Origin of the sequence: Bacillus sp. AFS018417 (assembly GCF_002560985.1) — a bacterium.
Taxonomy (GTDB): Bacteria; Bacillota; Bacilli; order Bacillales; family Bacillaceae_G; genus Bacillus_A; species Bacillus_A rhizoplanae.
Genome location: NZ_NTTM01000047.1, coordinates 1 through 45,895, shown reverse-complemented (window position 1 = coordinate 45,895; position 45,895 = coordinate 1). Strand labels below are relative to the sequence as shown.

The window sequence follows — 45,895 nt, the reverse complement described above, 5'->3', positions numbered from 1 at the left end:
GCTCTTGTTGCAAAGAAGCTAGTTGAAGCTGGAAGAGATTAATAGCACACTAAAAATAAGCCTGCAAACGCAGGCTTATTTTATACATTCTTTAAAATGCTCTTGAAACCACTCTTTATTTAAATCTTTACCAATGAAAACAATCTCACTTACACGTTCTTCTCCTTCTTGCCACTCCCTGTCATATGAAGCAGCGAATAACGTGTGTACACCTTGGAAAACAATGCGGCGATTTACTCCTTCAACAGATAATATTCCTTTATAACGATATAAATACTCTCCTAATTCTTGTACAACAGCTGACATCCATTCATTTATCTTTTGTAAATCAAGAGGACGCTCTTCCTTTAACACAAATGACTTTACACCTTCTAAATGATGCTGCTCTTTATGCGGATAAATTTCTAACTTATCACGCGTTTTAAATGTTTGTATATCTAGTAACGAAGGAATATCTACTTCACAGTTTGTTGTTGGGATTAATTTTGCAGTTGGATTGATCCCTTGTAATTCAATAAGCAAATTTTCTTTTTCTGCCTTCTCTATTAAATCCAATTTATTTACTAAAACCATATCAGCAAAAGCAATCTGCTCTTTTGCTTCTAAACCTTTTTCAAAGTGTTTATGTATATGATAGCTATCTACTACAGTTATTACACCATTAATTTGGTATGCGGACTGAATAATAGGGTCTAAAAAGAATGTTTGAATAATCGGGCCCGGATTTGCAAGTCCCGTTGTTTCAATCACTAAACCTTCAAAATCCATTTTACCTTCCGCTTTTACTTCTAATAAATGCTTTAGTGCGACAAGTAAATCTTCACGCACTGTACAACATAGACAGCCATTTGTCATTTCCATAATTTCTTCTTCTACATTCATAATCAATTGATTATCAATACCAATTTGTCCAATTTCATTTACAATAACAGCAAGCTTCTTTCCATGCTCTTCAGACAAAATACGGTTTAATAAAGTTGTTTTCCCTGAACCAAGAAACCCGGTTAATATCGTTACTGGAATCACTGTTCTACATCTCCTTGTTACATATATGATTACGTATTATATCATAGGTTGTCTTCTTATTTTCTGAATACGAAACATATTAGTTGTAAGCATGTCTACACGAATATATAATAATGGTAAATAAGAAAACCTTTTCATATTGATTAGGTTCATACATATCAGCAAGGAGGACCTTCATAAATGGAACGAATTCAAATGGCTCAAAACCTAGAATTTTCTCAAATCATTCAAGGGTTTTGGCGCTTAGCAGAATGGAATATGACCGATCAAGAATTACTTTCTTTTATTGAATCTTGTATGGAGATGGGGATTACAACGTTTGACCATGCTGATATTTACGGCGACTATACATGTGAAGCTTTATTCGGGAAAGCGCTGCAATTAAAACCAAGTTTACGTGACAATATGCAAATTGTTACAAAATGCGGAATCGCTCTCACATCACCTAAATTTCCAGAACGCTACGTCGTTCACTATAATACAAGTGCTGAGCATATTATAAAAAGTGCTGAACAATCACTACAAAACCTAAATACAGATTATATCGATGTATTACTCATTCATCGCCCAGATCCATTCATGGATCCCGCAGAAGTTGCAGAAGCTTTTTCTCGCTTAAGACAAGATGGAAAAGTACGACACTTTGGTGTATCAAACTTTCTGCCTTCCCAATTCAATATGTTAAGTTCATATTTAGATTTCCCACTTATTACAAATCAAATCGAAGTATCTGTTATGCAGCTTGAGCATTTTGAAAAAGGTACGATTGAACAGTGCCAAGAAAACCGAGTTTCTCCTATGGTTTGGTCTCCTCTTGCTGGCGGTGAAATTTTTAAAGGAAACAATGAACGTACACTTCGCTTACGCCATACATTGGAGCAAATCGCCGCTGATGTTAACATTTCTAGAATTGATTCTATTATGTATGCATGGCTACTTGCTCATCCAGCTAATATGCTACCAATTGTTGGCTCTGGTAAACTAGAACGTGTCAAAACAGCTGTTGAAGCAACAAAACTAACATTAGACCGTCAGCAATGGTTTACAATCTTTGAAAGTTCAAATGGCCATCCCGTTCCATAAGTACACAAAAAGAACATGAGATTCATTCTCATGTTCTTTTTACATCTGTAATTGATTTATTTCTGCTGCGCTCCGAATTCCTGATTCAATTGCCCCTTGTATCCAGCCATGATACAACGTAGTATGATCTCCTGCAAAATATATTCTTCCTTCTGGTTTCACAATATCATTCTGTAATTCCGATTCTTGATTTGCCTGAAAGATTGCAAATCCTCCTAATGCATATGGGTCTAATGTCCAACTTTTCGATATACCAGAAATAAATTCATCATACACTTGATTTCCAAGTATTGTCCCTAAATTTTGCAAAGTGTAATAAATACGATCACTTTCAGATAAGCCATCCCACAACAAGGCATCATACGACCATGTGTAACTTCCAAGTACCATTCCAGGCCCTTTTGTACCAATACCATGACTCGGATAATACGCATAACGAATAGGCAAATCTGTAATAATACGGCCACCAAGTTGACCTTGTTCTTCCCAAAATCGACTTTTAAACTGAATCCCTATTTTCGTAGCGGCCATGTAATGTAGTTCTCGAATGGCTCTCCATTTTCCATGAGAAACAGAATCATACGGATCAATTTCAACAAATCTCATTGTTGTAAACGGAATGGTAACAATGACAACATCACCTGTAATACTGCTGTATTCAAACGTTTTCTCATTACGGCAATATGCTGTAATTCCTTTTTCGTGCTGCGCTAGTTTCATTAATTTTTGCTGAAAGACAATATCATCTTGTAATTGCGGTAAAAAAGCTTTGGGCAATGCGTCATTGCCACCTTCAATTTCATAAAATCCTGTGGATTGCTGTAAAATATAAATAAAGCGCAATGTTTCTACAAAAGATCTTTCTAAAAATCCCTCTAAATCAAGAAGTACCCCTATCATTTCTACAGCAGCCGGTGAAAAAGATACTTTATATTGGTGAGGATAATCTTTTAAAAACTCTGCTGTAGAATACCTACCAAAATCTTTCTCTACAATACTCCAATTTTTTTCTGGGTCTCTTTTAATAAAATCAAGAATTGGTTGTATTGCTGACATCAACAACTCTTCCGATGATTTTCCTTCTTCATTCGCTGCAACTGGATAACGTAAAATACTCGGATTTTTCTCATATTGTTTCAATGTTGTCTTGCGACCATTTGCATATATAATATCCGTATCATTTCGATTAATAAATGGATTTAACTTCAATCCAAACTTCTTATTATATGCAAGTGTTAGTTCATGTGTATAAGGAATCCGCATTGCTCCAACATCTAGATATAAGCCTGTTTCCGGCATTCTAACCGTATAAATACGCCCGCCAATTCGATCATTTGCCTCTAATATTTTCACACGATGACCAGCAGCCTTCAATAATGATCCAGCCACTAACCCCGCCATACCTGCTCCAATAATAATAATATTTTTCGGTACTGTCGTTTTCGGTAAACCATTTTCAATAATAAACAACATCTCGTTGGTTGTAAGACGGGATTGCATATTTATTTGCATCATCCCACACCCCTACTCATCAGTACAAAATCATATTTCAATGCATTGTATTCATGGAAGGAATGGCCTATTCTATGTTTTCTGAATATTCACTAAAAGTTCAAAAGGATATGCACTTATTTCTTTTATTTAACCGTATACTAAAAATGTAGATAGGAAATGTAAGGAAGGGGATGGAAATATGAAACGCTCTTACAACTATCATGAAACTAAGAAACAATTAGAAAGTCAAAAATCTCAGCTATGTAAACGATTAACAGATGTAAAATTAACAGAAAGTGAGCGCAATGAAATCAAGAGAACGATTGATAATTACGAATATATTCTTAATTTAGTTGAAATGAATCATTTTGAAAGAGGAATTTCTCACTAAAAACAGGTATAAAAATCATCCAGATCTAAAGGTTAAAAATCTAATAAATAAAGGTAAGTATATATTAGTCGGGTTTAATATATACTTACCTCTTATTTTTGTTCAACGCACACGACACCATTGATTAGGGAGAGGCTAGTAGTTACTATTGTCCTTTTCTTAACTCCTGAATTAGTTTGAGCGTGTCATTATACAAACTTAATTGATATCTATAGGGCTCTAATTCCGGTGAGATATTGATTTGTACAGAAATCGAAGATAGGTCCAGTAAGTCTAAACTCTTAGAGTTTTGATGCTTCTCTGAACTTCCGTTGAGTTGCTTTTCTATGTATCTCCCCAACATTTGTAATTGAATAGCCCATTGTTGTTGATCAACTTTTGAAATAACATCTGTTTGGGACCAGTCACTGAATGTGTTTAGTATATTGGAAATATACATATATCCTGTCTTTAACTGCGAAATGAATTGTTCGTTTTGTTTTAATATTTGTTTTTTATTCTTAATAAATGGATTTAATTTCAAGCTTTTTTCTGCCAGCTTAAAATCTTCTTGTACCTGATGCAATTCCTGAAGTAGATTTGTTATATTTTTTCTTAGATCTTGTCCTTTAACAGGGTCGCAGTTAGTATTTACCCAATGGGCTGTCTTTTCAAACAGCTGTACAAGATGGCATCCAAATTGATTTAACGTCCAACGAGCTTCTTTCACATAATTGGGTGGAAAAATCAGCATATGAATAATAATGGCGATAAGTGCTCCTACGATAGTATCTCTGATTCGATCTGAGACATAATAGCTCGTTTTATGCACAAAAACAAAGACTAATAAAATCGTTAAAGCCACTTGATGTATGATGGTTTTATGTACCCTTAGTATAACTGGAAGCAACATTCCTCCAAATAGTAATAATCCTATAGTCCATCCGTTCACTTCTAAATGGCTGATAATAAAAACGGTAATAGAAATTCCAAAAATAGTGCCGATAATTCTGTAAAAAGCATACATGGCAGAATGCTGGACAGTTTCTTGCATAGAAAGAATAACAGTTAATGGTGCCAAATAAGGGTGTTTTGACCCTAACATTTTTGCTAATTCCCATGATACACCAGAAGCTAAAGCTATTTTTGTTATGAGTATTAATCCTTTTAGTAGTCCTGTTTTTTGTTTACCCGTTTTTTTTTGCATAAAAACTCCCTTGTTCAAAGAATAATCTTACATACATTTTTGATGTGTTACAGTTCTTTCACTCCTATACTTACCATGAATTAGAGTGAATTAAGTTATTACAAATGAAACTGATTTATTTCATCGATGCAAGAATGAATTAATATTTCATAGAAAAGCTTGTTTTTAAAATAAAAATGGTTACAAAAACGGATATATCATGGATATAATTATTCCCCTGCCCTGTTCTATACTTTTTATACCCTCAATCCATATAGCTATATCTTTTCCAATAGTCGAACTTCCAATAACACTGATTATGTAAAAATGAATCCCCTTCAAATTTTCTGAAGTGGATCCTATATTGTTAGATTAAATACAAATATACCTAATAATTATCTTTTTCTTCGTTATTAATTCCAATTGATTTAAAATTCTTATTTTTTATTCTAAAATGGACAATTTATCCATATAGTTATATAAATGTTATCTTTTTGGAATCTTGGTTAGGAGAGAAAGTGAAGGGATGAAACAGTAGCTGGTGTCTATAAAAATATCTGTATTTTTATGGAAGCCTTTAGATTATTTTCAGGTTACCTAAAGATTCTCGCAGCTCTATTTATAAATAGAATGTGGGATAAATCCTTTTTATATTAAAGCTCTAAATGCATCATTTTGTATAATAAAGGGGGATTAAATTTATGAATAACTTTAATTTTCTTTGTGAACAATTTGCTGCGATCCTCAAAGGGAAAAGTAAAATAGATCAAGGTGCTTGTTCAGTATCTTTCCATCGCAATTTTAAGGTACTGGTTCAAGGAAAACCAAGTATGTCTGTAATACCTGCTGGAGTAGGCTTTGAATCTTTGGATCAAAATGGTAATGCGTTGAATTTAGGGGAAATTGCTGTTTTGCAAGAAGAAATTCCTGCATTTATGCAATCCATTGTACAACAGGGAATTATTGTTAGTGCTCTACATAATCATTGGTTATATACGAATCCATTAATCATGTATATTCATGTCCAATCGGTAGAGCCACCATTAAATTTTGCAAAAAAAATGGCAAATTCTTTTTCGGTCTTAAGTAGCTATCCCGTTGCTGATAACATGAGTTAATGATAAGTGTATCGTATGTATTTTTTATATGAAGTTTAACCGATAGCTCCCCCCTACTCAGGCGAGGAACCTCTGGACGAGAAACTCATAAATCTATTGCTCTATCAATACAAAATATTTTTCTTAAAAAAAATCATCTCAATTGCATTCATAAAACGATTCTTCAATAGGAATTTGGCATCCAAATGGTGAAGTAAGCATTTTATTATACATTTTTAGTAAGTCAATATATAATACTTCGTAGATAACAAAAGAGAGGTATTATATATGATAAAATTAAGCGTTCTAGACCAATCTCCTATCGCAGAAGGAAGTACAGCAATAGAAGCGTTTTCAAATACAGTTCGACTTGCGCAAGAAGTTGAGCAACTTGGCTATACTCGTTTTTGGGTATCAGAACATCATGACTCTACTAGCTTAGCGGGTTCAAGTCCAGAAATCTTAATTTCTCACATAGCTGCTAAAACAAATCGTATTCGAGTAGGTTCTGGCGGTGTTATGCTCCCTCATTATAGTCCTTATAAAGTAGCTGAAAATTTCCGCGTGCTAGAAGCACTATACCCAAACCGTATTGACCTAGGAGTTGGACGAGCTCCAGGCGGAATGCCTATTGCCACACGGGCACTCCAAGAAGGGAAAATGATTTCAATCGATCAATACCCTGAACAAATTCAAGACTTATCCTTGTATTTACACGACCGCTTACCAGATAATCATCGCTTTGCACACCTACATGCTGCTCCAGCTATTCCAACTGCACCAAATCTTTGGTTACTCGGTTCTAGCGGAGAAAGTGCGATGATTGCTGCTAAACAAGGTACAGCTTTCACATTCGCACAATTTATTAATAGTTATGGCGGTCCAGAAATCATAAAAAATTACCAAAATCAATTCCAGCCTTCTTTCTTAGGAGAAAAGCCGCGATCTATCGTAGCTATTTTTGTCATTTGTGCAGAAACAGAAGAAAAAGCACAAAAAATTGTATCTAGCTTAGATCTAGCCCTTTTATTAATTGAACAAAGCGTACGTTCAACCGGCACGCCATCTATCGAAAGAGCTCTCAATTATCCATATAGTGCATTTGATTTTTTACGTATAAAAGAAAATCGAAAACGAATGATTGTCGGTAATCCACATCAAGTAAAAGAACAAATCTCCGCTTTAAGCAAAGTTTATAACACAGAAGAATTTATGATCGTAACAATCACACATAATTTTGAAGATAAATTAAACTCCTACCGCTTACTAGCAGAAGCATTTCAATTGTGAAAAATTCCCTTGAATTAAGGCCATATGCAAACTAAATTTGCATATGGTTTTTCTATATATAACATGATATTTCCTATTCCAACTCAGTTTTCACTATATAACACTTTGTAAATAGGCATAAATTTTTTTATTATAGACTTCACTACTTCTATGAATATATTATAGAAATACATACTGAATAATGCGAAATCTTATAAAAAAAATGAACAACTCATTATCATATAAAGTGAAACTTCCATCAGTGGGAGGGTTCTTCATCCCCTACCTATCTTCTTTGCTTCTCTCTAAATCTTGATATGGGGTCTTACTGCACGCTAATAGCAGGATAAAATACCACCCTCTTCTGTTTATACTATTTTTAGAAAGGCAGGACACAAAATGCAACACTATTATCTTTTCGTTATGATGTCTATTTTTCTTATTCTTTTACCTGGTCCAGATACTGCCATAGCTACTCAAAATACTCTTACACTCGGAAGGTCCGGCGGTTTTAAAACGATGTTTGGAACTTGTTGTGCTCTTTTCATTCATACCGCAGCAGCAATATTAGGTCTTTCAACAATTATTGTTCAATCTGCATTTTTATTTTCTATCATTAAATATGTTGGTGCCATTTATTTAGTATATTTAGGGATTAAAGCGCTATGGGCTCTAAAGACAAATACAGCAACTGTAGAAAGTAATATAAACACAGCATATAAAACAACATCTTGTTTCTTTCAAGGCTTCCTTACAAACCTTCTAAACCCTAAAGTTGCTATTTTCTTTTATGTATACTGCTAACAATAGGTCAAGTTGAGTGAAAGTTTGGGCAACGAGAATACCTGCAATAATAAATAGTAGAAAGACACGATCTTGAAAAATAATTCGATAATTCTTTATCTGCTCATTCACAACAGTAAGCCATCCTGCTTGCTTTTCTACTTCTCTCTTCTTCTCTGGTAACGTCTCTTTTATAAACTTAAGTAATACAAATGCTACTATGAAATTAATTGCAACACTTGCTATTAACAATTCAAAGCGATGAGAGAAAAAGAAATACGCTCCTAAAATCGGCCCCAGCACAACATTAATATTAATCATTGTATAAAAAACTGCAAATACTTTACTTTGCTGTTCTTCAGATACTAAATCAGCGACCATTGCTGCACTTGCTGGATAATATAAAGAACCCATAATACCAATAGTAGAAAAAGCTACAAATGTTAAGATAGAAGATTGTAACCACGGTGAATTTGCAAAAGCAAATAGTACAAATGCAACGCTTTGTACAAATGTAGCAATCACCATCATACGCTTACGGCCATATGTATCTGCTAAATAACCACCTACTAAATTAGCCAAAACAGATAATATTTGCGACAATACAAGTAATACTCCAGCCATCGTTTTTCCTAGTTCTTCTGCAAAATATATTTCCATAAACGGAAGAAGCATCCAAAAGAAAAGCCCAAAGAGCCATTCTCCTACTAGTCGAATCTTTAAATTTGAATCCCATTTCCTCAGAATCTTGAAGTCCCCTCTTCTCTATCTCTTCCCACATAATATTTACAATAAAGAAACAACAATTCTCCATTGTTGTTTCTTTATTGTACAATACTTTTATTCATTTTATCAGGCTTGCTTGTCACTAAATAATGTTTCTCTGATACATATAAATCACGTTCTAGCGTCCTTTTTAAGTATGGCCCTAACTTTATCGAACATATAAGCCGATTCTCATTTCCTTCGACGATTGGAAAGGCTTCTTTCTCTGTCACATATTGATCAACAGCACGCTGTACATCATCAATTTCTTTGACAAGAGCAAGATTTTCTTGTGTATTCTCAAATACTTCAAGGGTTTCCTTCGTAATAATGAACACATTTGTAGGAAAAGCCGGTAAATACGGTTTTAATAAATCATAATTAACCGTGTAATCATCATTTACTAATACCGTATATACCACATTCGCATTCGTTTCAAGAAATTTTGCCATAGCAAGTTCTAGCTCATCTTGCGTAATTTCTCTTTCTTCCTTTCCTTTTTTAAAAAAGCGAAACATCTTCTCTGCCCCCTTTTTTGCTTCATTATACCACAAACTGTAAGACAAATATGAATAATACAAAAAATCAAACTTCATCGTATGTTTGTCCAAACTCATTCATATGTATGTAGTAAAGTGAAAGTTTCAGCGGTAAATAAGGGCTTTCTCTCTCATTGCTCGTTAGTTGAACCAATTCTTGTAGACGGTAGTAAGACCCTTACCTCAAAATTCAGAAAAGAACAAAGAAGATGGGTAGAGAATAACTGCCCTAAAGAACCCAATTAGTCGAGTTTTCCATCAGTGGAGATATAGCAAAAGTTAGGGTGAGGCTGCAAAATAAATGAAGCTCATCATACAAGAAAGAGGGATTAAATGGATAATGAACAATGGAAAGTAGCAAAGAAAATTGCTGCTACTTATATAGGCACTGTTGTTGGAGCTGGATTTGCAACAGGAAGAGAAATCGTTGAATTCTTTACAATTCATGGTACATACGGAACAATTGGTATTTTAGTAAGCGGTATTTTCTTTATTTGGTTAGGTACAAAAATGATGCTTCTTTCTTCACAAATTGAAGCATTTTCTGCTCAAGAATTTAACAAATATTTATTTGGAGATATCTTTGGTAACGTTGTAAATATTTTATTACTTCTCGTATTATTTGGTGTAACAAGCGTCATGCTTTCCGGAGCTGGAGCGGTATTTGAAGAACAACTTCGCCTACCAAGACAGCTTGGTATCTTTATAACGATACTTGCTTGTATTGTAATTGGGAGCAGAGGATTACAAGGAGTCTTTGAAGTCAACTCGCTCGTCGTACCAATTATGATGATTTTTATTGTAGGGCTATCTATTACAACATTCTTTCATGATGCAACTTCTCTTTTCAACATAACACCTTCTGAAAATTGGAATGTCAAATGGATTACAAGTCCAGTCACATATGTTGCACTCAACCTTTCTCTCGCCCAAAGTGTACTTGTACCATTAGCAAGTGAAGTAAAAGATCAAAAAGCCATTAAATGGGGAGGGATATTGGGGGGAGCAGGTCTTTGTTTAATTTTGTTATGTAGTCACCTCGCTATTTTATCTGTTGAACAATTTTATCAATACAATATTCCAATGGCAGAAGTTGTACGCCGCTTCAATGCTACTTTTCATTTCTTTTTTGTGTTAATTATTTTTGGGGAAGTATTTACAACACTCGTTGGTAATGTATTTGGTATGACAAAACAGATGCAATCTATCACTGGGTGGAAGAGTAACATCATTATTTATTTTATCTTACTCATTAGTTATTGCTTTAGTTATATCGGTTATAGTGAATTACTTCATATGCTATATCCTGTAATTGGATGGATTAGCTTAATTCTGCTTCCAATTATTGCTTTCAAACAACAGCAAAAAACATAAAAAACATCCGTTAGTAACGGATGTTTTTTACTCACAATCTTCACATACTTCCCAGTACAATCCCATTTCAACTGCAAGAAATGGTTTTAACTGTAATCGAATCATACGGCTTGGCATACGATCTAATACAAATTGAAAGCTTTCCTCATCTTTAATAATATCCATCTTTTGGACAGCAATACGTTGAATCGTTGTAATCGGCTGACCATCTTTATATAAAACGAGACGAATCTCATCGTCTTCATTAAAAAATAGTTCTATACTTGTACCTGTTGATAATATTATTTCTGTTATAGAATACGCGCCGTTTTCCTCTTGAATGTAATATTTCCATCCTTGACTTCCAACTTCTTGCGGAGGAACTTGAAAAAATGATGTAATCTCCTCATGTAGCATAAAATAACCCCTCTCTTACCTCTTGCTCATTATACCCTACTTCTATATAGTAACATTTATTGTACCACAAATGACTATAACAGCTGTATTTTCCCGTCCGAAACTCTATAGCATCAATTTAAAAACCAAATTTCATCGTAACTAAAACGAAAAGTGCGTGGGTTACTTTTCCCATGCACTTTTTCATTACACTTTAAATCGGCTCAATTAACACTTGTAATTTTCAGCTATTTGTAATAGTGTTCCAGCTGCTAAACCAAATTCCTCCATAGAGGCTAATTGTTCTTCAACCGATGCATCTACGCCTTTGGAGTTTTATTTTTATTTTTTCTGCCTCATTTGCTTCGTTGTCTTTTTCCATTTTTCGCGCTCTGTACGAGCCAAAAGAGCATCTTGTTTTCTCATCGCATAAGCAATTTCTTTTTGCAACTTTTTATAATTGAAAAGTCGCGCTTCTTCTAATGTTCCCTCATTAATAGCAATGCGAATTGCACAACCTGGTTCATTCTCATGTTGGCAATCACGAAAACGACATTTTTTCGCAGCTTCTTCAATGTCAGAAAAGGTTGCGTGCATCGCCCCGCTTCCTTCCCAAAGCTGCAATTCCCTCATTCCTGGTGTATCAATAACAAGTGCACCAGTTGGTAATTGGAACAATTCTCGGTGCGTTGTCGTATGTTTTCCTTTACTATCGCTCTCACGAATTCCACCTGTTTTCGCCACTTCATTTCCCATTAAAGCATTTAATAATGTGGACTTTCCTGCTCCGGAAGAACCAACAAGCGCAATTGTTTTTCCTGGTTGTAAAAACTGTTGTAACGTCTCTATTCCGGTTTGTTGCAGACTATCAACTGCAAAAATAGGTGCACCAATTGCAACGGCCTCTGTTTCCATCACCTTTTGCTGTATATCTGTACATAAATCACTCTTTGTCAAAATAACAACAGGTGTTGCTCCGCTCTCATATGCTAACAATAAATAACGTTCAATTCGTCTCGCATTAAAATCAGCATTTAAAGCATTAACTAAAAACAGATAATCCACATTCGCTGCTACAATTTGTTCCTCCGTTTTCTCTCCAGCTACCTTTCTAGAAAAAGAACTTTTTCTTGTAAGCACAGTATGAATAATCGCTTTCTTTTCTTCTGGCAATTTTGTTACACTTACCCAATCACCAACTGCAGGATAATCGCCTTTCTCACTTGCTTCATAGCGAAATTTCCCTGCTAACTCAGCTACGTATTCACCATCTTCACATATAATCCGATACATATGTTTATGCTCTAACAAAACACGTCCTACTTCACATTCTTCCAATAGTTGGTCTTCAAAATATAAGTCCCATCCAAATGTTACTAAATGATTACGATTCAAATTCGTATCCTCCCTAAAATGTATAATGCGGAAGGATATAGCGATTCTTTACAAAGCGCCGCCCATTCCTTCCTTATTTCCATTAGCTGTATAAAGCTTATAAACAATCGCCATAATACATCACTCCGTTCTCGTTAGATTTAATTTTATTATATGAAATTTCAATTTAAATATCTACCATTTATGACAGAATTTTCGGTATAATAAAAGTACCCACCCTAAACCAATTTTCTCAATATATGGTATATAAAGTCCTAAAAGGAGTTTCTGTAATATAAACAGAATTGTATTTAACTAAAAGGAGTGGATCTGATGGATATGTATTCGTGGCTAACAGCTCTTCTCGTTGGTGGAATTACCGGTTTTGTTGCCCATCTTATCAATCATCAAGGCAAATTGTTGCTTCCACGCCGATTAAAAACATTTTTCCATCTTGGTTTTTTTGCTGACATCATTACTGGTAGTCTTGCTGCACTATTGGGCCTTGTTTTATTTGATGCGACAACAACTAAAGAAATTATTAAAGTTGCAATCGTTACTGCAATTTCTGGTCAAACATTTTTACTCCACCAAGCACTTGGAGGAGAACAAGCAAAGAATATGCAAATAAATAAAGCAAATGAAAAAATACAAGAAATTGACAAATTATTAAACCGTTAATATGTACTATAACTAAGGAATTGTTGATATAATGAAAAATAAAATTCTGAATTGAAGTGTCTGTCAGAAGAGAGGGTGTTTCGTATGACAAACAAAAAGATAGAAGATTTCTTAACAGACCCTGAAAAAGAGGAGCTGATAGAAAACTACAAATGTTTACGAGAAGCCCGCACAAAACAAGAAGCAAACTATTTTGGTGAAACAGTAAACAATTTGTTAGATAAAGCAAAACAACGTATTATTAAAGAAGCTGGTATTAAAGATGAAAATGCTGCAACGATTCACTCAAAGCGAAAAGCACTGTTTTAGTTTATACATGAAAACAGTGCTTTAGTATTTCAGTTTACATAATATAATTATTTTTTATTTAACATATATACTATAAAGCTATTTTTTGCTTTGTTTCATAGTATATATTTCTTCTAATGCCACTTCGTTTAAATGTAAATAGAGAAAAGAAATACAAGCTGGCTGTAAAAATTCCGATTGCAAAATCCACACTATCGCGTCACTTTAAATTATTACGAGAATCTGGTGTTATGTATACAAGAATTGAAGGGACACAACGTTTCATCTCTATTAGGACAGACAATCTAAACAAAAGGTTCCCAGGATTATTAGACACTATTTTACAAGCGACAGAACCTTATTAATAACACCGTTGTCCCAGTTCTAACAGGCTCTGAATTCATATAATAATATAACTGCAGTAATCAATAACACTCAAATATGCAAAATACACTTGCACAAAAAAAGAGCATCTTCATTTAGATGCCCTTCCACACAATTTAATAAGTAAATGTAATTGTTAACAATGAGGATCCAGCTTGTGCTTGATAAGGAGCTACCTGATACGATACTTGCTTTGCTCCTTTTGGCCAAGAAATCTCATTCAATACCTTTTTAACATCTTGCATCGTTTTATCTACTGTTTGATGGTAACAAAGTTCTATCTTTTCTTGTTTAGATGTGAATTTTTGCTGTAATTTTTGCTTTAACTGTTTGTAATCTTCAGCCCCAAATTCTGGTGCTAAATAAACAAGATTTGTATCTTTTAATATTTGTTGATAACTAGAGGATTTCTTATTGCCTGCTTTAATTTTAGTCGTTAACTCATTATAATAGTTTGTATTTGCAACTGGATATTTACTACGATCCCATTGATGATCTTTACTCATTTGCTCATCAGACATATTAAAATAAGAATACATAACACGTCCCTGTTTATCCGGAACTGGATCATCGAATGTCGTATCGAGGTGATACCATTTACCGTCAATATTTACAAGATTCCATGCGTGAGACTGACCATTTCCAGTTCCCGTTACAATATGGGATTGAATTCCAGCCTCTTTTAATAGCTGATACGTTAATAGTGCATATCCTTGGCAAACCGCCGAACGATTTACTAATGCATCATATGCGGTATAAGACTGAAGCGATGTGTCATATGAAACATGTTTCACTACATAGTCATGAATGGCTTTTACTTTTTCATTCTCATCCATTCCAGTTGTAATTATTGAATTTACAATTGATTTTGCTTGTTTCATTACGTACTGTGATTGCTCTTTCGTTTCACGATATGAAATATTTAGTGTAAATGAGTAATTTCCTGGTAAACCCCGAATCGAAAACTTTGTGCTGCTTATATTGTATTTTAAGTATTCATCTTTTTCTAACGTTTGATTATAAGCCTGCACCAATGTATCCAAAACTTCTTGTACATTAGCATGTTTCGTCTTATATTTAATTGTAATATTTGTTTCACGATTATTTAGATGTTGTTGTAATTCTTGCTGAAATTCTGTAATTAATTTTGCATCATTTACAGAATTAGCCATATCTCCTACTTGTTTTGTAGCAGCGTATGAGACTGAAGGCATATGAAGCGCTCCGGTTATAATAGATGAGCAAAGTACCATAGTAGATACATATTTTATAGATTTCTTCATTTCATCACATCCTCGTAGTATAAGATAATCTTAAAATAGCTTTCTTTCATACATCAACTATATACGAATTTTCACAAAAAAGAAAATCCGATTTTTTACATTTATAAATCGCATTAAAGTTGAAAAAATGACTTACACATGATGTAATTCAAACGACGATGAACTACCTTCTTATACAAATAAATAATGGCTGAACAACTCGATCCAATTATAAAAGCAGCTTCCGTTATATACACGTGAAACTGCCTTTTTTTACTTTATAAACTTTGCAAAATACAGCAAGCTTTATCAAAACGTCGCTGCTTTATATCTTCATTCGCAATACAGAAATATAACATTCCCATATCACCCCACATCATGTTCAAATGTTCCTCGTCAGAATCTACTTGAAATAATAATGTTATCTCGTTATGATGCAAACCTATATATTCCTGTGCTTCTTCCAACACTTCTGTTTGAACTGAAAACGGTGTACCGAAAACTTGATGATTGTCATAGCAATCAGGTATTAATTCCTCTAACAATTGTAAGAAACGATCTGAATCCTCTTCGTCCTCAATAAACAAATCTGGAAGTTTCTGTGCTATTTCAAATGTAACTCTACATTGAGAATATTGCCCCTTCACTTGATTCGTTTTTTGTACATCACCTATTTCTCCTTCATAATATAAAACACACCAGCCTTCTTTTACGTTTGAATTTCCATATACCTCGCAAAAGGCTTCCTGCTCATCATCAGCAAAATAGAAAAAATACAACATACCACTTTGAGGCAAATCATTCTTCATACCTACAGCTTGAAGTTCAGCTAAATTAAACTGTGCAACAAAATGAAGAGGATGCCCTTTATATGTAGGATAGGCTAACGTTGCTGGTAGATCGGGATATCCTCCCATTTTTGAACAACCTACTGGTAATACCGCTTCTTGTTTTGGTACTACTTTTATACATTCAAATACTGTAGCCAACAACTCATCTTTTATATGAGTCAATTGATATTTTTCGATTAATTCTTCAATATGTTTTGTCATAAAAACTCCTTATTCAACATGATTTCCTACATCATATCACAAAATTTGCTAGTGCTTCTTTCACATTTTTCTTTATTCATATCTATACCCATTATGAAAAAAAGGCTTGTTCGTCATAATCGAAACGCTTCCCTATTACATAATATACAGTGTTCCTACAAACATGCAATTTCATCATCCCTTGTAGTACATCCTCATAAATTTCACTTTGTTCACCCCTAAATTTTTCATATTAAGGAGGAAATGAATATGGGTTACGGATACGGATATGGCCCCGGCTGTGGAGGATTCGGATACGGATACGGTTGTGGAGGATGCGGATACGGCGGCGGTTTTGCTTTATTAATCGTTTTATTTATCCTTCTCATCATCATTGGAGCTAGCTGCTTTGGCGGTTTTATCTGCTAAGTAAACTTTAACAACTATTGTAAAAAAGCACGCACTTGCCGTGCTTTTTTGCTGTTTATTTCATATAAAAAAATAAAGTGAAACTTCCATCAGTGGGGGTTTTCTTCATCCCCCACTGATGGTTAGTTGAACCNNCCCCACCTATCTTCTTCGCTCTTCTTTTAATCTTAAGGTGGGGGGCTTACTGCCCGTTAATGCGGGATAAATAATGAATCGAAAGGAATTGTTTTCATGAAAATAGATGGTGTCTTTGAAGGAGGCGGAGTTCGAGGAATTGCACATGTCGGAGCAATCTGTGCGTTAGAAAAGCACAATTATGAATGGGAGCGAGTCGCCGGTACATCAGCAGGTGCTATTATCGCAGCGCTTCTTGCCTGTGGCTATACAGGAAAAGAATTAAAAACAATTATTAATGGTGCTGACTATACAAATTTCATTACAAAAACATGCATAGATAAAATTCCTATTATCGGAAAAGGAATAAATGTATGGGTTAAAATGGGGATATATAAAAATGATTTTATAGAACAATGGTTAGAAGATTTATTATCTAAAAAAGGGGTGCATTGTTTTAGTGACTTACCTAACCCTGAAGGCTTAAAAATCATCGCTTCCGATATTAGTAATGGTAAAATGGTCATTTTCCCTGATGACTTACTGCACTATGGATTCCCTACCAAAAAATTTTCTATTGCAAAAGCAGTGAGAATGAGTGCTACAATCCCTTTCTTTTTTCAGCCTGTTAAATGGAAAACTCCTAAATGGAAGCAACCTTGCTATATAGTCGACGGAGGTATTCTCAGCAATTATCCGATATGGATTTTTGACTCACCAAACATTCCCCGCTGGCCTACCTTTGGATTTCATTTTGTAAAAGACGAGATTCAAGCTGAACCCGTTCATTATGAAGAACCTATTTCGATGTTTAAAGGGCTATTTAAAACAATGATGCAAGCCCACGATTTACGCTATCTCAATACAGAAGCAAGAGCACGTACTATTAAAATACCTACCGGAAATATTACTAGTACCAACTTCAATTTAAGTGTTGAGGAGAAAGAATGGCTCTATCACTCTGGTTATCAAGCTGCTGAAAAATTTCTACACTCTTGGAACTTTACCCAATATATAAACCAATATCGAACTGGATCTCCATCTAGTACTACAAGTAGCCGAACCACTAATTTCGACAAACAATAAAGTGAAATTGCCAGTTAACGTGGCAGAGCTTCATACATTTTCAATTTTTTTCTTACACAAAAAGTAATTGCATTTGTCCTTAATAACACGTGCTTCTCCTCCCTTGCAATCCTATACTCTAGAGGCTTTACTACTACGCATAATTCTTCCCATCCTGTATATATCTTACGCAACGTATAAAGCATTTCTTCTGTTGCCAGATTTACTTCAAATAAAGGATCCAACTTTACATTCGTGTTCATATCGATTTCTTCCACACTGGAATTCATCACAATATAATTAATCCCCTTATCTTTCGTTCCTGTTTTCATATTGTGTAATACATTCTGAAGTTCACTCTTGGAAGGAACATGTTCTAAACTAGATACTGCCACAATATAGTCATATTCATTTGCAGTAATTTGATAATGTTCAATATTACTCTCTACAGTTTGAATACGATCTGCAACACCAAAATCATAACTATACTGCTTCAATCGATGCAATGCCGACGACAGTAGATCTACACATACTACTTTCCCTGTTTTTATTCTTTGGGCAATTGGCATACTGTTTCTACCAACCCCACATCCTAAATCCAACACAGCAACATATTGTTGTCCTTGAAACAAACTCATCATTTCAATAACACCCGAAACTGGACTACGTAACCATGATCCTTCTTCAAATAACTTATGATTCGCATAAAAATGTTCGTGATACTGTTTTTCTTTCTGTCTTATATACTGTATTCGATTCATTTCTCGTTTCATCTCCTCTACCATACAATACACATATACATTCTCACATTGGTATATAATTCCCTCTCTAAATCAAAATTCACTACAAGAAAAGAAACACCTGTATCTCAAATGAACCTTTCATCTCAATGGAAATTTTACGAGCAGTTATTGTCCACCTATCTTCTTTATTCTCTCCAAATTTTGAAGTAGTGGTCTTGCTGCCCAAGAAATAACTGGATAAGTCATTTCTCAAGTGTGAAAAGACGGTAGCCATTATGACTACCGTCTTTTTATGGATATTGTAATCCCTCTGCTTCTTCCACTGTAATAACGATATAGCGTTCTCCAGTCCTTAATCCTAACAGTTCTGCTTTTTCAATTGCTTCTTTCTTTGTTTCTGCATAAGCAGCTAAATATTTTGTTTCATTTATAATTTGGCAAATTACATATCGATTCATTTTAGTTCTCCTTCAACATAGAATTTCACATTTCTTTATTGTTTTATTTCTTGTATAATCATCGCTAATTTCTCAATTCCTCTTTCAATATCGTATAATGATGCATATGAGTATGAAATTCGTAAATATTGATCAGAATTTCGATCATACAAATTCCCTGGATTGAGCAGAATTCCTGCTTTTAAAGCTTTATGAAACAACTCCTGCATAGAAAATGCGGGGATTATATGCAGCCATATGTAAAAACCGCCTTTTGGTACATCCCACGTCGCAATATGTGAAAAATGTTTTTCCAACGCTTGTAATGCAACATCTCTGCGTGTTTGCAATTCTCTTCGAATATAACTTAAATGTTCTTCATACAATCCACTTAAAAACCATTGGACAGCAACTTGTTGTGACAAAGAACTAGATCCATAATCTGTCTGCATCTTTATATCTGCTAATCGTCCAATCACCGGCTCTGGTCCTACAATCCAGCCAATTCTCAGTCCAGGACTAACTGTTTTAGACATACTTCCTACATAAAGAACATTCCCATGTCGATCATATGCTTTTAATGGTTTCGAAGGTAAAGAGTCAATCCACAAATCTTGATACACACCATCTTCTATTATAGGCAACCCAATCTCATTACAAGTTTCCATAAGAACTTGTCTTCGCACTTGATCCATTAAAATACCAGTTGGATTATGAAAAGAAGGAATCGTATAAAGCAGTGAGCCATGGAATTGTTTTTTATACTTTGAAACAAACGTTGGTTGTACACCATTTTGATCCATCGGAACCCCAATTAACCGCATCCCTGCAGACTGAAAAATATTAAGCGAAAATAAATAAGAAGGCTTTTCAACTAGAATTGTTGCCCCTTTCTGTAATAGTCCCATAGAAATTAACTGCAAGGCCTGTATTCCACCTGATACAACTAAAATAGATGAAGAGGATGCCTGTATTCCTAACGTTTTTAAATACTTTGCTAGCTGTTCACGCAGTAAAATATCTCCTTTCGGTTCTTCATAGCCTAAAGGGATGCTCTGTTGCGAAAGCATACTCATAATACGTTGCATCTTCTCTTGCGGTAAAAGTTCTGGCGAGAGTTCACCTGTTCCTAATCGAATCATGTTAGAATCAAATTCTGCCCGGTTAATCTCTTGAATCGTTGGTAAATTAGGATAATGAAGCCCTGTCTCAACATACGCATTCCAATCAGGTAGCGCTGAAGAAACTAGCAAGTCCCATATATTGCTTATAACTCTTGTTCCTCGTCTCCCGTTTCCCTCGATTAACCCTTGAGCAGCTAGCTCATCCAATGCTGTTACAATTGTACTTCGATTCACTCTAAATGCATCGGCCAACGCTCGTTGAGACGGTAATTTTGTTCCTATTGTCCACTCCCCATTGACAATTTTCGCTTTTAAATATTCTTCAATTTGTTTATACAAAGGAATAGGAGAAGATATATTTGGATTCCATTCAAACCATTCCATTAAATCACTCCAACTAGATTTTTATACTTGTAGTATATACTTTGGTTGGTTCATCATCCAACCATATGGATGGATACAATTGATATTTTCATTTATATAATAAAGTGAAACTTCCACCGGTTAGGAGTTTCTTCGTTTCTACCGATAAAGTGAAACTTCCATCAGTGGGGGGTTTTCTTCATCCCCACTGATGGTTAGTTGAACCAATTGGGCTTTTATGAGCAATGTTCTCTGCTTCCTTTAAATTTTCACATAGGAATGCGGGATACAATTATAATTCTATATAGGAGGAGATGAAATGAGTGAAGCAATACTTCACGGAATCGTTCTTGCATTTGGACTTATTATACCTTTAGGTGTACAAAATGTGTTTGTTTTTAATCAAGGGGCCAGTCAATCTACCTTATTGAAGGCTGCACCAGTTGTTATAACGGCGGCAATCTGTGATACTATTTTAATCTTATTTGCTGTGCAGGGTGTATCTCTTATGCTATTAACATTTTCATGGTTAACAACTATACTCTATACTATAGGTTTTTTCTTTCTTCTTTACATGGGCTGGGTGATATGGAAAAGTGAACCTACTGTTTCCAAAAATGAAGTACAAACGATGACTATCAAAAAACAAATTGTGTTCGCAGCTTCGGTCTCTTTATTAAATCCACATGCTATTTTAGATACGATTGGAGTAATTGGAACAAATTCTATTCAATACATAGGTACTGAAAAATGGGCATTTACCTTTGCAACAATTTTTGTTTCTTGGATATGTTTTATAGGGTTAGCTATCGCTGGACGAATGCTAGGAAAAGTAGATTCATCCGGAACAAAAATCAAACTACTAAATAAAATTTCTGGTGTTATTATTTGGGGAGTTGCGTTTTATATGTTAGCAAAGCTTTTCATAAAATAAAAAAGTCGCTTGTATCACCAGAAAAATCAGTTTATTATAAAGAAATCACTGAATTAACAGATAAATCGAGGTGAACGGATTGCGTCCCATTTTTTTAGGTATTTGTGCGGCATTCTTTTTTGCTTTTACGTTCGTTCTGAACAGAGCTATGGAATTATCTGGCGGAAGTTGGATTTGGAGTGCGTCACTTCGATATTTCTTTATGGTTCCGTTGCTTTTGCTTATTGTTATGAGTAGAAAAAGTTTACGTCCTCTTCTCAAAGTCATGAAAGAACGGCCAAAAACATGGATTTTATGGAGCTTTGTAGGATTTGGATTATTTTATGCACCTCTTTGCTTTGCCGCAACATATGCACCAGGGTGGCTAACTGCTGGGACATGGCAAATTACAATTATTTCAGGTTCATTACTTGCACCATTATTTTCAGAAACGATTGAAACAGCAGATGGCCCAATAAAAATTAGAGGTACCATACCATTTAAAGGTCTTGCGATGTCACTCATTATTCTTTTTGGTATCACTCTTATGCTTATAGAACAAGCAAATCACCTTTCTTTAAAAAATGTATTATTAGGTGTGCTCCCTGTAATCATAGCTTCGTTTGCTTATCCACTTGGCAATCGTAAAATGATGGATGTATGTAAAGGGCGTTTAGATGCTTATCAACGTGTATTAGGTATGACATTAGCTAGTTTACCATTTTGGATTTTGCTATCAATATATGGATTCATTACTGTTGGTATGCCCAGCAAAGAACAGACAATTCAATCTAGTTTGGTTGCCATTTGCTCTGGAGTAATCGCAACTGTACTCTTCTTCTACGCAACTGATATGGTAAGGAACAATATGCAAAAATTAGCTGCTGTCGAAGCAACTCAGTCTATGGAAGTACTATTTACAGTAGCTGGAGAATTAGTTTTATTAGCATCTCCATTCCCTTCTGCTTTATCTTGGTGCAGCATGTTTCTTATCATGCTTGGTATGATTTTACACAGCTATATTTCACAAAAAAGAAAAATTGTTCATAATCGAGAAATTAGCGCTTAAAATTTAAAATTCCCATGTAAAAAGCCATGATAACAGGATGTTTTCATGGCTTTATTTTTTATTAAAAAGTGTTACGAATCACTTATACAACTATTACTTATACGAAATATAATGCCCAAATTCTTGAAGTTTTTATATTACTATTAAAACTTACCTACTTTCAACCTCTACTGAAACGCTTTGTTTCATCTCTTTTAAAGAGGTATATAAATCAGTTGTATATAACTTTTCAGGAGCTGATATCATCATTTCTAATTGTTGATAACCGCTATCTATATCTTTAATTTTCACACGTTTCACTTGCAAATTTAGATGCTTAATTTGTGTAAAAATTTGATTTAGCTCTTGATGCTTATTAACAACTATTTTTACTGATAAATCCCTTTGCCTCAAAGAATAAGGTCCTGCTAATTTAATAAGATATGGAAATACATTAATTGCCAAAATAATTAAAACCATTGCCACAGCTGCTTCTGAATAAAAACCTGCGCCAATCGCAATCCCTAAGCCAGATGCTGCCCAAACCATAGAAGCAGTTGTTAATCCAGAAATCACATCATTATTTCTCCGTAAAATAACACCTGCACCGAGGAAACCAACTCCACTAACAATTTGTGCTGCAAGGCGCATAGGATCCATATTCGTATGCCCTGGTGATGAATATACATTTACTGATTCAATAGACACAATCGTAATTAAACAACTTGCTACTGAAATTACCATACTCGTTTTCACACCAAGCGGTTTATTCTTCAGCTGTCTATCAATTCCAATTAATAGTCCAAAAAAGAGTGCTAGACCTAGTTTGAGTAAAAATTCAAATGTCATATTCATTTCTCCTTATTCATTTAGTATTATTATTTTAAAATTTTTTATGGTGGAATGGTAGCTATAACTGTTTTATACTTTCAATACTAGTCCTTTCCCTTCCTTTTTAAATTATTTTCTCAATTTTATTCGTAAACTCCGCTTCTTCCTCCCATTTTATAGTTAACTATCAAGTAATCGTTTCATTAAAATATCCTTACCCATTTTTTCAAAAATGAATATATCGAACCTTTTTTACTGGTGGAGTTAAATAACTTCTATTCAAAAATGGCGCATAGAAAAAGGTTGGCTTTTCGCCAACCTTTTTCTATTTATTTAGATACTGATTTTTCCGTAATACCAAGATGTTCATTCAATTTCTTTGATATTTCCGTTACATTTTGTTCATTTGGTTGATAATAATAAATACCGTTAATCCGTTTATCTGCACCTTGTACTTGTAATTTTTCAATGTTCAAGTCTGTTCCTGCCATGTTTTTCGCGATTGCGAGCATGTCATCAAATGTTAAGTTTGTTTTTAAATTTTTATCAACTGCATCTAATAATGAGCTCAGCTTTGTGATCGATTTAACTGATAATGCTTTTTTTGCAATTGCTTCGATTACAAGTTGCTGTCTTTGGCCACGCATTGCATCACTATCGATTTTACGTGTTCTCGCTAACGCAAGCGCCTGTTCTCCATTTAAATGTTGATAACCTTTTTCAAGGTGAATTGCACCAGCTTGGTCTTTGCTGTCTTGTTCTGTGAAGGTAACTGGTACATCAATATCAATACCGCCAAGTGAATCTACTATTTTAATAAAAGATTCAAAATTAAATTTCACATAATAATCAACAGGTACATTTAAAAAGCGTTCAACCGTATCACGTGTACTTTCCACTCCACCAAATACGTGAGCATGTGTAATTTTATCTGATTTTTTTCGTGATGAAATATATACACGCGAATCGCGTGGGATGCTTACTAACTTTACTGATTTATCATCTTTGTTAATCGTTGCCAATAACAAAGCATCAGTGCGAACAGCTTCACCGTATTGGCTTTTTCTTTGTTCGCTTTCATCCACTCCCATAATTAAAATAGAAATATTATCTTTTAAAGGTGCCACCTCTTTATCACGTTTACTAGACTTATTTATTTCTGCATAAGAATTACTTGCAACCGCTTTTGCTTTACTATATATAAATGAACTATAACTTATCCCGCCAATAATAAGAAGTAAAAAGGGAATTGTCAGAAACCATAAAAAGCCTTTTTTTTTGGAGCGCATTTTTTTCTTTTCACTTCTACTCATTACTTCTATATCTTCTGTCATTTCGCCTCTCCTTTCGAAACATTTCCTCTTACTAGTTTAATTGAAATGCAGCATTCTTTGTATCGAATTACATTTCATTCACCTTACATTTTTGTAAGGATTTTTAAGTACTAATAATAACTCTTTACTAAATAAAAAGTAACATCAATTTGTTACAACCTACTAAGAACTTAATCTAAAAATGAATATTTTTGGGGATTTTTAAATAATTTTTTCTTATTTGGTATTATTTCCAACAATCTTTATAGAATTATTTCATTCTTAGAACTACGGTAATTTCTTAATACACAAACAGAAAAAACTGCACCATTTACATAACTATAAGCCTTCAAACTATCTCCACTTCCATATTGTCAAATTTAAATAAGAATCTCATTTAAATATTGAAATAAAAAAACTGGCCCCCAAATATTTGAAGGCCAGTTTTTTCAACTCGCTTTAAAGCCACCACCTAATACATCACGTACATCATGAATAACAACAAATGCATTTTCATCTTTTCTACTCACGACTTGTTTTAATTGAACGAGTTCTTGTTTATTGATAACAATATATAATACTTCCTTATTATTTCCTGTGTAACCGCCTCGTCCTTCTAATACTGTTACACCACGCGTCATGTGCTGCATAATGGACTCTCGAATAACATCTGGATAGTTTGAAATAATTGTCACAGCTGTTCTTGTATCCATTCCTTCTACAATAAAATCAATGACCTTCGCACCAATAAAGACCGCTACAAGTGTATACATCGCTTTCTCCTGTCCGATAATAAACACTGAGCCGGCAATAACAACGATATCAATAATTAATACACCTTTCCCGACGCTCCAGCCTAAATATTGATTTGCTAACCTAGCTATGATAGCCGAACCACCCGATGTGCCACCTGCTCGAAACATAAATCCTAAGCCAACCCCAACAAAACTCCCTGCAAAAAGAGCTGCTAATAATGTATCATTATTTACTGGAGTTGCAACGCCTTCTGTGATATATAAAAAGAAAGATGTAGATATAATACCAAGAATTGTATACACCATCGTTTTCTTATCAAAAAATTTATAACCGATTGCAAGTAAAATGACATTCATTATAAGGTTTACAAGACCAGGAGACCAGTCAAACAAATAGTAGGTAATAACAGTAAGACCGATAATCCCCCCTTCTGATAATCGATTTGGAATAGCAAAAAAGTTAATCCCAATCGCAAATAATAATGATCCAACTATAACAAGTAAAATCTCTTTCGTACGTTCATTCATTACATTTTCCTCCCATCTATGCCTTTACATGTATGTTATAATTCAACATCTTAGGAAACTAAGTTGTCGCTCTCCATTTCTCTGCATGTTTCTCTATCATTTCAATTAATTTTTTCATCGCCGGAGTCAACCATTTATTTTTATGGTATGCCAGTTCCGTTGTAACAAAATCCTCACTGTATACCCATGGAAGAGCGATTAACTTGCCACGCTCAATTTCCTCCTTAACCGTAATAAGCGGTAAATACGATAATCCTAATCCGCACATGACAGTTTGTTTAATTGCCTCAATACTCCAAAAGTGAATACGTGAGCAATTAACCCCTTCCTCTTTTATCCATTTTTCTAATAAGTCTCGATAACTTCCCGGCTCTGTAAGCAGTAGCATTTCTCCTTCTAAATCAGCAGGGGTAACGATTTTTTGTTTCGTTAGCTGATGCCCTGGTGGAGCAACAAGCACAACTGTTTCTCGAACAAGGGAATGAGTGACAATATCTACACCAAGCTTTTCCGGATTTGTAAATAAAGCAAAATCAAATTTACCTGACTTTAACTCATTATGTAACTCCTGGCTCTCTGATGGCTGTAAAATGATATGAACTTGCGGATATTTCTTTTTAAATTCATATAAAATCACAGGTAATCGATATATCATTAAAGACTCGTTTGCCCCAATACGTATCGTTCCTGATGGTTTACCGTTCATTTGAGATGACTCCAGCGCCTCATTAGATAATTCTAATATTTTTTGCGCATAAGAAAGCATATGCTCTCCTACTTCAGTTAAAATCACCTTTTTACCAAGACGATCAAACAAAGGGCTTCCAACTTCTTCTTCTAAAGATTGAATATGATTGGTGATTGTTGATTGTGTATATCCGAGCCATTCTCCAGCCCTTGTAAATCCACCGCTTTCCGCTACAATAATAAAAGTTTTCAAATGACGTAACTCCATAGTGCCACCTCCTGTTGTACAATCGTTATTTCATCTTCAATAGCATAAATTACGGTTTATATTATAAAGGTTACATATACTTTTCTAACATCAATTTATTGTTATACCTATATTGCCATAATAACGAAAATTGATGTTACAAGATATATAATGCCAAAGGTAAACATGTGTTATATTCATGTAAATTTTTATAAATGACTTCTCTCGGTTATATAAGATGCATACAGTAAAATTTGTCCTGAAACACCCATGAAGCTAACTATTTTCATAGAAATAGTTAGCTTCATGGACAACCTTATATACTTTTAACCATGTATACTCGAATCGAAAACGATTGATTTCAAACTTAAGCTGCCAGTTTATATAAATGTCCATTCTCAAATGATGTATACGGCATATAAAGAAACTATACAACATTTCCCTCTTCACACTCACCTAATCACTATTATATATTTAGAATAAGAATAAATAAAATGAATTATTTTAATAGAAATCATTTAAAAAAATGATGACTAGATCTAATAAAAAAACATTCCATTAAATCGGCATACTTCTCTTCATTATATATTTTTATACGATTTTCTAAAAAACACTGTCCAAATTATAAATTAAACATCCCTTACAACTGCTGAGACCCTATCGGAGAGTTATCTTTACAAATCCTATAATTATCTAGTATTATTACCTAGTACTTAAAAATGATTAATAAAAACAATAATACTCAATCTATTAAACATTCAAAATGAAAACAAATTAACTCACCAAAACTTATTTTAAATTCATATATAAATAAATTTTATTTTTCGTTATATTAAAAATCGTTCTCACATATATCCTCAGCACAGAGGAGCCATTCTTATATCGTATTTTCTATCATTATGAATATCAAAGTAGTGCCTATATACGGTTATATACACTATATTGCTATACTCGATATTATAAGAATGATAATTAACACCACATCAATCACCTCAGTTCATTGATAATGACAACATTCTAGTAGAACGTATTTTCTTTTTTCTAACACAGACTTGAAAGGGGCATATTTTTGCAAACACAACAGGAGCTTAGTAAAAAAACTATCATATTTATCCATGGGTTAGTTGGGAATCGTCGTGCATTTAAAAAAGAGTGTAAGCTATTTTCCTCATCTTACAACATCATAACGTATGATTTACTCGGTCATGGTGACGATAAAGGACAAGCAATTGATTTTTCTTTAGATCAATTAGTACAGCAGTTAACAGATCTTTATGAAAAAGAGGGAATCCAGCAAGCACATATTTGTGCTCTAAGCTATGGATGTTATATTGCCACTATATTTGCTCATATGTATCCTGAAAAAGTATTGAGCCTTTGTCATATCGGAGGTCATTATAATAACCCCTCTGTTTTGTTTAATGTCTTCCAAAAGTTTTGGGAGACAAGAAATAATGAATATTCCACTTGGCTTTACCAGTATGCAAATACCATCTTCCCAAGTGGTATACTGAAAGCAAATCCATTTGCAATTGTTTCCAAAAATATTTACTATCGATTTGGATTACAATTGCACTCATCTATTATTAGAGAGTCACTGCGACATCGTTTAGAATTCGATTTAAAATCTCGGTTACGAGAACTTACGCAACCGATTCTATGGGTAATGGGAGAATATGATCATCTTTATAAATCTTGTTTATTTGATTTAAAAACTATTCTTCCAAATGTTTCATATAAAGAAATCCCATTGGCTGGTCATGCTGCAAATATATTTCGACCAAATTATTTTTACGATCTGTATTCTCAGTTTTTACTAGACGCATCATCGTAAAACCAATTATTTTTATTAGATAAAGAGAATCGTGTACCATCTTTTTTAATTAAATTGTAAACATAAGATTTAAAATGAATTTATCAACTTAAACTATGTATCAAAAAGGATCTAATTCAATAGAATTAGATCCTTTTCAATATACTTTCCAAAGCCCCTCCTAATCCAATTCATTATAAATTTCCCCCTATCTATTCGAATTTCATATTTTTATTTTGGTAAACCATTGACCTCATATGCAACTCGAATTCCAGATTCAATTGCTCCCTGCATCCAACCATGTGTAACTGTCGTATGCTCCCCAGCAAAATGCACCCTTCCCTCAGGTATTTTTATATAAGGGTATAGTTCCAATTCTTGTCCTGGCTCAAAAGCTGTGAAAGCTCCGCAAGAATAAGGGCTTTGACTCCAGCTAAAGGATGCTCCTGAAACGAATTCGGAATAAACTTGATTACCGTATAACTCTGCCAAATTCTTTAAAGCATATTGAATACGCTCTTCATTAGATAGGCTGTCCCACGTTAACGCTTCATCCGCCCATGTATAACTGGCTAAAACCACCGCTGCTCCTGTTGTTTGTATACCATAGCTCGGATAGTACGTAAATCGAATTGGCAAATCAGTGATAGATTTACCACCATATTGACCAATTCTTTCCCAAAAACGGCTTTTAAATTCAATCGCGATTTTAGTTGCAGCTATATAGTTAAGCTCACGAATAGCTCTTCTTTTGTAATAAGAAAAAGAATCAAACGGTTCAATTTTCACAAAGCGTAATGCAGAAAAAGGAATAGTTATAATAGCACGATCACCTGTTACCATAAATTGTTCTGAGGTTTTCTCATAAATAGAACGAATCGTAACACTCTCATTTTGCTGAATAATATCTGTCACTTTTTGATGAAATAGTATATTTTCTTTTAGCTGTGGTAAAAAGGATTGTGGTAATACATCCATGCCACCCGTAATCTCATAAAATTCATTTGTTGATGTAAAAAATATCATCTCTCGCAATACTTCAACCACGGACATCCCCATATACGCTTCCATGTCAAGAAGAATGCCAATCATGTCAATTGCACCGTCTGAAAGATAAGAATTTAAAACGAAACCTAATGAATATTTTCTATATTGTTTTTCTATAACAAACCAGTTTTTCACTGGATCTTGTTTTATAAAATTTATAATCGGTTGTAAAACTGAAAGCATTAGCTCTTCAGCTGTTTTTCCTCTTTCGTTTGGCATAACTGGGTATTTTAGAACACTTGGATTTTGTTCAAATATATTGAGACGCGTTTTTATGCCATTTGCATAAATGATATCCAAAGGAGTTCGGTTAATAAAACGATTCGTAGACAATCCAAACTTTTGAATATATGCCGAGGTTAAAGTGTGTACATCTGGAATGCGCATAGACCCTGCATTAAAATATAGTCCATTGTTAAACGGAGATCGTACAGTGTACACTCTCCCTCCTATTCTATTATCTGCCTCCAAAATCGTAACTTTATGCCCAGCTTCCTTTAATAAAGATGCTCCAACTAATCCTGCTAATCCTGCACCAACAATAATGACATGTTTAGGAACTTGTGATTTATGAAGGCCATTTCTAATGATATGAATCATTTGCTCCATTAATAATTGATTATTTATATTTTGAGGCATCCTTATTTACTCCTCTTCAAAAGGATTTCATTGCATTATATTCAATGAAAAGGACACCTATGTGTAGTTCTTTTTGTTTAAGATTTCGAAAAAAGGATTAATTCCATTGATAATTTGCTAAATATAAGGTCCCTTTACTACAAATGCTAATACCAGAGCCAAATAACATATTTCCCCACAAATTCCCCACCCTATTTCGTAACAAATAAGCATTTAATACATTTCATAAATACGATTTTTTAGTAATATACTTGACATAACTTAAACACAATTCTATACTTACTTACATAAAGTAATTAAATAATATTTAATGTTTTTAATGCTTTTCGATTGTTCATTCAAACTAATTTACATCACTAAAACTTTATTACGAACAAAGGAGGAACAAAGATGAAATTTCAACATCATCCTTATACTTTTGTAAGTCATGTTCACATATTAATTGAAAATCTAGGACGCTCCCTTTCTTTTTATCGAGAAAAATTAGGATTCCAAATACTCGAACAATCAGAAACGAAAGCTGTACTAACAGCAGATGGAAAAACTCCACTTTTAACAATCGAACAACTAGAAAATATATTACCAAAACAACCACGCACAACTGGTTTATATCATTTTGCAATTTTATTACCTCATCGCTCCGATTTAGCAAAGGTATTATATCATCTCATCCAAACGGATTATCCTTTACAAGGGGCCTCTGATCATCTTGTGAGTGAAGCCGTTTATTTAGCAGATCCTGATGGAAATGGAATTGAAATTTATGTAGACCGTCCTTTTGAAACATGGGAGTGGAATGACGGGCAAGTAACAATGACAACTGAGCCTATAGCAAGTGACATTTTAGCGGCCGCTAAAGACGAAACCTGGACTGGTCTTCCGAGTGACACAGTAATGGGACATATTCATTTACATGTTGCTGATTTAGGAAAAGCAGAGGAGTTTTATTGTGCTGGTCTTGGATTTGATGCTGTAAGTAGATACGGTCATCAAGCATTGTTTATCTCATCGGGAAAATATCATCATCATATCGGTTTAAATACATGGAATGGTATTGGGGCACCTTCTCCGGCAGCAAACAGCGTGGGATTAAAGCATTTTTCACTTTTATTCCCAGATGAAGAAACACGAACTCAAGCTGTGAAACGTCTCCAAGACATTGGGGCATCAGTAACAGTAACAGATGAGGTTATTGTTACAAAAGATCCTTCAGGTAACCATATTCAATTATGTATTTGAAGAAAGTAATAACTAAAAAATAAAATTTGGTGGTGTATAAAATGAGTTTTTTAAATAAATTATTTGGAAATTCAACTAGTCAAGAAGAAGTAAATCATGCAGAACATACAACAAAAGATTTTTATTCTGCTGTAGCAGATAGACGTTCTATTTATGCAATTAGTAAAGAGGCTGTCATTTCAGACGAACGTATTCAAGAAATTGTAAATCACGCTGTGAAACATACACCTTCTTCTTTCAATTCACAAAGTGCACGAGTAGTCGTATTGTTAGGAGAACAACATGATAAATTGTGGAATATTACAAGAAACACATTAAAAGAAATTGTTCCTGCTGATCAATTTAGTTCAACAGAAGAAAAAATGACCGCATTTGGAAACGGTTATGGTACAGTATTATTCTTTGAGGACAATAGCGTAATTGAATACTTACAAGAGAATTTTGCCCTATATAAAGATAATTTCCCTGTATGGTCACAACAATCATCTGGTATGCTTCAATTTGTTATCTGGACATCTTTAGAACTTGAAGGATTTGGTGCGACACTGCAACACTACAATCCTCTTATTGACGATGAAGTGAAAAAAGAATGGAATATTCCAAGTAGCTGGAAGTTAATTGCCCAAATGCCATTTGGTAAACCTGTTGCTCCGGCGAATAACAAAGAATTTAAACCAACAGAAGAACGTATTAAATTCTTTAAATAATACCTAACAAATAAAAATAGTCTAAGTCACATTACATATTTTGACTTAGACTATTTTTATATTTTTCATAAACTATAATTTAAACCTGTCCGAAATGTTAGTATAATCAATATAAGAACAAACATTCGGGAGATGAAAAGGTTGAGCAAAGCGTTTAGTAATCTATTAAAACATATCGGAAAATTGTCGCACACAGAAAAAGAGCGAGTGTTTCAATGGGTAAAACGCTATGTTGAACCATCTTCATCTGTCGGTGGTCGTCTAATCAATGAAATGCGTGAAATACGTTTCAAAGAAGGGTTTGAATGCCCTCATTGTGCATCTGAACACGTTGTAAGGTTCGGAAAATACAATGGTTGCCAACGCTATCGTTGTAAGTGTTGTAATAAGACCTTTACAGATACAACTAATACAGTTCTTTATCGCACTCGAAAGGGTGATGAATGGATTACATTTGTTGATTGTATGTTCAAAGGCTATTCCCTGCGAAAATCTGCCGAAATTGTAGGGGTTACTTGGGTTACACTTTTTTATTGGAGACACAAATTATTAAGTGCATTAAAACAAATGGATTTTAAGCAATTTGAAGGTATCGTTGAAGTAGAAGAGACCTATTTCCTATACTCTGAAAAGGGTAAGCGTGGCATTTCTGACCGTAAACCTCGCAAACGTGATGGAAAGTCTAAACACAGAGGGATTAGTCACGAACAAGTCTGTGTTCTTGTTGCCAGAGACCGTACAAAAGCAACTGTGTCCAAAGTTGCTTGTATGGGGCGTATCGTTAAAATAAAGGTTGACAATATGATTGGTTCTAAACTGTCACCAGATAATGTACTTGTTACAGATGCTTGGAGAGCCTACAAGACCTATGCAACAGAAAAAGGATTAGAACATTACAGAATTAAATCGAACGAGGGCAAACACGTTATTAAGGGCTTGTATCACATTCAGAACGTCAATGGTCTCCACTCTCGTATGAAACAATGGATAGACCGTTTTAAAGGTGTGGCTACAAAGTATCTCGATAACTACCTTCCTTGCTTGGTTCTTATTTGTAGATAATCGTAGTAACGAAAGCACTAAGCACAATATAATGGAATTCTTACTGTCTTCATTTATATTTGAAATGACCGATACCTATGAAAGTTTACGTTTGTCAAAATTTAATACTTAAGCCTTGTTCAACTATGGTTAGTAAATATGCAAGATGGGTGGTGAACTACTGTGATTGATTGGCGATGGACGGAAGTTGATACATTAGAAAGTCAAGAAAGATGGAATGAAGCAAAATCGCTCCTAATAAAGAATTGGCGGCAAAATCCCAATGACTTAAAAGTTATTATTCGACTTGGTTTCTTTTGCTGGTATGTCTTAGTCGAAGAGGGACCTTTGGGGATTAAAGATGTAGATTTTGAAGAGTTAGAGACTGTATTAAATGAAGTTACGCATTTTGGATTGGCTAATTTTATGACAAATGAGGATTTTCTTTGGTGTTTTGGTTATATGATTTCGCTGTTCCCGTATTACTTCGGTGATTACGAATATTGGGAAGAAAAAGGTATTTCGATGTTAAAACGTGCCTATGAACTATGCCCAAATGAACCAGTGTATAGATATTCGTACTTAGGGTCCTTCCCTAATACTGAGGGAAAACTTAAAGATGAATTTTATCAGGTGCAAGCTGTTCTTGAAGATAGATTTCAAGGAGAAGGCGTATTATCCGAATATTTTAAAGGAGTGTGGCATAGTTGGCACGCAAATTGAACTAACCAAAGTGTTAGCTTAACAAGAATGGGGAAACCCCTTAAAGATTGAGTTTCCCTAATTTTTATTAAAAAATCAACATTAAAATTTAACAGAGCCTATTATTAAAATAAACTGTAACCCAATTGCAATGACTAATATACCACCTGCAAAGTATGGCAAAGTTACAAGTGCTGCAGCCCAAGTATTACCGACAATGCTATCAAATCTAAAAAAAGCTACCCAGAAGTCAAAGTAATATTATTCGAAGGTACGTATGTGGAAATTGTGGAGTGGATTAATAATGGCACTGTAGATGTAGGATTCATTATAGAGGAAACGACAAAAAACACTTTCAATCGGTATATATTGCAAAAGATGAAATTGTCTTAGGATTACCGAAAAATCATCCACTGGTTAATGAAAAAACAATTGATATAAAGACAATTGCTAATATGGACTTTATTATGCCAAAAGGGCCCTATCAATCATTAGTCTTAGAATATTTATCTGCTCATGATGTATTCCCAAACATTATATTAGAAGTACTGAATTGTGAAACGATTGTTAATATGGTTTCACAAAATATCGGGATTAGCATGGGCGTTGAACTATTTTTTAAGTCTCATAAAAATATTGAAATAAAAAAACTAAAACAAAAAAAATATCGTCAAATTAGCCTTGCTTATAAAGAAAAAACTCCTATCATAAATACTTTTTTAGTATGTAATCAGTTATAACAGTATACATGAGCTCATAAACAATGTGTTTGTGGCCTCATGTATATTCACTTTTGCTTCATTTGTTTTGCTAATAATTGTTTTACCTCATTATATGTTAAACCAGATTTCTTATTTAGCTCCTTCACCTCTTCAATATCAGTGCCAACAACAGTGTATTTTTTCTCTTTGTCCATATTGCACGTCCTTTTTTAAATATTAAATATTCGCTACGTTTTTATAAAGCCCCGTTGATTCTTTTAACCAGCCTTAACTCAAACATTTTGTTTTTGTATTTATTCCCTAAAATTAAATTCATTACTCATTTACTGCCTTTTTAATTTCGTTCTCAATTGAAAAAGGCGTTACGACATAGCGTAACACCTTTCATCACTTCTCAAACACAAAATTAATCTTATTATCTTTCCATTCTAACTTCGCATCAAACGTTTTATCGTTCTTCTTAAAACCTTTCATTAGTTCCGTCTGTTCACCTTTTAGTAGCTTCTTCATATTCTTTTGCGAAATCGTTTTTCCTAATATCTTTTTAGAGATTGTGAAATCACATTTCGTTGTATTATAGTTCGAGCATCCATAAAAAGTAGATTTATCAATTACATCTCCATCACACTTTTTACATTGTCCGACTTTTTTACCAACTGTAAATTTAGAATTAGATCGTTCAATAGATTCCACATGTAAACCTGTAAAATCCCATTTCTCAGACATTTCTACCGCATCTTCAATAATTTTCGCTGATAATTTTTTCGTTTGTTCCATAAAGGTTGCTGGTGAAGCTGTGCCTTCTCCAATTTCGGCAAGGCGCTGCTCCCATTTTGCTGTCATTTCTGGGGAAGCCAAAATTTTATCACCAATTGCGGTAATTAATACTTTCCCTTTATCGGTTGCATACACTTGATTTTTCTTCACATCAATATATTTGCGGTCCTTCAACATTGTAATAATGCCTGCACGCGTTGCTTCCGTCCCTAAACCTTCTGTCTTTTTTAATACTTTTTCCAGTTCTTCGTTCTCTAAATACTTCCCAGCTGTTTTCATTAACGTAATCAGCTGACCTTCTGTATATCGTTTTGGTGGCTGGGTTTTTCCTTCTTTCACTTTCACCTTTGCAACTTTTCCTTGTTCCCCTTCTTGTACAATTGGAAGAATTGTTTCTTCATCTTTATCATCTTGGAAAATCACTTTACGCCAACCTTCTTGAATTTGCTGTTTTCCTTTTGAAATGAATTCAGCACGTCCATCAACAAGCGTTGTAATTGTAGTGTAATCAAAAATCGCAGCTTCATAATGCGCCGCAATCAATCTTCTTACAATCATATCGTAAATTTTTCTTTCATCACCTGATAATTTACTTGGATTTGTTACTTGTTCTGTTGGAATAATGGCGTAGTGATCTGTAACCTTCTTCTCATTCACATATCGCTTGTTATTCATAATAGAAGAAACTGGTGCAGGCAACAAATCTTTATAATCTTCAAACTGACTTAGCTTCTGCAAAATATCAGGAAACGTTGCAGCTTCTCCTTCTGTTACGTAGTTAGAATCCGAACGCGGATAAGAAACAATTCCTTTTTGATATAACACTTGTGTGATATCAAGTGTCTTTTTCGGTGAAAATTTAAATGCTTTATTCGCCGTTGCTTGTAAGGATGATAAGTTAAATAAAAATGGCGGCTGAAACTCTTTTCGCTCTGTTTTCATTTCTTTCACTTCAGCCGGTTTATTTTGACAAAATGCAGCGATTTTATTCGCCATATTGGGATCCTTTAAGCGAGATTCATTGTCCTGTTCCCACTTACCTTCATATTTCTTTCCTCCTATATTAAAGGTTGCGAACACTTCCCAAAATGGCTCTGATTTAAAGTTTTCAATTTCTTTCTCACGTTTCACAATTAATGCAAGTGTTGGTGTTTGCACGCGTCCAGCGGAGAAAACATCATTCATTCCTTTTTTCTTTAGTAAAATGCTAAAAACACGGGAAGCATTCATCCCAACAACCCAGTCTGCACATGATCGTGTATATGCTTCGTAGTACGTATTGATTGTATCTGCTTCATCAAGTAAGTTTTTAAATCCTTGATAGATTGCTTGCTTCGTTAAAGAAGAAATCCACAGACGCTTCATCGGTTTTTGTACATTACAAAGATTAATGATATTCCGTACAATTAATTCTCCTTCACGCCCTGCATCTCCCGCATGAATAATTTCCGTCACTTGCGGATTATGTAACAGTTGTTTCACAACATTAAATTGCTTATACTTTGATTTTGTTACTTCAAATTGAAAACGTTCTGGAATCATTGGTAACGTATCTAATGACCATTTTTTCCACTCTTCATGATAGTGTTCTGGATTACATAATTGCGTCAAATGACCAATGGCCCACGTACAATAAGCACCATTCGGAAACAATTCATTTGCTTCCACTTCCAAATAACCGTCTTTTCGTCGATATTTAAATTGAGAAACAAGCGCTAAACCTTGATCTGGTTTCTCGGCAATAATTAATACGGTCATAGTTTTTAAGTCACTCTCCTTTATTCTTTATAAAATAAGGTATAAATGCTTCTCGACTTTTTTGAAGTCAAAAAAATATTCAAAACGAAGATTTTTCACCAATCATAATCATCTTTTTGAATATTTACACTGTTTTCAGATTTCAATTGTATAATGTTATCTCGATCTTCTTTTGGATTACTCATATCTACATTTTGACTAAACTTTTCAATATACATAATAGGATTACCAAAAGTTTCTGTCAAAGCGTAATTTATTGCTTCACACTTTGTTTCCCCTGTATTTATTACTTTTTTTAATTCCTTTTCTGATCCAACAAGCATATAAAAAAATCCATCTAATAACTTATGTAATTTTTCATTTTCATTCTCCAAGTCTTTTATTATATCATTTTTCTTATTCAACTGCCTTGAAATATCTGCTAAATTACTTTGTAAAACCTCTATTTTCTCTACCAATCTATCCACTAAATAGCTATATGGAAGAAGATCTTTAATTAAAGTATTTTTATCCCCATAATGCTTCTCTACTAAATCTACAATATCTACGTATCTGTAAGCTCTGCTTTCCACACAAATATAACTTTCTGTATTTCTTTTTCATTAGATAATTCTTTTAATAGATTCGTACTATCGTTCCACACAAGAATTTTGTCAGTCGCATTCTTTAAATTAAGTGAAACTACTTTATTGTTCGGTTCGGAAATTTCATTGCTTTTACTTATCTCTATAGATTCAATATCGTTTTTCCCTACGTTATCGTAATCCACTCCTTTGGTATTTTGTTCGTAATAGGCGGTCTTTTTACGTTTACCTTTTTTTGGTTTTTGGGGTATTTACTTTTCTTAAGTTGATGGCGATGCGGCTGAACCCCAAGAATAACGTTTTTTTACACTTGGGGATAGTAAAGAATCTTAAGTCGATGGGCATGTATGGTGACCCCTATTAATTGAATGAAAGGTTCATTCGGCACTCACAGCTCAAAAAAAGAGCCTTGATGATATACACCAAAACTCTTTGACTTCTTCAATTATTTAAATAGTACATTACATTTCCACGAAGAGAATTGTTCATTGTACTTCTCGAGAAGACTTACCATAATTTGAGAATCTTCTGGTAACTGCTCCTTTAGGTTTTTCCATCCTATAAAAACTAGAGTATCTGGCATTTCTACTAATCCAGTAATTGCATCCCAAAAAGAATCCCAATTCATCCCATAATAATTTGGAAACCCCAATTCCCTTTTTAACAATGAATGAAGCTCTTCTAAAACTCTTACACTCCCAACATCAATAGCAACGACTTCTTTTACAAAATCCTCACCTTTAGTATTCATTAAATATCCTTCCTTCCTTTACTTGTAAGTTCCAATAAAATGAACCGTGTTATAGTGGTCATATGTAATATACATTAGACCATCATTTGAATAAAGCAAACGTGTTCCTGGCTGTTTACTTCTAGACATAGTATTACTTAGACCAACATCCGCTTCATACCAGACTCTACCAAGCGCAGCAGGCAGAACTTGTGTTGTGTTTTGAAAAACATCTCCACCGATTTGTCCACCTGGCACATAATTATTTACTGCTTTTCCAGGTCTCCATCCATTTTGAGCAGCATCCACTTTAGTTACAAAATTCGAAGGTAATTTCCCTGTCTGTCTTAAACTATCGACAAGAGGATTAGCTAATTCAGTTGTTTTTAGTACCTGCTTATATTGGATGTACAGTGCAATATTACTAGCTCCAGGATTACCCGTCCCCTTAGTAAAAACCTCATCTTTGACTTCTTTTGCACTCCCTTTCACATTCACTTTGGCTTTAGCAGCTTCTGATAAATCTTCAACACTTGAAATTACCTTACCTCCACTATCGCCCTTAAAAGTATTACCCGTCCCTATTTTAGCTGTATGAGATTTTAAATAATCATCAAGTATACTTGCTTTTTTATTAAGATGATTTCTATATTGTTCAAAAGCTGGGATCGTTGATTTGATTTGGCTAATCAAACGATTAAGCTCTTCTCCGAATTTGGCATGCTGTGCATCTTTCCATGTAGACCCCACACTTGCATGAGCTGACTGCAGCTGTCTAAGAATTTGTTCGAGTGCTTGGCTTCCGTTATTAATCTGTTGAGAATATTGTCTTACTGCTTCCGGTGAGTTAATAACGTTTCCTGCCATGTTTCCCCCTTTATATAATTGTAAAATATCGCTTACAAAGTGATTTTTCTTTAAACTTTTAGAACCAAAAAAATGTTGTACTTAACATAGAGGCTTATTCCCTTGAATGTATTGTCTTAACAACTCTTGTTTCTTGCTAATAGTACCTATAATTTTCTCTTGATTACCTAACAATTCATGATTAAAATAAGTCTTTTTCCAATTTTCTACTACCAAAGCAAATTGTTGACATAGCTTTTTAAAAGCTTTCTGCCTCTCTTGAACTGTTCTAAGTTGTTTTATTGCTCTTATTAACTGTTCTTCTTCGCTACGACAACCTCGTTCTCCCTTAACGAGCACACAAGTATTATATACAACTTGAGCATGTTTAACTGCCTTTTCACATTCTTGTATTTGTTTCCTTAGCTTTTGTCCTGCATTCAAGATTTCATTCTCAATTTTGCTAATGGTTCCGTTTACTTTATCACATTCTACATGTAGCTTTGTACTAAGTATTTTAAGAGCATCTTTAAATTTATCTAGCGTTTCAGTCGAGTTGTGCACACCCATAGAAATCACCTACTTAGGTAAGGTTACTTAAGATTTAACCTGATGTGTAATCTTCTGTACAAAACTATCTATCCAGCTGACACTTGGATATTCAAATGGCTGGAATTTATGATAATCTCCCCTTAAGTCTTTATAAATAAGGCTATCTTTTTTTAATAAAGTGGCATATTCTTCTCCCAGGAATCTTGTCGACTCATCATCCCGTAATCTGCAGGCAATCCTATGACCAAAGGATCTTATTGGATCATATCCTGAAAGGTCAGTGAAATTACTATTTGTATCACACCATGCGATGACATAGATTCCATATCGTGGGCCATCTTTTAGTAATTCAAGGAACTTTTGGTTTGGCGAAATATTTGTCAAGTATCCCTCTGTTGAATCCTCATTCGAATTGTTACTAAAACCAAATTCAGACATAATTTCATCAATTTGATTATCCTCCACACGTGCTGTCGTATCATATGCTGCATGAATACGTTGGATACCGTGTAAAAAGAAGAAGTATAGATTTTTTGGTGAACGGATGCCATGCTTTCTATTATTCATTTCTTCGTGTAAGTAATCTAATTTCATTTGAAAATCATTATCGTTATTTACAGTTTCAATAAACGAAGGCAATTTCTCTAGCAGTTCATCCAAACTATCTTTTTCTTCTTTATCTGGGGACGGAAAATCTGCAAAGATAATCTTTTTTGTCTTTGTATCACTTGTGCTTGCTTGATACTGGAACAATACTGAACATAGGGTATTGAATAATGCTTTTCTGGCAAGGTGCTCATCTTGTCCTAATATGATCATATTGTCTTCATTACGGTAGTTCAGATTTATTGTTAAATAAGGAGGTGCTACGCGATTTGATTTACCCATCCATAGCTGAATACCCTTTGTTTTCTTTTGGTAGAGATCGAGTGGATCATTAATTGGTATGTTGGCTTCTTCAATATTTTCAAAGGTTTGACTTGAGAATACTCGAGCATTGTATACATGGCCATTTTCCGTACTATAGTTGTGAATTGCTTGTAGTACTTCCTCTTGGCTTGATTTATCAAGGTATGCAATCTTAAATTTAACATTCTGAGCATTTCCAGCATCGCTATTATATATGGCAACTCCCATTTCTTGTCCAAGACTCTCTATCCCATTATTATCTTCACCTAATAATATTCGAGCATCTTTTTCATCCGCTTTTAAACCGATTCTAACGGCCATTTGTGATCGGGTAGTAGGCTCAAACGTTGAATTAGCTGTACTTGAAATGCTTTGAGAGGCTAAAATAATATGAATGCCGAATGAACGTCCCCGTCTTACAAGGTCATCGATAAGTGCTCCACAGTTTCTGGCTATCTTACTATTTAAATGGCTATCAAATAATACTTGGAATTCGTCAATAATCAAAAGTATCCTCGGCATTTTTCCGCCTGTCTTATTTCGATAATCCTTGATATTTTGAACACCATGCTCTTTAAAAATTGTTCCTCTACGGCTTAATTCTGTTTGGAGTTCTATTAATATGCTTTCACCAAACTCCTGCTCACTTTCAAGTGCAAGGAGTTTCATATGTGGTATTTTGTAGTTGGCGTATTCCATAAATTCAACGCCTTCTTTAAAGTCAAGTAAGTAGAATTGCAATTCATCCGGGCTATAGTTTATACACGCGCTCGTTATTAGTGTATGCAGCAATGTTGTTTTACCTGATCCAGTTTTACCCGCAATAATTGCATGCTGTGAGGTATCTACTCCAAATAAAAGTTCATGTGTTTCACCCGCCCCTGTTTTCCCGAGCGGAATGGTTAATGATTCTGAGCTTTTTCTTGCAAACCAAAGGTCAGGAATGATAATGGAGAATGGAGTTCCTTTCTTGTTTGCTGTGACAATTTGCTCAGAAAGCTTCTCAATAAAAGTCTGGAGTTCTACATGTTGTGGCGGTGAGAAAAATTCTATGAGAATTTCAGGATATGATTGGAAGAGGTATAAATTCTTGTTATCATTAAAAACCTCCAATAATAATTTACCAAGTTTTTCAAAGATATGATTAAAGGCATCCTGCTGGAACTGAGAAACAAATTCAGAGTTATATGTAATAATTGTATGGACACCGCATCTTGAACCGTTTTCAACGATATAAAGAAGTTTCTCCATCATGTCCATTGAAAAATTCTTTGGAAAATCTAATACCGTGAGTAGTTTATAACTTTCGGCATTCTCTTTTGCAAACGAGTTGTATTCATAAATATCTCCGAATCCTGAAGAGAGCTTAAATTGCATAATATTATCAATATGGTTATAGATCCCATCTAGTGCTCTATGAATAGCCTCTTGACTGGTAAAGACCTGTTTTCCTACTACATGGTCATCTTTCAATGCCAGTTTCATAAATGGCGAAAAGATTCTGCCTGCATTTTTGGGGTCGATAAAAATACAATGAAGTTTCGTTGGAGGCAGTTGTGCCAGCATTCGAGATATTATGGAGAGAACTCCATTGTTCACTTTATTTTCTACCTGCCGATTTGAATGAATCATTATTGAACAAGTTCCATTGAACTGTAAAGCAAACGGAAGGATGAAATGATCATCTTCAATCCAGTCACCATACATTTCTTCAATCACTGAACCTGAAATTTCTTCTTGATCCAGTGTTTCAAATTTCGCTTTCATTAATCCTAGATTGATAATTGGATTTTCTAATTTTCGAGTGCCTGAAAGTAAAAAATCAGGCTTATGCGGTTCAACCGTTTGCATAAGGTCTTGTATGACCTCTGTCGGAATTCTCTCTTCAAGTTCGTTACGTCGTATCTGATGGCATTCCCACAATTGACTATAAGTTTTTGAGATTAATTGCTTGCCTTGTCCCTTTACGTTAGATGTTAACTTTTTCAAGTATTCATTTTTCAAATTTGTTTCAATTAAATTTGCGCGCTCAAAGAGGAATTTGATCTCCGTATACTTTTGTGTTCTGTTGTTGGTAGTAAAGTGAAAAATAGGTTTATTAGTTAAGAGGTCAGTTCCAACTTCTAATAATCTGTTGGCAATCTTTACTATTTCTTCTACGGGGTTCTTAATTTGAGAATAGGGATAAGTATAATTTTCTTTAATTTTTAATCTATCTTTTTTCTTGGCATAAAATTTATCCAGTACAATAAATTCTTCCTCAATTTGTTTGATAAAAATAGAGAAATCTTCAATCCAGCAAATATGCTCTTGTCCTTTAGTTAGATAATTCACCATAAGCTTTTCTTTTTTAGAGCTATATTGATCACTAATTTTCTTTGTTTTTTGATTATGGGTGTTTTCAATGTCATTTAATTCTCTATATATTAACATCAATTCAGAAAGTAATTTATTCAAAAAGAACTCCCTCCATGAAAGATATTTTATTCAGCCATTTAATAATTTTTAATTCTGTCTAAAATTAATTTCTAAATGTCTAGGTGGGATAATTAGACTCTTTTAAATGAGCTGGATTTAGTGGAAAAATTTTATTACTAGGGGTATTAACAATAAAAAGATCAAAATTACAAATACAGCAAAAATTAATGTACCTATTAACTTGCCGATAAACTCTGCAAATAGCGAAAATAATATTATAATAACTAATGGTAAAATCAGACTGAACGCATAATCTTTACCCCCATAATTTTTAGCCCATATGCGATTGTAAAGGCTGATGACTCCTAGGGCCATCAATCCGAAAAATAGGCCATTACCTATTCCTGATATACATACGAAAAAAATTCCGTATAGCAAGGCTATGATTCTCGTTCGTTTACGATAGACTGAAATTTTTGTCTCCATAGCATCCTCAGACAACTTCGTTAACCTATTTTCAAATTCAGCCGGGACAAAGTTGAATTCAACTCGTGAATTCCAGTCTATGTTATCAATTTCTTCATTAAAATCTTTAATTCCCTCTGCTACCAACCGCTTGAGATCATCAGGATAATCAAGAGCATTGACACCTTCATTGCTTGGCATTATTGTATCCCTCCCCTCCATCTACTATCGAAAATCATTTGCGAATAAAGATACTCAATCACTCATTTAAAATATTGTTCTAACTCTCTTGCGACTATATACAATTCTTGAAGAGAGCGATTTAAAGCTACACTTGAATAAAGGATAGGCTGTATAGCTTCATGCTCAAATTTCTTTCTTTGCTGATCCTTCCAATCACTTTCTAGTGAATTCCAGATTCCTTCAAATTTCCTTACGGATGATTCAAATTTTTGTTTTTTTCCTGCTAATTCAGTTGAATAAGAAATAGCTTTAGGCCTCCTTCAGAAAGAATTGGGGCGGTTAATCATTTTGTTTACTTTATTTGAACCGCTATAAGTATAATGGTTTATAATATGAACTATCTTAAATAATCATCAAGTATACTTGCTTTTTTATTAAGATGATTTCTATATTGTTCAAAAGCTGGAATCGTTGATTTGATCTGGCTAATCAAATGATTAAGCTCCTCTCCAAATTTAGCATGCTGTGCATCTTTCCATGTAGACCCCACACTTGCATGCGCTGACTGCAGCTGTTTAAGAATTTGTTCGAGTGCTTGGCTTCCTTTATTAATCTGTTGAGAATATTGTCTTACTGCTTCCGGTGAGTTAATAACGTTTCCTGCCATGTTTTTCCTCCCTTTTATAATTGTAAAATATCGCTTACAAAATGATTTTTCCTTACAGTTTTAGAACCTGAAAACTTGTACTATTAAAATAAGTTTTTATTATTTATGATTGGATGTTTTGTATAATGATCGCCTCCCTTATCTCTATAAAAATATAAGCTAGTTATTATATATTATTACAACTTTATCCAATTAAATGGAATAAAAAGACCTGAAACAATTAAAAAGCAAGTGGGATTTTGGTTGAATACAGATATTGTAGATGTCCTGGATTCAGTTACAGCAGGAGCTGAACGAGGTATTCGTTCCAAGATTGTTAATGTGATCTACTACGCAGTGTCTTTCAAGGGAAAGGATGGTTGTGAGGCCTTTGGTTGTTTAAGGGTATATCTTTAGGGATTATTAGGGGTACAGCCGCATGCCCATCAACTTAAGATTCTTTACTATCCCCAAGTGTAAAAAAACGTTATTCTTTCTAAACAAACTAAATTAGAAAGGATGACGTTTTTGTATGAATCTCTCGATTCAAGATGAATTACAATTATTTGCTGAAGAATTACATCAACATCTTACTCCTTCATTTTTAGAAAAGCTTGCTAGAGAACTAGCTTTTGTACAACGAAAGCGTAAATTTTCAGGTCATGATTTAGCTGCTATCTGTGTTTGGATTAGTCAACAGGTAGCGAGTGCTTCTTTAGTTAGACTGTGCAGTCAACTTCATGCCGCTACAGGAACTCTTATTAATCCGGAAGGACTCAATAAACGTTTCAATAAAAAAGCTGTTTGCTTTTTATTTCTCCTCATTTTCAATTTGTATATCTTAGTTGCAATTCCAAGTTCTTCACATCTTCCATGGTCTTCGCCTATATTCTCCAGATTCGACTCCCCTTTGTCCTATTACTAGGTTACTTTTGACGAGGCGGCAAGGTTCACTTAATGTTACAGTCTGCTGATTCGCTCGCACTTCTACTAGAAGTTACTTTGTCACAGGGCTACAACCTTAGGATTTCTCCACCAGTTGCCTGTCAGCTACTAGGCGACTTTGCTCCTACCTAGACTGGGCACGCAAATTAAAAAGACATTTACTAAAATTATCCGTGATATTATCCCCTTAAGGT

Annotated in this window: 42 protein-coding genes and 4 pseudogenes; 20 read left to right on the top strand and 26 right to left on the bottom strand. The window is 34.2% G+C overall.

The window, feature by feature from the left end; genetic code table 11:
- Positions 1-75: 75 nt before the first annotated feature.
- Positions 76-1,026 carry a CobW family GTP-binding protein gene (locus tag CN326_RS18615; protein ID WP_098310462.1) on the bottom strand — a complete coding sequence of 317 codons (951 nt, stop codon included), beginning with the start codon at positions 1,024-1,026 and terminating at the stop codon, positions 76-78.
- 180 nt (positions 1,027-1,206) lie between these two features.
- Here CN326_RS18615 and CN326_RS18610 point away from each other — a divergent pair, with 180 nt between their 5' ends.
- Complete coding sequence (locus tag CN326_RS18610; RefSeq protein WP_098310461.1) at positions 1,207-2,109, top strand: aldo/keto reductase; 903 nt, start codon at positions 1,207-1,209, stop codon at positions 2,107-2,109.
- 39 nt (positions 2,110-2,148) lie between these two features.
- Here CN326_RS18610 and CN326_RS18605 read toward each other — a convergent pair whose 3' ends face one another.
- The gene (locus CN326_RS18605; protein WP_098310460.1) at positions 2,149-3,621 is read right to left on the bottom strand and encodes a flavin monoamine oxidase family protein; all 1,473 of its coding nucleotides are present in this window, start codon (positions 3,619-3,621) and stop codon (positions 2,149-2,151) included.
- A 181-nt stretch (positions 3,622-3,802) separates the two neighbouring features.
- Between CN326_RS18605 and CN326_RS18600 the strand changes: the two genes are divergently transcribed.
- Positions 3,803-3,994, top strand: coding sequence for a DUF3896 family protein (locus CN326_RS18600; RefSeq protein ID WP_098310459.1), 192 nt, complete (start codon positions 3,803-3,805; stop codon positions 3,992-3,994).
- 145 nt (positions 3,995-4,139) lie between these two features.
- On the opposite strand, the gene CN326_RS18595 is transcribed toward CN326_RS18600, so the two are convergent.
- Complete coding sequence (locus CN326_RS18595; protein WP_098310458.1) at positions 4,140-5,180, bottom strand: FUSC family protein; 1,041 nt, start codon at positions 5,178-5,180, stop codon at positions 4,140-4,142.
- A 680-nt stretch (positions 5,181-5,860) separates the two neighbouring features.
- On the opposite strand from CN326_RS18595, the gene CN326_RS18590 reads away from it, so the two are divergent.
- From CN326_RS18590 to CN326_RS18580, 3 genes and pseudogenes are all read left to right on the top strand, one after another.
- A complete protein-coding gene (locus CN326_RS18590; protein WP_098310457.1) occupies positions 5,861-6,277 on the top strand; it encodes a DUF1259 domain-containing protein in 417 nt (138 codons plus the stop codon).
- Between the two features lie 267 nt (positions 6,278-6,544).
- Positions 6,545-7,546, top strand: coding sequence for an LLM class flavin-dependent oxidoreductase (locus tag CN326_RS18585; RefSeq protein ID WP_098310456.1), 1,002 nt, complete (start codon positions 6,545-6,547; stop codon positions 7,544-7,546).
- 378 nt (positions 7,547-7,924) lie between these two features.
- Positions 7,925-8,323, top strand: a pseudogene (locus tag CN326_RS18580) (LysE family translocator); the annotation flags it as partial.
- On the opposite strand, the gene CN326_RS18575 reads toward CN326_RS18580, so the two are convergent.
- A complete protein-coding gene (locus CN326_RS18575) occupies positions 8,288-8,968 on the bottom strand; it encodes an MFS transporter (RefSeq protein ID WP_255258162.1) in 681 nt (226 codons plus the stop codon). The pseudogene CN326_RS18580 and the gene CN326_RS18575 sit on opposite strands and share 36 nt — an antisense overlap.
- Before the next feature lie 164 nt (positions 8,969-9,132).
- A complete protein-coding gene (locus tag CN326_RS18570) occupies positions 9,133-9,591 on the bottom strand; it encodes a DUF3939 domain-containing protein (RefSeq protein WP_098310453.1) in 459 nt (152 codons plus the stop codon).
- 354 nt (positions 9,592-9,945) lie between these two features.
- Here CN326_RS18570 and CN326_RS18565 point away from each other — a divergent pair, with 354 nt between their 5' ends.
- Positions 9,946-10,986: a YkvI family membrane protein gene (locus tag CN326_RS18565; RefSeq protein WP_098310452.1), complete on the top strand. Its 1,041-nt coding sequence runs from the start codon at positions 9,946-9,948 to the stop codon at positions 10,984-10,986.
- A 27-nt stretch (positions 10,987-11,013) separates the two neighbouring features.
- Here CN326_RS18565 and CN326_RS18560 read toward each other — a convergent pair whose 3' ends face one another.
- Together CN326_RS18560 and rsgA are read right to left on the bottom strand one after the other, a co-directional pair.
- Positions 11,014-11,382, bottom strand: a complete 369-nt coding sequence (locus CN326_RS18560; RefSeq protein WP_098310451.1) for a DUF3979 family protein — start codon at positions 11,380-11,382, stop codon at positions 11,014-11,016.
- A gap of 321 nt (positions 11,383-11,703) precedes the next feature.
- Positions 11,704-12,756: a ribosome small subunit-dependent GTPase A gene (gene rsgA / locus CN326_RS18555; protein WP_098310450.1), complete on the bottom strand. Its 1,053-nt coding sequence runs from the start codon at positions 12,754-12,756 to the stop codon at positions 11,704-11,706.
- A 312-nt stretch (positions 12,757-13,068) separates the two neighbouring features.
- On the opposite strand from rsgA, the gene CN326_RS18550 reads away from it, so the two are divergent.
- From CN326_RS18550 to CN326_RS18540, 3 genes and pseudogenes are all read left to right on the top strand, one after another.
- Positions 13,069-13,416: a DUF4257 domain-containing protein gene (locus tag CN326_RS18550; protein WP_098310449.1), complete on the top strand. Its 348-nt coding sequence runs from the start codon at positions 13,069-13,071 to the stop codon at positions 13,414-13,416.
- 84 nt (positions 13,417-13,500) lie between these two features.
- Positions 13,501-13,725: a hypothetical protein gene (locus tag CN326_RS18545; RefSeq protein WP_141525079.1), complete on the top strand. Its 225-nt coding sequence runs from the start codon at positions 13,501-13,503 to the stop codon at positions 13,723-13,725.
- Positions 13,726-13,886: 161 nt separating this feature from the next.
- Positions 13,887-14,069 (top strand): annotated as a pseudogene (locus CN326_RS18540) (ArsR/SmtB family transcription factor); the annotation flags it as partial.
- A gap of 135 nt (positions 14,070-14,204) precedes the next feature.
- Here the strand turns inward: CN326_RS18540 and CN326_RS18535 are convergent.
- Together CN326_RS18535 and CN326_RS18530 are read right to left on the bottom strand one after the other, a co-directional pair.
- On the bottom strand, positions 14,205-15,371 hold the full coding sequence (locus CN326_RS18535) for a transglutaminase domain-containing protein (protein ID WP_098310446.1): 1,167 nt from the start codon (positions 15,369-15,371) through the stop codon (positions 14,205-14,207).
- 257 nt (positions 15,372-15,628) lie between these two features.
- Complete coding sequence (locus tag CN326_RS18530) at positions 15,629-16,402, bottom strand: YwqG family protein (protein WP_098310445.1); 774 nt, start codon at positions 16,400-16,402, stop codon at positions 15,629-15,631.
- 249 nt (positions 16,403-16,651) lie between these two features.
- On the opposite strand from CN326_RS18530, the gene CN326_RS18525 reads away from it, so the two are divergent.
- A complete protein-coding gene (locus CN326_RS18525) occupies positions 16,652-16,810 on the top strand; it encodes a YjcZ family sporulation protein (RefSeq protein WP_098310444.1) in 159 nt (52 codons plus the stop codon).
- Positions 16,811-17,041: 231 nt separating this feature from the next.
- Positions 17,042-18,010: a patatin-like phospholipase family protein gene (locus CN326_RS18520; RefSeq protein ID WP_098310443.1), complete on the top strand. Its 969-nt coding sequence runs from the start codon at positions 17,042-17,044 to the stop codon at positions 18,008-18,010.
- 14 nt (positions 18,011-18,024) lie between these two features.
- On the opposite strand, the gene CN326_RS18515 is transcribed toward CN326_RS18520, so the two are convergent.
- The 3 genes from CN326_RS18515 to CN326_RS18505 all read right to left on the bottom strand — a co-directional run bounded on the left by CN326_RS18515 (position 18,025) and on the right by CN326_RS18505 (position 20,677).
- Positions 18,025-18,750 (bottom strand): class I SAM-dependent methyltransferase, encoded by a 726-nt coding sequence (locus CN326_RS18515; RefSeq protein ID WP_098310442.1) that lies wholly within the window; start codon positions 18,748-18,750, stop codon positions 18,025-18,027.
- Between the two features lie 272 nt (positions 18,751-19,022).
- Positions 19,023-19,190, bottom strand: coding sequence for a DUF3933 family protein (locus CN326_RS18510; protein WP_098310441.1), 168 nt, complete (start codon positions 19,188-19,190; stop codon positions 19,023-19,025).
- 35 nt (positions 19,191-19,225) lie between these two features.
- Positions 19,226-20,677: an aminotransferase-like domain-containing protein gene (locus CN326_RS18505; protein ID WP_098310440.1), complete on the bottom strand. Its 1,452-nt coding sequence runs from the start codon at positions 20,675-20,677 to the stop codon at positions 19,226-19,228.
- A gap of 298 nt (positions 20,678-20,975) precedes the next feature.
- Here CN326_RS18505 and CN326_RS18500 point away from each other — a divergent pair, with 298 nt between their 5' ends.
- The gene (locus CN326_RS18500; protein ID WP_098310439.1) at positions 20,976-21,590 is read left to right on the top strand and encodes a LysE/ArgO family amino acid transporter; all 615 of its coding nucleotides are present in this window, start codon (positions 20,976-20,978) and stop codon (positions 21,588-21,590) included.
- Between the two features lie 79 nt (positions 21,591-21,669).
- The gene (locus CN326_RS18495) at positions 21,670-22,638 is read left to right on the top strand and encodes a DMT family transporter (RefSeq protein ID WP_255258161.1); all 969 of its coding nucleotides are present in this window, start codon (positions 21,670-21,672) and stop codon (positions 22,636-22,638) included.
- 150 nt (positions 22,639-22,788) lie between these two features.
- Here the strand turns inward: CN326_RS18495 and CN326_RS18490 are convergent, their stop codons facing one another.
- From CN326_RS18490 to CN326_RS18475, 4 genes are all read right to left on the bottom strand, one after another.
- Positions 22,789-23,466 carry an MgtC/SapB family protein gene (locus CN326_RS18490; RefSeq protein ID WP_098310438.1) on the bottom strand — a complete coding sequence of 226 codons (678 nt, stop codon included), beginning with the start codon at positions 23,464-23,466 and terminating at the stop codon, positions 22,789-22,791.
- A 311-nt stretch (positions 23,467-23,777) separates the two neighbouring features.
- Positions 23,778-24,782: an LCP family protein gene (locus tag CN326_RS18485; RefSeq protein ID WP_098310437.1), complete on the bottom strand. Its 1,005-nt coding sequence runs from the start codon at positions 24,780-24,782 to the stop codon at positions 23,778-23,780.
- 428 nt (positions 24,783-25,210) lie between these two features.
- Positions 25,211-26,044, bottom strand: coding sequence for a YitT family protein (locus CN326_RS18480; RefSeq protein ID WP_098310436.1), 834 nt, complete (start codon positions 26,042-26,044; stop codon positions 25,211-25,213).
- A 58-nt stretch (positions 26,045-26,102) separates the two neighbouring features.
- Entirely contained in the window at positions 26,103-26,999 is an 897-nt protein-coding gene (locus CN326_RS18475; RefSeq protein ID WP_098310435.1) for a LysR family transcriptional regulator, read from the bottom strand.
- A gap of 1,042 nt (positions 27,000-28,041) precedes the next feature.
- On the opposite strand from CN326_RS18475, the gene CN326_RS18470 reads away from it, so the two are divergent.
- On the top strand, positions 28,042-28,812 hold the full coding sequence (locus CN326_RS18470; RefSeq protein WP_483295657.1) for an alpha/beta fold hydrolase: 771 nt from the start codon (positions 28,042-28,044) through the stop codon (positions 28,810-28,812).
- Between the two features lie 210 nt (positions 28,813-29,022).
- Here the strand turns inward: CN326_RS18470 and CN326_RS18465 are convergent, their stop codons facing one another.
- A complete protein-coding gene (locus CN326_RS18465; RefSeq protein ID WP_483295655.1) occupies positions 29,023-30,477 on the bottom strand; it encodes a flavin monoamine oxidase family protein in 1,455 nt (484 codons plus the stop codon).
- Between the two features lie 390 nt (positions 30,478-30,867).
- Here CN326_RS18465 and CN326_RS18460 point away from each other — a divergent pair, with 390 nt between their 5' ends.
- The 5 genes and pseudogenes from CN326_RS18460 (at position 30,868) to CN326_RS25215 (ending at position 34,906) form a co-directional block, all read left to right on the top strand.
- Positions 30,868-31,716 (top strand): VOC family protein, encoded by an 849-nt coding sequence (locus CN326_RS18460; protein ID WP_098310433.1) that lies wholly within the window; start codon positions 30,868-30,870, stop codon positions 31,714-31,716.
- A 41-nt stretch (positions 31,717-31,757) separates the two neighbouring features.
- Positions 31,758-32,423 (top strand): nitroreductase family protein, encoded by a 666-nt coding sequence (locus tag CN326_RS18455; RefSeq protein ID WP_098310432.1) that lies wholly within the window; start codon positions 31,758-31,760, stop codon positions 32,421-32,423.
- A gap of 141 nt (positions 32,424-32,564) precedes the next feature.
- Positions 32,565-33,597 (top strand): annotated as a pseudogene (locus CN326_RS18450) (IS1595 family transposase).
- 50 nt (positions 33,598-33,647) lie between these two features.
- Positions 33,648-34,187: a hypothetical protein gene (locus tag CN326_RS18445; protein ID WP_098310431.1), complete on the top strand. Its 540-nt coding sequence runs from the start codon at positions 33,648-33,650 to the stop codon at positions 34,185-34,187.
- A gap of 302 nt (positions 34,188-34,489) precedes the next feature.
- Entirely contained in the window at positions 34,490-34,906 is a 417-nt protein-coding gene (locus CN326_RS25215; RefSeq protein WP_369680120.1) for a LysR family transcriptional regulator substrate-binding protein, read from the top strand.
- 47 nt (positions 34,907-34,953) lie between these two features.
- Here the strand turns inward: CN326_RS25215 and CN326_RS25210 are convergent, their stop codons facing one another.
- The 9 genes from CN326_RS25210 to CN326_RS18390 form a co-directional block, all read right to left on the bottom strand.
- Positions 34,954-35,082 (bottom strand): hypothetical protein, encoded by a 129-nt coding sequence (locus tag CN326_RS25210; protein WP_098310430.1) that lies wholly within the window; start codon positions 35,080-35,082, stop codon positions 34,954-34,956.
- A 193-nt stretch (positions 35,083-35,275) separates the two neighbouring features.
- Complete coding sequence (topB, locus tag CN326_RS18430) at positions 35,276-37,423, bottom strand: DNA topoisomerase III (protein ID WP_098310429.1); 2,148 nt, start codon at positions 37,421-37,423, stop codon at positions 35,276-35,278.
- 95 nt (positions 37,424-37,518) lie between these two features.
- Entirely contained in the window at positions 37,519-37,995 is a 477-nt protein-coding gene (locus CN326_RS18425) for a hypothetical protein (RefSeq protein WP_255258160.1), read from the bottom strand.
- A 457-nt stretch (positions 37,996-38,452) separates the two neighbouring features.
- Entirely contained in the window at positions 38,453-38,758 is a 306-nt protein-coding gene (locus tag CN326_RS18415; protein ID WP_098310427.1) for a barstar family protein, read from the bottom strand.
- Positions 38,759-38,776: 18 nt separating this feature from the next.
- Positions 38,777-39,604, bottom strand: a complete 828-nt coding sequence (locus tag CN326_RS18410) for a WXG100 family type VII secretion target (RefSeq protein WP_098310426.1) — start codon at positions 39,602-39,604, stop codon at positions 38,777-38,779.
- 81 nt (positions 39,605-39,685) lie between these two features.
- Positions 39,686-40,153 (bottom strand): hypothetical protein, encoded by a 468-nt coding sequence (locus CN326_RS18405; protein ID WP_098310425.1) that lies wholly within the window; start codon positions 40,151-40,153, stop codon positions 39,686-39,688.
- A gap of 27 nt (positions 40,154-40,180) precedes the next feature.
- Positions 40,181-43,501 carry an FtsK/SpoIIIE domain-containing protein gene (locus CN326_RS18400; protein ID WP_098310424.1) on the bottom strand — a complete coding sequence of 1,107 codons (3,321 nt, stop codon included), beginning with the start codon at positions 43,499-43,501 and terminating at the stop codon, positions 40,181-40,183.
- A 117-nt stretch (positions 43,502-43,618) separates the two neighbouring features.
- A complete protein-coding gene (locus tag CN326_RS18395) occupies positions 43,619-44,128 on the bottom strand; it encodes a hypothetical protein (protein WP_098310423.1) in 510 nt (169 codons plus the stop codon).
- Positions 44,129-44,507: 379 nt separating this feature from the next.
- Complete coding sequence (locus tag CN326_RS18390) at positions 44,508-44,777, bottom strand: WXG100 family type VII secretion target (RefSeq protein ID WP_098310422.1); 270 nt, start codon at positions 44,775-44,777, stop codon at positions 44,508-44,510.
- A gap of 511 nt (positions 44,778-45,288) precedes the next feature.
- Between CN326_RS18390 and CN326_RS18385 the strand changes: the two are divergent.
- Positions 45,289-45,592: pseudogene (locus CN326_RS18385) on the top strand (IS4 family transposase); the annotation flags it as partial.
- Positions 45,593-45,895 lie beyond the last annotated feature (303 nt).

Coding starts and splice junctions, on each gene's coding strand:
- CN326_RS18570 (WP_098310453.1), bottom strand. CDS start 9,591: ATGTTTCGCTTTTTTAAAAAAGGAAAGGAAGAAAGAGAAATTACGCAA.
- CN326_RS18405 (WP_098310425.1), bottom strand. CDS start 40,153: ATGGGTGTGCACAACTCGACTGAAACGCTAGATAAATTTAAAGATGCT.
- CN326_RS18480 (WP_098310436.1), bottom strand. CDS start 26,044: ATGAATGAACGTACGAAAGAGATTTTACTTGTTATAGTTGGATCATTA.
- topB (WP_098310429.1), bottom strand. CDS start 37,423: ATGACCGTATTAATTATTGCCGAGAAACCAGATCAAGGTTTAGCGCTT.
- CN326_RS18465 (WP_483295655.1), bottom strand. CDS start 30,477: ATGCCTCAAAATATAAATAATCAATTATTAATGGAGCAAATGATTCAT.
- CN326_RS18535 (WP_098310446.1), bottom strand. CDS start 15,371: ATGAAGAAATCTATAAAATATGTATCTACTATGGTACTTTGCTCATCT.
- CN326_RS25210 (WP_098310430.1), bottom strand. CDS start 35,082: ATGGACAAAGAGAAAAAATACACTGTTGTTGGCACTGATATTGAAGAG.
- CN326_RS18455 (WP_098310432.1), top strand. CDS start 31,758: ATGAGTTTTTTAAATAAATTATTTGGAAATTCAACTAGTCAAGAAGAA.
- CN326_RS18525 (WP_098310444.1), top strand. CDS start 16,652: ATGGGTTACGGATACGGATATGGCCCCGGCTGTGGAGGATTCGGATAC.
- CN326_RS18545 (WP_141525079.1), top strand. CDS start 13,501: ATGACAAACAAAAAGATAGAAGATTTCTTAACAGACCCTGAAAAAGAG.
- CN326_RS18520 (WP_098310443.1), top strand. CDS start 17,042: ATGAAAATAGATGGTGTCTTTGAAGGAGGCGGAGTTCGAGGAATTGCA.
- CN326_RS18475 (WP_098310435.1), bottom strand. CDS start 26,999: ATGGAGTTACGTCATTTGAAAACTTTTATTATTGTAGCGGAAAGCGGT.
- CN326_RS18560 (WP_098310451.1), bottom strand. CDS start 11,382: ATGCTACATGAGGAGATTACATCATTTTTTCAAGTTCCTCCGCAAGAA.
- CN326_RS18585 (WP_098310456.1), top strand. CDS start 6,545: ATGATAAAATTAAGCGTTCTAGACCAATCTCCTATCGCAGAAGGAAGT.
- CN326_RS18590 (WP_098310457.1), top strand. CDS start 5,861: ATGAATAACTTTAATTTTCTTTGTGAACAATTTGCTGCGATCCTCAAA.
- CN326_RS18510 (WP_098310441.1), bottom strand. CDS start 19,190: ATGAATCGATATGTAATTTGCCAAATTATAAATGAAACAAAATATTTA.
- CN326_RS18390 (WP_098310422.1), bottom strand. CDS start 44,777: ATGGCAGGAAACGTTATTAACTCACCGGAAGCAGTAAGACAATATTCT.
- CN326_RS18505 (WP_098310440.1), bottom strand. CDS start 20,677: ATGGAATGGTTTGAATGGAATCCAAATATATCTTCTCCTATTCCTTTG.
- CN326_RS18500 (WP_098310439.1), top strand. CDS start 20,976: ATGAGTGAAGCAATACTTCACGGAATCGTTCTTGCATTTGGACTTATT.
- CN326_RS18395 (WP_098310423.1), bottom strand. CDS start 44,128: ATGCCAAGCAATGAAGGTGTCAATGCTCTTGATTATCCTGATGATCTC.
- CN326_RS18550 (WP_098310449.1), top strand. CDS start 13,069: ATGGATATGTATTCGTGGCTAACAGCTCTTCTCGTTGGTGGAATTACC.
- CN326_RS18595 (WP_098310458.1), bottom strand. CDS start 5,180: ATGCAAAAAAAAACGGGTAAACAAAAAACAGGACTACTAAAAGGATTA.
- CN326_RS18575 (WP_255258162.1), bottom strand. CDS start 8,968: ATGGAAATATATTTTGCAGAAGAACTAGGAAAAACGATGGCTGGAGTA.
- CN326_RS18460 (WP_098310433.1), top strand. CDS start 30,868: ATGAAATTTCAACATCATCCTTATACTTTTGTAAGTCATGTTCACATA.
- CN326_RS18515 (WP_098310442.1), bottom strand. CDS start 18,750: ATGAATCGAATACAGTATATAAGACAGAAAGAAAAACAGTATCACGAA.
- CN326_RS18415 (WP_098310427.1), bottom strand. CDS start 38,758: ATGAATACTAAAGGTGAGGATTTTGTAAAAGAAGTCGTTGCTATTGAT.
- CN326_RS18610 (WP_098310461.1), top strand. CDS start 1,207: ATGGAACGAATTCAAATGGCTCAAAACCTAGAATTTTCTCAAATCATT.
- CN326_RS18410 (WP_098310426.1), bottom strand. CDS start 39,604: ATGGCAGGAAACGTTATTAACTCACCGGAAGCAGTAAGACAATATTCT.
- CN326_RS18530 (WP_098310445.1), bottom strand. CDS start 16,402: ATGACAAAACATATTGAAGAATTAATCGAAAAATATCAATTGACTCAT.
- CN326_RS18565 (WP_098310452.1), top strand. CDS start 9,946: ATGGATAATGAACAATGGAAAGTAGCAAAGAAAATTGCTGCTACTTAT.
- CN326_RS18600 (WP_098310459.1), top strand. CDS start 3,803: ATGAAACGCTCTTACAACTATCATGAAACTAAGAAACAATTAGAAAGT.
- CN326_RS18490 (WP_098310438.1), bottom strand. CDS start 23,466: ATGACATTTGAATTTTTACTCAAACTAGGTCTAGCACTCTTTTTTGGA.
- CN326_RS18605 (WP_098310460.1), bottom strand. CDS start 3,621: ATGCAAATAAATATGCAATCCCGTCTTACAACCAACGAGATGTTGTTT.
- CN326_RS18485 (WP_098310437.1), bottom strand. CDS start 24,782: ATGACAGAAGATATAGAAGTAATGAGTAGAAGTGAAAAGAAAAAAATG.